Raw genomic sequence first — 55,661 nt, 5'->3', positions numbered from 1 at the left:
TGAACCCCTTCCTTCGACACGGCCTCGCTGCCGGCCTCGTCACCGGCCTCTTCGCGATCGTCGGCACAGGCGCCGCGCAGGCCCAGTCCGGGGCCTACGTGTTCCAGGGGCCGGACGGCCCGACGGTGTTGCAGGTCGACGTGGCCAACCGTCCGATCGTCCCGCCCCAGCGCCCGGACCTCGCGGTCCCGGCGATCGCCGTGCCGCAGGTGATGAACGGCGGCGGCTTCGGCATCACCGGCTTCAACTACTACGACAGCGGCCTGATGGAGGGCCGCGCCGACTCCCGCGCCAAGCGCCGCTACGTCCTGGCGCCGGCCTGGATCCCGGGCTACGGCGGACACTGACGGCGGGCGCCGGCGGCGCGTCGATCGCTTGCGCGCCGCAGGGCCGGATCAGTCCTTCGACGGGTCGTGGCCCCAGTTCATCAGCGACAGCGACCAGGCGGATTCGGGATCGTTGCGCGACTCGCCCCCTTGCGCGAGGTGGCGTCGGACGTAGCCCACGACCTTCTGCATGTGGGCGTAGTCGTCGTCGGTGAGCTCGGCCTTCTTCTTGGCCTTGATCTCGAGGATGCGGCGGCCCTCCTTGTGCCCGGTCGCCTCGCCGCCGCCGTCCTTCTGCCCGACCGATCGGCTCGCCTCGGAGTCGAGGTGCTTCTTCAGGGCGGCAGGCGTCATGTTCACCGCCGCGTCGAAATCCTTCCCCGTCTGCTCGTGGTCGTGCTTCGCCTCGTCCTTCTTCGTGTCGTGCTTGGTGTCATCCTTCTTCGCGTGATCTTGGGCCTTCGTCATCGTTCGGCGCTCCGGTCGGGCTGGAAAATCCCCGACCAACGCGCGAGCCGCCCGCGGTTTCACGCCCTCCGGCGCGCCCTGGCGTCGCAAGGCGGGGCGAGAGGCCGTTTACAGGGCCGGCCTGCCCCGGTATCACCCGGCACGACCCCTTCAGAGCCCACAACACAAGCGACACACCCTCGAAATGCGCGCCGAGATCGAGCAAGCCTCGGATGCCGCCAAGCAGTCGATCGGACTGCTGAGGAGGCATCTTTGACTGGGATACCGTCGATAAACGCCTCGCGGAGCTGAACGCTGCCTCCGAGAACCCGGAGCTGTGGAACGACGCCGACGCCGCCCAGAAGGTGATGCGCGAGCGCCAGCAGCTCGACGAAGCCGTGGCCGCGATCCGCAAGCTCGAGCAGGACCTCGACGACGGGGCGATGCTGATCGAGCTCGGCGAAGCCGAGGGCGACGACGCCTCCATCCGCGAGGGCGAGGCCACGATCCTCGGCGTCGAGAAGCAGGCGGCCGGCCGGCAGGTCGAGACGCTCCTGTCCGGCGAGGCCGACGGCTTCGACACCTATCTCGAGGTCCATGCCGGCGCCGGCGGCACCGAGAGCCAGGACTGGGCCAACATGCTCCAGCGCATGTACGGCCGCTGGGCCGAGCGCCGGAAGTACAAGGTCGACATCGTCGAGTGGTCGGACGGCGAAGAGGCCGGGATCAAGGGCGCCACGCTCCTGATCAAGGGCCACAACGCCTACGGCTGGCTCAAGACCGAATCCGGCGTACACCGCCTGGTGCGGATCTCACCCTACGATTCGAGCGCGCGGCGGCACACCAGCTTCGCCTCGGTCTGGGTCTATCCGGTGATCGACGACCGGATCGAGATCGAGATCAAGGAATCCGACTGCCGGATCGACACCTACCGTTCGTCGGGCGCGGGCGGCCAGCACGTCAACACCACCGATTCGGCGGTGCGCATCACCCACAACCCGACCGGGATCGTGGTGGCGTGCCAGCAGGAGCGGTCGCAGCACAAGAACCGGGCCACCGCCTGGAACATGCTGCGCGCCCGCATGTACGAGGCCGAGCTGAAGAAGCGCGAGGAGAAGGCCAACGCCGAGGCCGCCTCCAAGACCGACATCGGCTGGGGCCACCAGATCCGCTCCTACGTGCTGCAGCCCTACCAGCTCGTGAAGGACCTGCGCACCGGCACGCAGTCGACCGACCCGGACGAAGTGCTCGACGGCGACATCGACCCGTTCATCGAAGCCTCGCTGGCGCAGCGGCTGTACGGCGCGACCGAGAAGGTCGAGGACATCGACTGAGGCGTAGGCGCCTTCCCTCCTCCTCTCCGGGGAGGAGGCGTTCTACGGCTCGCCCTCCGCCAGTTCCCGCCCCGCTTCCAGGAACCCCTGCGGGTCCACCGGCTCGCCGTCGATCCGCGTCTCGTAATGCAGGTGCGCGCCGGTGGAGCGGCCGGTCGAGCCGACGCGGCCGACGAGGTCGCCGGCGCGGAGCCATTGCCCGGGGCGCACGTCGAAGCGCGCTAGGTGCGCGAAGCGCGTGACGACGCCGTGTCCGTGATCGATCTCCACCATGTTGCCGTAGCCGCCGGCCGGCTCCGCCGAGACGATGCGGCCTGGGGCGGTGGCGAAGGCCGGCTCGCCCATCTCGGCCTTGAGGTCGAGGCCGGTATGCAGCGCGAGACCGCGGGTGAACGGGTCGAGCCGCGGCCCGAAGCTGCTGGCGAGGCCGCGGTCGCGGCGGAGCGGGCGGTCGAGGGGCAGCCGGGCGGCGAGACGTCGCAGGGCCTGCGCATCACCGAGCGTGCGGACGGTGCCCGCGACGGCCGCGGCGAAGGGGCTCGGATCGATCGGAACCAGCGGTCCGCCGAGCCCGGACTCCAACGGACGCTGCAGGTCGAGCCCGGTCCGTCCGAGGACGCGGCGCAGGCGCCAGATCTCGCCCGCCGCCCGTTCGGTGATCCGATCGAGCCCGATCACTTGCGCCGCCGCGAGGCCGTCGAGCCGCCCGGCAAGCGCCGCCAGGCGCAAGTCCACGTCGCGCGCGCTGCGGCGTTCCGGCCGGGCCGTATCGATCCCGCGCAATCCCAGGTCTGGCTCGGGCGCCGGAGCTCGGCCGGGGAGGGCGCCGGTCGTCGTCGGATCGATCGCGCCAGGCGCGGTCGTCCGCACCAGACCGGTGAGCACGGCCTGGCGGCGCTCCAGGTCGGCCTGCCGCGCGGCGACTTCGTCGAGGCGCGCGGCGACGGCGTCTTGCGCCTCCGCGCGGGCCGAGCCGCCACGGTCGAGCTCGGCTTGGAGCGCGGCGAGGCGGGCCTCGTAGGCCACCTGCATCGCGCCCTGCCGGGCGACGAACCCGGCCAGCAGGTCGTCGTGGAACAACAGCAGCCCGCTCGCCGCCGCGGCCCAGAGGGTGGCGACGACGAGGGAGGCGACGACGAGGGAGGCGGCGAGAAGCCGGTTCCTGCGAGGGGGAACGATGGCGCGGAGCTTCATCGAGGGGGGCCGGGTTCCAAGACCGCCATCGAGCGCCGACAGGGTTAAGAAACCGGAAAATCCCTCATGACTTCCGCAAGATGCGGCCTCCCGGAGATGCGGTGCGCGATCAGCTCAGTGCGCGCGCGGCTTCCAGCACCTCCGCGGCATGGCCCGGCACCTTCACCTTGGGCCAGATCCGCGCGATGCGGCCCTCGCGGTCGAGCAGCATCGTCGTGCGCTCGACGCCCATGTACTTGCGGCCGTACATGCTCTTCTCGACCCACACGCCATAGGCCTCCAGCATCGCCTTGCTCTCGTCGGAGACGAGCGGGAAGGCGAGGTCGTACTTGGCCGCGAACTTGTCGTGGCTCTTCACCGGGTCGGGCGAGACGCCGATCACGACCGTGTCGGCGGCGGTGAAGTCGGCCAGCGATGCGTTGAACGCTTGCGCTTCCAAGGTGCAGCCGCTCGTGTCGTCCTTCGGATAGAAGTAGAGCACGATCTTGTGACCGGCCTGTTCGGCCAACGCGAGCGTCTTGCCGCCGGAGCCTGGAAGGGTGAAGTCGGGAGCGTACTCGCCTTGTGCGAGGGGCATCGTGCCATCCTTTCGGCCGATTGATGGTTGCTTGGTGCGGAGCCGGCAAGCCCGCCGCCTGCACTACGGGCGCGCTAGCCGGTCCCCTTTCGGAAACGCTTCGCTTAAGGGTCGCGTCCTAGAATGAGCGCATGGTCCGGCCCCGCGAACGCGCCGATGCAAGGTCTTCATGCCTGAGGAAGCGGCCCGGCTCGAGGATACGCCCGGCGCAGGGCGCCCGCGCAAGGCGGTTCGTCGCTGGACGCGGCGCTGCCTGTGGACGGCCGCCGCCCTGGTCGTCGTGCTCGGCCTCGGGCTCGGCGCCGGCGTCATGCGCCTCGCCTACGGACCGCTGCAGATCGACGGCCTGTCGGCGCGGGTCTCGGCTGCGCTGGCCGACCGGATCGGGCCGGGCTGGCGCATCGACCTGCGTGACAGCACCCTCGAGATCGATGCCGAGAACGCGCTGGCGTTGCGCGTCAGCGGGCTCGACATCCGCAACCCGCAAGGGGCGCTGGTCGTGCGCGCGCCGCTCGCCCTCGTCAGCATCGACCCCTGGAGCCTGCTGAGGCTCTCGCCGTCGCCGCGCTCGATCGAGTTCCGCGACGTGCAGATGACCGCGCTCGTCCACCGCGACGGCTCGATCGCGTTCGCGGCCTCCGAGCCGTCCTATCCCGGCGACGCCTCGCCGCACACGCCGCCGAGCGTGGACGCGGCCCGCGGCGTGGTCTCGCCGCTCTCGGCCGCCACCGCCTCGATCTTCGGCGTCGTGCTCGATTCCGCCGGCGTCGTCGGCGCGCTTGACCGCGCCCGCATCACCAACGCCCGCCTGACGCTGATCGACGACGACGCCCGCGAGCGCGCGGTGTTCGAGCACGTCAACGGCCTGTTCGGCCGCGACCCGAAGCAGGACGCGCGGCTGTTCGAGCTGCGCATCGACGGACCGCACGGGCAATGGCGCTTCGGCGGCACGCTGCGCGAGGCCGGCGGCACCCGGCGCACCGGCATCATCACCCTCGACGACCTGCCGGCCACCGACCTGCTGCTGCTGTCGGGCCAATCCAAGCTGCCCTTCACCACCGACCTGAAGCTCTCGGCGCGGGCCGACGTCGCCCTCGACGGCGGTCGCATCGAGGCGATGAAGGCGACGCTGCGCACCAGCGACGGGACCTTCCTCGTCGAGGAGAAGGACTTCAACCCGGTCACCGTCGAGAGCCTGAACGCCGCCTTCAGCTGGGACGAGGCCGCCCGGGTGATGACGCTCGACGGGCTCGACTACCTCGGCGCCGGCAACGCCGTGAACCTCACCGGCACCTGGGCCGAGGCCAAGGCCGGCGAGGACTTCGCCTGGACCGCCACCCTGTCGAGCCGGAACGCGACCCTGCGCGGCGCAGCGGCCAAGGACAAGCCGGTGACGATCTCGGCGATGGACGGGCATCTCACCGGCCGGGCCGGCGGCATCGCCATCGACAGCTTCGCCATGACCGGCGCCGGCATCCACGGCAACATGAGCGGCACGCTCGGCACCACCGCCGACGACGACGGCCTCACCCTCCACGTCACCGCCAGCGACAGCGAGGCCCGCACGGCGCTCCGGCTCTGGCCGGAGAACATCGCGCCGGGCGCGCGCAACTACCTCGTCGACGAGCTGCGCGCCGGCCGCATCGACGCGGTCGACATCACCGTCGACATGTCGGGCGCCGAGCTCGCCGCGGCGACGCGCGGCGACCCGATGCCGGACAACGCGGTGCACATCGACTTCCGCGTCTCGGACGCGACGCTCGAGGTCTCGGCCGACGCGCCGCCGCTGACCCGGGGCACCGTCGCCGGCACGATCACCGGGCGCACCACCCGGATCCGGAACGTCACCGCCGACATCCGCATGGCCGACGGGCGCGCCCTGAACATTTCCGAGGGCGCCTTCGTCATCCCGGAGATCGCGCCCGACAAGGTCGTGGCCGACATCGGCCTGCGCCTGTCGGGAGGCGCCGACGCGCTGGCCGCCCTGCTCCAGACCAAGATGTTCAAGGCGCTCTCGGGCGTCGAGCTCGACCCGGCGACGGTGAAGGGCCAAGCCGACCTGCGGATCGGCTTCCCGCTCGACCTCAAGCACATCCCCGACCTGCCGGACCTCCCGGTCGCCGTCACCGGCACGCTCAGCGACCTGACCGTCGACAAGGTCGTCGGCAAGGACAAGCTCGAATCCGGCCGCTTCGCCGTGAGCTACGATCCGCGCGGCTTCACCCTGAAGGGCGACGCGAAGCTGTCGGGGGCACCGGTCTCGATCGACATGCACCAGGCCAAGGCCGGCGGCGCCGGCGAGGTGCTGGTCAACCTCACCGCCGACGACGCCCTGCGGGCGCGCAAGGGCCTGCCGACGGCGCCGCAACTCTCCGGGCCGATCGCGGTCAAGGCCACGATCCCCCTGGTCAAGGCCGGGGCGACGAGGCCGCCGATCCGCGTCGAGGCGGATCTCGCCCGCGCCGGCATCGACGGGCTGGTGCCGGGCCTGACCAAGGCGGCGGGCAAGGCCGGGCGCCTGACCTTCGCGCTCGTCGACACCGGCCCCGGGATGGACCTGCGCGACATCGTGCTCGATGCCGGCGTGGCCTCGGCACGCGGCAACGCCTCGCTCGGCAGCGAGGGCGGCCTGGAGCGGGCGGACCTGACCAACCTGAAGCTCTCGCCCGGCGACGACATGCGGGTCTCGCTGGAGCGCAGCGGCAACGGCTACCGGGTCGCGGTGAAGGGCGCGGTGGCCGACGCGCGGCCGTTCCTGAAGATGATGACCGCGCCCGAGGGCAAGGGCCAGCGCGACGCCAGCCCGAAGGACATCGAGGCGGAGATCCAGCTCGGCATCCTCACCGGCTTCAACGACGAGGCGCTGACCAACGCCAACGTCAGGCTGACCCTGCGCGGCAAGGACGTACGCTCGGCCGCGATGAGCGGCAAGTTCCGCTCGGCCCCGTTCGTGGCCAGCGTGACCAAGGGCGAACGCGGCGCGCCGACGCTGGCGATCGAATCCGGCGACGCCGGCGCGACGCTGCGCTTCGTCGACGTCTACCGGCGGATGTACGGCGGCCGGCTCAACCTCGGCATCGTGCTCAGCGACGGCCCGCAGGCCGGCGTCGTGCAGATCCGCGAGTTCTCCCTGCGCAACGAGCCGGCCCTGTCGAGCATCATGGCCCAGGGGCCGGAGACGGTGGAGACCGTGGACGCCCGCGGGCGCAAGCGCACGGTGGCGGGGCAGGGCAGCGCGGTGGCCTTCGACCGGATGCGGGCGAACTTCGTCCGCACCGGCTCGCGCGTCGACTTCTCCGACGCGGCGATCTCGAACGCAGCGATGGGCTTCACCCTGTCGGGCTTCCTCGACACCGCCCGCGAACGCACCGACATCAACGGCACCTTCGTGCCGCTCTACGGCCTGAACAACATCGTCTCGCAGGTTCCGGTGATCGGCCCATTGCTCGGCGGTGGCCACAACGAGGGCCTGTTCGCGGTCAACTTCCGGGTCTCGGGCAAGCTCAACGCGCCGGACGTGAGCGTGAACCCGCTCTCGGCCGTGGCACCGGGCTTCTTGCGAAAGCTGTTCAGCGCGGGCGGCGGCTCGAACTTCGCCGACGGCGTGCCCCCGGCGGTGCAGGGCGGCGACCGCTGAGGGGCCGGATCGCGCGCGGCGAATCGCCGGTAGGTCGATCGGCCGGGCGGACTACTCCGCGGCCGGCACCCGCATCGCGTCGCAGCCGGCATCCGACGCGTAGGCGTTGACGATCGCGCCGAGGAGGCCCGGAAAGCGCGCCTCGACCTCGGCGAACCGGGCTTCGTTCCGCATCTCCACGCCATGCCGCGCGCTGCGGATCAGGCCGGCCTCGCGCAGCACCTTGAAGTGGGTCGAGAGCGACGACTTCGGGATCACCCGGTCGCCGAGGGTGGCCAAAGCCGAGCAGGCGTCGACGCAGCCCGCCCGCATGATCTGCGCGAAGATCGCCGCGCGGTTCGGATCGGACAACGCGTGGAGGATCGCGTCCGGGCGAACGTCCTCGATCGCGGGGTGGAACAGAGATCTCATCTTTTCGGCATGTGGGGGCTTGAACCGAACTCAGTTAGTTCTGAATTACCGAACTATGGGACAAAGGCGGCCATCCCGGAGCCGGCCCATGCCAAGGGGTTAGCATACATGTCCAAGCTCGCGGGCAAAGTCGCCGTCGTCACCGGCGCATCGAAGGGCATCGGCGCCGCCATCGCCAAGGGGCTGGCGAAGGAGGGCGCGGCGGTGGTGGTCAACTACGCGTCGAGCAAGGCCGGCGCGGACGCGGTGGTCGCGGCGATCACCGCGTCGGGCGGCAAGGCGGTCGCGGTCCAGGGCGACGTCTCGCAGGCGGCGCAGGCGCAGGCCCTCGTCGAGGCGGCGGTGACGCAGTTCGGCCGGCTCGACGTGCTGGTCAACAATTCCGGCCTGTACGAGTTCGCGGCGATCGAGGCGATCACCGAGGCGCATTACCACAAGCTGTTCGACGTCAACGTGCTCGGCGTGCTGCTGGCGAGCCAGGCGGCCGCCAAGCACCTCGGCGAGGGCGGCAGCATCGTCAACATCTCGTCGGCGATCACGGACGTCAACACGCCGACCGCTTCGGTCTACGCCGGCACAAAAGGCGCGGTGAACGCGATCTCCGGCGTTCTCGCCAACGAGCTCGCGCCGCGCAAGATCCGGGTCAACGTCGTCAGCCCGGGCTACGTGGTGACCGAAGGCACGCACGCGGCCGGCATCGCCGGCTCGGAGATGGAGGCCGGCTTCGTGGCGCAGACGCCGCTCGGCCGCGCCGGCCGGCCGGACGACATCGCCGACGTCGTCGCGTTCCTGGCCTCCGACGAGGCCCGCTGGCTCACCGGCGAGGTCATCACCGCCAGCGGCGGCATCCACTGACGCACGGTCGCCGCGAATCGACCAGGCCGAGACCCGTTCCGGGCCTCGCTCGGTCGAGCGCGCTCACGCCACGCGCAGCAGCACGTGGCGCTTCTTGCCGAAGGAGAGCTTGAGCACGCCGTTCTTGGCGAAGTCGGCGGTGCGCAGCACGGCGCGCTCGTCGGTGAGCACCACGTCGTCGATGCGCAGGCCGCCGCTCTTGATCTGGCGGCGGGCCTCGCTCGTGGACGGCACCAGCTTGGCGTATTCCGGGCCGAAGGCCGAGAGCACGCCCAGACCCGCGTCAACGAGGTCGCGCGAGACGGTGACGCTCGGCAGGTCCTCGGCCAGCGTCCCCTCGACGAAGGTCTTCCGCGCGGTCTCGGCGGCGGCGTCCGCCGCCTCGCGGCCGTGCATCAGCGCCGTCGCCTCGGTGGCGAGCCGCACCTTGGCCTCGTTGATCCCGGCCCCCCCCTTCGCGGCGAGCTCGGCGATCTCGGGCAGCGGCAGGAAGGTGAACAGCTTGAGGAAGCGCTCGACGTCGGCGTCCTCGGTGTTCCGCCAGAACTGCCAGTAATCGTAAGGCTTCAGCATCTCCGCATCGAGCCAGACCGCGCCGGCGGCGGTCTTGCCCATCTTGGCGCCGGACGCGGTGGTGAGCAGCGGGCAGGTCAGTCCGGTGAGGCCGGGCACGCCCATGCGGCGGCCGAGGTCGATCCCGTTGACGATGTTGCCCCACTGGTCGGACCCGCCCATCTGCATCGTGCAGCCGTGGCGGCGGTTCAGCTCGACGAAGTCGTAGGACTGGAGGATCATGTAGTTGAACTCCAGGAACGAGAGTTCCTGGTCGCGCTCCAGGCGCATCCGCACGCTGTCCATCGACATCATGCGGTTGACCGAGAAGTGACGCCCGACGTCGCGCAGCATCTCGATGTAGTTCAGCTTGGTCAGCCAATCGGCGTTGTCGACCATGATCGCGCCGGTGGGCGAGCCGTCGAACGCGAGGAAGCGGGCGAAGGTCTTCTGGATGCCGGCCTTGTTCGCCTCGATCTGCTCCAGGCTCAATATCTTTCGCGATTCGTCGCGCCCCGAGGGATCGCCGACGCGGGTGGTGCCGCCGCCCATCAGCGCGATCGGCCGGCCGCCGGTCTTCTGCAGCCAGTGCAGCATCATGATCGACAGCAGGTGGCCGATATGGAGCGAAGCCGCTGTGCAATCGTAGCCGACGTAGCAGGTCAGGCGCCCCTCGGCCGCCGCCGCGTCGACGCCGGCGAAGTCCGAGCATTGGTGCACGTAGCCGCGCTCGGCGAGCACCTTGAGGAACTCGGACTTGGGCGCGAAGGGCTTGGGCGCGAGGGGCTCGGCGGCGGTCATGGGAATGCAGGCTTCTCGGTTCGAGGCGGGACGCCGGGCGGCGGCACGGGATGCGATCCCGCTCGGCTGGCGCGTCCGCTCGCAAAAGGGCATGAGGCGGCTTGGGTGTCACTCGCACAACCCCCGTCGCGTCGGCGGCGCCACCGGAGGCGCCCACGGGGATCGGGGGTTTTGCGAGCCGCACTCATAGCAGGGCGACCGGCGAAAGGCACGGGGGCAGGTCATGACCATGATGCGCGCGATCGGCCTGATGAGCGGGACCTCCCTCGACGGCGTGGACGTCGCCCTGATCGAGACCGACGGCGAGGCCGTTCACGTGGTGCGGGGCCACAACAACTACCTCGAGCCCCTCGGCCCCACCGGATACCGCGGCTATTCCGAGGAGGAGAAGGGGCTGCTGCGCGCCGCCACCAAGGATGCCGAGGGCGTGGTCGCGCCGGGCGACCGGCCCGGCCGCCTGCCCGAAGCGGAGGCCTTCGTCACCGAGGCGCATGCGCAGGCGGTGGAGCAGTTCCTCGCCGAGAACGGGCTCGCGGCCGGCGAGATCGACGTGATCGGCTTCCACGGCCAGACGGTGATCCATCGGCCCGACCAGCGCATCACGATCCAGATCGGCGACGGCCAGGCGCTGGCCGACCGGCTGCGCATCCCCGTGGTCTCGGACATGCGCCGCGCCGACATCGAGGCGGGCGGGCAGGGAGCGCCGCTCGTGCCGGTGTTCCACCAGGCGCTCGCCGCCGCCTCCGGCTTCGAGGGGGCGTTCGGCATCCTCAACATCGGCGGCGTCGCCAACGCGACGCTGATCGATTCGAAGGGCGGCGTGATCGCCTTCGACACCGGACCGGGCAACTCGCTGATCGACGAGTGGATGCAGGAGCGCGAGGGCAAGAACCTCGACGACGGCGGCCGGACCGCCGCGCGCGGCCGCGCCGACGAGCCGCTGCTGGCCTGGCTGCTGACGCACCCGTTCTTCTTCCGGCGGCCGCCGAAGTCGCTCGACCGCAACTGGTTCTCGCACAAGCTCGCAGGCCAGCTCTCGACCGAGGACGGCGCGGCGACGCTCACCGCCTTCACCGCCCGCGCGGTCGCCCGGGCGCTGGACCACGCACCGGAGATCCCGGCCCGCTGGATCGTCGCCGGCGGCGGGGCCCGAAACGGCGAGTTGGTGCGGCTGCTGAACTATCACCTGCGCGCCGAGATCACGATGGCGGACGCGATCGGCTGGTCCTCGGCCTTCCTCGAGGCCCAGGCCTTCGCGCACCTGGCCGTGCGCTCGCTCAAGGGCCTGCCGATCACGTTCCCCTCGACCACCGGCGTGCGCGAACCGATGACCGGCGGCGTGCTGGCCCGTCCGCGGGATTCGTCCGGGTCTTGAGCCTCGGCCATGCCCTTCGACGGATCGTCGAGGAATACCCCGAGGCCCACCTCGACCCGCCGGCCGGGCACCCGCTCGCAGCTGTGATCCGGAGAAGCGCGCCCGACGAGATGCGGCGCGCGCTCGAACCGATCGGCGGCGGCTATTGCGTGAAGGGCAGCCCCGGCCGCGGCACGCATTGGGCGGCGGTGCCCTGGCTCGCGGTGTTCGATCCCGCGATCACCACCAGCGCGACGCGGGGCTACTACCGCGTCTACCTGTTCCCGGCGCATCGGCAGCAGGTCTATTTCTGCCTCGTGCAGGGCACCGTCGCGGCGATCCGTGAGCATGGGCCGGATGCGGAAGGATTCCTGCGCCGGAGCGGCGACGCGCTGCGGGCGCGGATGTCGGATTTTGCCGACCGGCTGCCGCTGTCCGCGATCGATCTCGGCAGGGAAGGCCCGCTGCCCGAGGGCTACGCGGCGGCCCACATCCTCGGCCTCGCCTACGATCTCGATGCGCTGGGCGACGAGCGTCGGCTGAGGCGCGACCTTGCGGTCGGGATCGAGGCTTATCGGGCGTTGAAGGCGCGGGGCGGGCTCGTGTTCGACTGACCGTGCAGCGCACTTCTCCCGCCCCAGCAAAGGGGGAGGGAAGCGCGCCCGATTTGTGCCCCCGGCGCCCGCGCGCTAGAGCACGCGCACGATGTCCCACAACACGTTCGGCCACCTGTTCCGCGTCACCACCTTCGGCGAGAGCCACGGGGTCGCCCTCGGCTGCGTCGTCGACGGGTGTCCGCCCGGGCTCGCGCTCGAGGCCGAGGAGATCCAGGCCGAGCTCGACCGGCGCAAGCCCGGCCAGTCGCGCTTCACCACCCAGCGCCGCGAGCCGGACCAAGTGCGGATCCTGTCCGGCGTCTTCGCCGACGACCGCACGGGCGGGCGCCAGCTCACCACCGGCACGCCGATCGCGCTGACGATCGAGAACACCGACCAGCGCTCGAAGGACTATTCCGAAATCCGCGACAGCTACCGCCCGGGTCACGCCGACTACGCCTACGACGCCAAGTACGGGTTTCGCGACTATCGCGGCGGTGGGCGCTCGTCGGCGCGGGAGACCGCGGCGCGGGTGGCGGCCGGCGCCATCGCCCGCAAGGTGATTCCCGGAGTGACGATCCGCGCGGCGTTGGTGCAGATGGGCCCGCACGCGATCGACCGGTCGCGCTGGGACTGGGACGAGGTCGGCAACAACCCGTTCTTCTGCCCAGACGCCGAGACCGCCAAATTTTACGAAACCTACCTCGACGCGATCCGAAAGGACGGCTCGTCGATCGGCGCCGTGATCGAGGTGGTGGCCGAGGGCGTCGCGCCGGGCCTCGGCGCGCCGATCTACGGCAAGCTCGATGCGGATCTCGCCGCCGCGATGATGTCGATCAACGCGGTCAAGGGCGTCGAGATCGGCGACGGCTTCGCCTCGGCGGCGCTTCGCGGCGAGGACAACGCCGACGAGATGCGCGCCAGCAACGACGGGCGCCCGGCCTTCCTGGCCAACCATGCCGGCGGCGTGCTCGGCGGCATCTCGACCGGCCAGCCGATCGTGGTGCGGTTCGCGGTGAAGCCGACCTCGTCGATCCTCACGCCCCGGCGCACCGTCACGAGCGACAACCGCGACGTCGACCTGATCACGAAGGGCCGCCACGACCCCTGCGTCGGCATCCGTGCCGTGCCCGTCGCCGAGGCGATGATGGCGTGCGTGCTCGCCGATCACCATCTCCGCCATCGGGGGCAAGTCGGCTCCTGACCGCGGCGCCCGACGCCTGACCGTCCCCGGACGCAAAGCTCATTCGAGTACCGAACCGTGCCTCACAGCTCCGTCACCTCCGCCATCGAAGCCTTCGCCCGCGGCGAGATCGTCGTCGTCACCGACGACGACGACCGCGAGAACGAGGGCGACCTCGTCGTCGCCGCGATCCATTGCACGCCGGAAAAGATGGCGTTCATCGTCCGCAACACCTGCGGCATCGTCTGCGCGCCGGTGACGACCTCGGAGGCGCGACGCCTCAACCTCGCGCCGATGGTCGCCTCGAACGACGCGCCGCTCGGCACCGCCTTCACCGTCACGGTGGACGTGAAGCACGGGCTCACCACCGGCATCTCGGCCGAGCAGCGCTGCAACACCGTCCGGGCGCTCGCCAACGGCAACATGGGCGCCGACGACTTCGTCCGCCCCGGCCACGTCTTCCCGCTGATCGCACGGGACGGCGGCGTGCTGATGCGCTCAGGGCATACGGAGGCCGCGGTCGACCTGTGCAAGCTCGCCGACCTGCCCCCCGTCGGCGTCATCTGCGAACTCGCCAACGACGACGGCACGGTAATGAAGGGGCCGCAGATCACGGCCTTCGCCGAGGCGCACCATCTCGCCCGGGTGTCGGTGGCCGACCTGATCGCCTACCGCCAGGCGCGCGACCGGCTGGTCGAGCGGGTCGGGCACTTCCCGGTCCAGACCGAATTTGGGCCGATGACCGGCTACGCCTACACGACGCCGTTCGAGGCGATCCAGCAATTCGCCTTCGTCCACGGCGAGATCGGCGACGGCCGTGACGTGCTGGTCCGGCTGCACCGCTCGGACGTCGTCGCCGACGTTATCGAGGGCGGCCGCCAGATCGAGACGGTGATGCGCCGCTTCGCGAAGGAAGGACGCGGCATCCTCGTCTACCTGCGCGACGGCACCGCCGGCGTGCCGCTCAACCGCGTCGCCGACGAGGGCACCGAGGCGCAGCGCGTGCGCCAGTGGCGCGAGGTGGGCCTGGGCGCCCAGATCCTGCGCGACCTCGGCGTAGTCTCGTTCCGCAACCTCTCGACCTCGTCGCGGGCCTATGTCGGCCTGTCCGGCTTCGGCATCGAGATGCTCGGCGACGAGCCGCTGGAGGGGTAGCACAAGGTGGAGCCGCTTCGCGGCCCGTCGCACGCTGGGTCCCGGATCGCCTTCCGCTGACGCTCCAGGCGTCCGGGAATGCGGGCGCGGCCCATCCGTGAGCGCAGCCGCCGTTTCCCGGACGACCGGAGCGGAAGCGGAGGGAAGATCCGGGATCCAGCCAAGCGGGATGCGCGAAGCTCCGCTTCTAGGTCGCCCGCACGAACCGGCCGTAGCGCAAGGCCAGCGCCGGCAGGATCGCGAGGTTCAGCACCGTCGAGGTGACGAGCCCGCCCAGGATGACGATCGCCATCGGTCCCTCGATCTCGCGCCCCGGCTCGCCGGCGCCGAGCGCCAGGGGCAGCAGGCCGAGGCCGGTGACCAGCGATGTCATCAGGATCGGCACCAGCCGGTCCCCCGCCCCCTCCGAGGCGGTCGCGGCGTCCCAGCTGCGGCCCTCGCGGGCGACCATATGCTCGTAATGGGCGATCAGCATGATCGCGTTGCGCAGCGAGATCCCGAACAGCGTCACGAAGCCGACGATCGAGCCGAGCGAGATCACCGCCCCGGTCGCCGCAACCGCGAGCACGCCGCCGACGAAGGCGAAGGGCAGGTTGACCAGCACCAGGAGGAGGTTACGCACCGAGCCGGTGACCACCGCGAGCAGCAGCACGATGCCGAGGCCGGCCAGCGCCGAATAGGTCAGCAGGTCGGCGCGCGCCCGCGCCTGCGTCTCGGCGGCGCCCTCGAACGCAACGTAGACGCCCGGCGGCAGGGCGACCTCCTTGGCGACCTTGCGCTTGGCCGCCTCGACGAAGGAGGCCACGTCGCGCCCCGTCACGTTGGCGGTCACCGCCTGCACCCGCTGCGCGCCCGCGTGCTGGACCTGGTAGCGTCCCGCGGTCTCGTACACGTCGGCGACCTGGGCCAGTCGGATGTAGCTGCCGCTCGGGGTCCGCAGCGGCAGGTCGCCGAGGCGGGTGAGGTGCGCCCGCGTCGCAGGATCGAGGATGACGATGACGTTGAAGACGGCGTTGCCCTCGTAGGCTTGGCCGACCACGTCGCCCTGGTAGGCGGTGCGGACGATCTCCAACACCTCGATCGCGTCGAGGCCCCAGTGGCGCAGGTCGTTCCGGCGTAGGGACACGGTGATCTGCGGCAGGCCGGCGGGCGATTGCTGCTGCACGTCGGCCGCGCCCCGCACCTCGGCGAGCTCGCGGGCGACGTCGCGGGCCGCCGCCTCGATCCGGTCGAGGTCGGCGCCGAACACGTTGATCACCACCGGCGCGGTGTAGCCCGAGACCGTCTCCTCGATGCGTTCGGTCAGGAAGGTCTTGAGCGAGAACGCGGCGCCGGGCGTGCCCGCCATCAGCGCGCGGATGCCGGCCTCGCTCCGCCCCTGCGCCGCGCCGTCGAGGCCGGGCTCGAGGTCGATGTGGATCTCGCTGTAATGTGTGCCGGCCGTGTCCTGCCCGGCCTCGGCCCGGCCGACCTGCTGCGCCACGGCCCGCACCCCCGGCACCGCCTTGAGGCCGGCGGTAATGCGGGTGCCGAGCCGCAGCGATTCCTGCAGCGAGGTGCCAGGGGCGGCCGCCATGTGCAGGATCAGGTGGCCCTCCTTGAGGTCGGGCAGGAAGGTGCCGCCGAAATAGGGCAGGGCGGCAGCCCCCCCGAGAGTCAGCAGCAGGGCGGCCGTCGCAGCCCAGCCGAAGCGCCGCTCGACGCCGCCGAGCACCCGGACGTAGGCGGCGCGCGAGGCCCGCATCACCGGCGGGTCGCGCGCCGGCAGATCCCTGCGGGCGACGAGCGCCATGGCGAGCGCCGGCGTGACGGTGAGCGCCACCGCGAGCGAGGCCACCACGGCCAGGATGTAGGCGAGCGCCAGCGGGCCGAACAGGCGCCCGGCGACGCCGGTGAGCGCCAGCACCGGCAAAAACACCAGAAGCACCGCGAAGGTGGCGTAGGCCACCGCGCTTCGCACCTCCAGGATCGCGTCGCGCACCACCCGCGCGACCGGCAGCGGCGCGAGCAGACGCCGGTTCTCGCGCAGGCGCCGCACGGCGTTCTCGATGCCGATCACCGCGTCGTCCACCACCTCGCCGATGGCGATGGCGAGCCCCCCCAGCGTCATCGTGTTGAGGCTCTCGCCCATCGCCCCGAGCACCAGCACGGCGGCGAGCAGCGAGAGCGGGATCGCGCCCGCGCTGATCACCGCGGTGCGCCAGTCGAACAGGAACACGAACAGCACCACGACGACCAGGATGCCGCCGAGCGCCAGCGCCTGCAGCACGTTGCCGTTGGCCTGGGCGATGAAGTTCGCCGGGCGGAACAGGTCGCCGCGCAGCACGATGCCGTCGCGCTCCAGCCCCGGGCGAAGCTCGTCGAGCGCCGCGTCGACGCGGCGCGTCGCCTCCAGGGTGTTGGCGCCGATCTGCGCGCCGACCATCAGGAGGATGCCGGGGCGGCCGTCGACCAGGGCCGCGCTGATCGGCGGCTCGGGGGCGGCGACCACGGTGGCGACGTCGCCGAGCACCACGCTGGCGCCGCCCTCGTTGACGAGCACCGTGCGGGCGATCTCGTCCGGCGTCAGCGACTGGCCTTCCGTCTGCAGGGCGATGCGCTGGTTGGCCGTGTCGACGAAGCCGGCGCCGCGCACACCCGTCGCCTTGCGCGCGGCGACCAGCACGTCGTTCAGGCCGAGGCGGAAGCGGATCAGGTCGTGCGGCCGCACCTCGACCTGGAACGCGCGCACCGCGCCGCCGTAGACCGAGACCTGGGCGATGCCGGGCACCGCGAGCAGCCGCAGGCGCACCCGCCAGTCGGCGATGGTGCGCAGGTCGAGGGCGGACCGCTTCTCCGAGGTCAGCCCGACGAGGACGACGGTGCTGGTCGAGGAGGTGAGCGCGGTCATCGCCGGCGGCAGCACGCCCTGCGGCAGGCGCCCGGCAAGGCTCGCCAACCGCTCGGTGACGAGCTGGCGCACCCGGTAGATGCTGCTGCCCGCCGTGAAGGTGGCGGTGATGACCGACAGGCCCTGGATCGAGCTCGACCGCAAAGTGGCGAGGCCGGGAAGCCCGTTGACCGCGACCTCGACGGTCTGCGTCACCAAGACCTCGACCTGTTCCGGGTTGAGCCCCGGCGCCTCGGTCTGGATCACCACCGAGGGCGGCGCGAATTCGGGGAAGACGTCGTACTTGGCCTGGCCGAGGCTGGCGGTGCCGTAGACCAGGAGCGCCAGGGCCAACGCCACGACGATTCCGGGGAAGCGGATCGCGAAAGCGACCAGGGCGGCCTGCGGACCGACGGGATCGGAGGCGGGGGCGTCGGTGTCGGGCGGCATCGGCTCAGTCGTCGTCCGCGCCGCCGGAGGCCTGCGCCTGGGCCTTCATCTCCTCCGAGAGAAGGGCCTGCGCCCCGCGCAGCACGATCTCGGTCTCGTTCGTGAGGTCGGCGACGACGAAGCCGTCGCCGGAGAGCGCCGGGTCGGCGCCGAGCGCGTGGCGGGCGAACCCGGCCTCGCCGACCGCGCGGTAGAACCAAGCCCCACCCTGCCAGTGCACCACCGCCTCCTCCGGCACCAGCACGCCGACGGCAGCCCGCGACGCGGTGATGAAGGCCAGCGTGCTCATGCCTGGCAGGAGCCCGCTGTCGCCGGACACGGTGTAGAACGCGCTCAAGCCCTGGATGCGCTGGTCGGTGCGGGTTGCGGCCGAGACGAAACGCAGGGGCACGCGCTCGCTCTGCGGGGGCACCTCGGCGAAGGCCGCGCCGGGCGGGCCCTTCAGTGCCTCCCCCGGCGGCAACGTCACCTGAACCAGGAAGTCGGCGCGCTCGATCAGTCGGGTCACGAGGCCGGAGCGCTCGACGATGCCGCGGCCGATCACCGGGCCCCATTCCTGCTGCGCGGTGGCACTCAGCGTCCGCACCTGCGACTGCGCGGCGGCGAGCGCCGCCTGGTCGGTCTGGAACGTGCCCTCGCTGGTCTCGATCTGCACCTGCGTGGCGTAGGCCCCGAGCGACTTGGCGCGCTGGAACGCGGCGCGCGAGACCTCGACCCGCGCCTGCGCCGTCTGCAGCTGCGCCGTCGCGGTGGCATAAGAGTTCGTCAGCTCGGTCACCCGCGCGAGGTCGAGGACGCTGCCGTAGGCCTGGATCTCGATCGGATGCGATTCGGATGGGCGCCGGGCGGTCTCGAGCCCGATGCGGGCGCGCTCCTCCGGCGTCAGCACCACGACGACGCGCCCGCCCTCGATCGCGGTGCGCTGGGCCGCCGGAAGGTGCGGCGGCCGCGGCGCGACGGGCGCGCGCTGCGCCTCGACGCCGACGATCCGCGAGGCCGCCCGCCGGATCTCGTCGCCGGCCAGGAGGGCCGCGACGCCCAAGGCCGCCAGCCCGATCGCCCCACCCCAGATCCAACCGGAGGTCCGCCGCTGCCGCACCCGATCCATCCCCCCGAACACGCGGCTATCCTGCCGCCTCACCTTGAGGATGGCATTACCACACGATCCCGGTTTCGATTGCCGAATTGTCCCGAATTTCGCGCGATGTTTCTGCCGCTCTCCCTCAACGCCCCATCAGGGCGTCGACATGCGCGGAGACCGAGCGGCCGAGGCCGTCGAGGCTGTAGCCGCCCTCCAGCATCGAGACGAGGCGGCCGCCGGCATGGCGGTCGGCGACCTCCATCAGCTTGCGCGTGGCCCAGCCGAAGTCGGCTTCGGTCAGGCGGAGGTTGGCCAGCGGGTCGAGGTGGTGGGCGTCGAAGCCCGCCGACAGGATGATCACGTCGGGGGCGAAAGCCTCGACGCGTGCGAGGATGCCGGCCTCGAAAGCCTCGCGGAAGATCGCCCCGTCGTCGCCCGGGCGCAGGGGCACGTTGACGATGGTATCCTTCGCGCCGCGCTCGGAGGCGGCGCCGGTGCCGGGAAACAGCGGCATCTGGTGGGTCGAGGCGTACATCACGTCGGCGTCGTCCCAGAAGATGTCCTGCGAGCCGTTGCCGTGGTGCACGTCCCAGTCGACCAGCGCGACGCGGCTCGCACCCTTGGCGCGCGCATGGCGCGCGGCGATGGCGGCGTGGTTGAACAGGCAGAAGCCCATCGCGCGGGTGCGCTCGGCGTGGTGGCCGGGCGGGCGCATGGCGACGAAGGCGTTGCTGCACTCGCGCCCCATCACCGCGTCGACCGCGAGGATGCCGCCGCCGACGGCGCGCAGCGTCGCCTCCAGGCTGCCCGGCGACATCAGCGTATCCGAATCGATCGCGACCATCCCCTCCTTCGGGGCGGCGGCGACGATGGCCTCGACGTACTCGGCCGGGTGGGCGAGCGTTGCGACCGAGGCCTCGGCCTGGGGCGCCATGGTGCGCACGAGGCCGGCGAACCGCTCGTTCTCCAGCACGCGCTCGATCGCGCGGATGCGGTCGGGCCGCTCGGGATGTCCCTCGGGCACGGCGTGGTCGAGGGCCGCCGGGTGGCTCACGTACAGGGTCGTCACGATCATCCCTCCGGCTCGCGCACGCCGTCGCGCCGCGGACGCAGCTGTCGCAACCGGGCAACAGCCTTTGGCATTGTGCCCGCGGGCAACGCAGGAGGCTACGCCGAAGTGCCACCTGCGCCTATGCTCCGATCAGTTTCCGTCAACTCTGGTTCGAACGGCGGAGACGTGCTCGAGAGACGTCCGACATGCGCTTCGCCCCGATCATCGCGTGTGCCGTGCTGCTTTCGGGTTGCAACTTCAAGGCGGTGCCCGATCCGACCCTGTCGGCGCGGGACACCGCCTTCATGGCTTTGGTGCCGGACGCCGAGTTCGATCCGCACTTCGCCCGCTACCAAGTGACCGATCCGACGAAGGAGCGGCCCGGCACCATCGTGATCGAGACGATGGAGCGGCAGCTCTACCTCGTGCTGCCCGACGGCAAGGCGATGCGCTACGGCGTCACCGTGGGCGACGAAGCCTACGGCTGGAAGGGCACCGCCACGGTCGACCGCAAGGCGGAGTGGCCGGCCTGGAACCCGCCGGCCGAGATGGTCAAGCGCTGGCCGCACGTGCACCCGATGCAGGGCGGCCCCGGCAACCCCCTCGGCGCCCGCGCCCTCTACCTCTCCGACAAGGGGCGCGACACGCTCTACCGCATTCACGGCACCAACGAGCCGGAGAAGATCGGCCAGGCCGCCTCGTCCGGCTGCATCCGCATGCGCAACATCGACGTGGTCGACCTGTTCAACCGCGTACCGGTGGGTGCGACGGTGATCGTGCGCTGACGCGTGACCCTCGAGCAGTCTCCTCGCATCATTCCCGGGCTGCGAAGCTGCGAGCGGAATTCAGAACCGCTGACGCCAGCCAGATCCGACGCCGTCGGCGGTTCTGGATTCCGGGCTCGCCTGCGGCGCCCCGGAATGACGGAGCGAGCGGTCAGCGAATGGCGCTCCATCCACGCTCATAGAGAGCGGGCAGCCGTCGTCCGGTCTCGGTCGAAGCCGACATTCCGCCCGAAAAAAGCAAGATTCCCGAAACGCTCATTCGTGAGCACGCTTTAACCTGAACGCCGGTTCAGATTTGGCCGTTAACTTCTCAAGACGATCTGCCTCGTACAGTCCAATACATACGAGGACAGGCGGCGACCGAACAAAGGTCGCAGGAGAATTCGGTCATGATCAACGTTTCTCTTCAAGACTTCTGCAACCATGCCGTCGCCGAGGGCCGCATCACACCGGCCGACGTGAAGGCCCTGCTGCGCGACGTGCTGCCGGACGGGATCGCCCATCGCGACGAGGCCGACATGCTGATCGCCCTGGAGCGGGCGGTGCCCGACGCGGACACGGCCTTCGCCGACGCGCTGGTCGCCCTGGTCGTCGATTTCGCGGTCTGGGGCGAGCGTCCCTCGGGCTACGTAGACCGCGCCGTCGCCGCCTGGCTCTCCGCGTCGCTCGCCGGCCATACCGGCCCGACGCCGGCCGGCGCGCGCATCGCCGTCGAGATCGTCCGCGAGGCGGAGGGCAGCGCCGAGGCGCTGATGGCGTTCGCGCTGGACGCCAACCGCTGGACCCGCGAGCCGGCCAAGGCCGACCGGCCGCGCTTCGCCCGCGCGGCGTGAACTTGCTGCGGGCGCTTACAGCCTGACCTTGCAGCTTGAACCGGAGCCAAAAACTTTTCACCGCCGGGGCCGCGCCCTCGGCCTCCGGCACAGCTTCCGTCGCCTCGTGATCTGCTTTAACGGGAACGTTCTGTCCGGCTCACGCCAAGCCGGTTCCTGAAGACGACCTGATTCGAGCGCGCCAAAAGATGTTCGACAAGATCCTGATCGCAAACCGGGGCGAGATCGCCTGCCGCGTCATCAAGACGGCGCGACGCATGGGCATCAAGACCGTGGCGGTCTACTCGGACGCCGACCGTGACGCGGTGCACGTTGCGATGGCCGACGAGGCCGTCCACATCGGCCCGGCGGCGGCGTCGCAGTCGTACCTCGTCATCGAGAAGATCATCGACGCCTGCAAGCGGACGGGCGCGCAGGCGGTGCATCCGGGCTACGGCTTCCTGTCTGAGCGCGAGGCCTTCGCCAACGCGCTCGCCGAAGCCAACATCGTCTTCATCGGGCCGAACCCCGGCGCCATCGCTGCGATGGGCGACAAGATCGAATCGAAGAAGGCGGCGGCGGCCGCCGACGTCTCGACGGTGCCGGGCTTCCTCGGCGTGATCGAGAGCCCCGAGCACGCGGTCGAGATCGCCGACGGCATCGGCTACCCGGTGATGATCAAGGCGTCGGCCGGCGGCGGCGGCAAGGGCATGCGCATCGCCTACGCCTCGGGCGAAGTCGCGGAGGGCTTCGCCCGCGCCAAGTCCGAGGCCGCGTCGTCCTTCGGCGACGACCGCGTGTTCATCGAGAAGTTCATCACCGACCCGCGCCACATCGAGATCCAGGTGATCGGCGACAAGCACGGCAACGTGGTCTACCTCGGCGAGCGCGAATGCTCGATCCAGCGCCGCAACCAGAAGGTCATCGAGGAGGCGCCGTCGCCGCTCCTCGACGAGGCCACCCGCCGGAAGATGGGCGAGCAGGCCGTCGCCCTGGCGAAGGCCGTAGACTACGATTCCGCCGGCACCGTCGAGTTCGTCGCCGGCCAGGACAAGTCGTTCTACTTCCTCGAAATGAACACCCGCCTCCAGGTGGAGCATCCGGTCACCGAGATGATCACCGGCGTCGACCTCGTCGAGCTGATGATCCGGGTCGCCTACGGCGAGACGCTGCCGCTCACGCAGGACCAGGTGAAGCTCGACGGCTGGGCGGTGGAGAGCCGCGTCTACGCCGAGGACCCGACCCGCAACTTCCTGCCCTCGATCGGCCGGCTCACCACCTACCGGCCGCCGGAGGAAGGCGAGTTCGGCAACGGCAAGGTCCGCAACGACACCGGCGTGGAGGAGGGCGGCGAGATCGCGATCCACTACGATCCGATGATCGCCAAACTCGTGACCTGGGCGCCGACCCGTGCGGAAGCGATCGAGCTGCAGGCCGAGGCGCTCGACGCCTTCGCCATCGACGGCATCCGCCACAACATCCCGTTCCTCGCCGCCCTGATGGCGCATCCGCGCTGGCGCGAGGGCGCGCTGTCGACCGGCTTCATCGCCGAGGAGTTCCCGGAAGGGTTCTCCGCGCCCGAGCCGAAGGGCGCGGTGGCCCAGCGGATGATGGCGGCGGCGGCCGCGATCGACCACAAGCTCAATGCGCGCAAGCGCGGCATCTCCGGCCAGATGCGCGACCCGGGCCTGCTGCATTTCGAGCGCGACCGCGTTGTGATGCTGGCGGGCGAAGCCTTCCCCGTCACCGTCGATCCGCACGAGGACGCGCTGGCGCAGAACTGCCTCGTCGTCACCGAGGCCGACGGCACCGCCCACGTGGTCGAGAGCGAGTGGCGCCCCGGCGAGCCGGTCTGGACCGGCACGATCGGCGCGCAGCGCGTCGCGATCCAGGTGCGCGGGCTGCTCAACGGCGTCGCGCTCCAGCACGCGGGCGCCGCGGCCGACGCCCGCGTCTACACCCGCCGCGAGGCGGAGCTCGCCGCGCTGATGCCGGTCAAGGAGGATGCCGGCTCGGGCAAGCAGGTGCTCTGCCCGATGCCCGGCCTCGTGAAGCAGATCCTGGTGAAGGAAGGCCAGGAAGTGAAGAACGGCGAGGCCATCGCCATCGTCGAGGCGATGAAGATGGAGAACGTGCTCCGCGCCGAGCGCGACGCCACCGTGGAGAAGATTCACGCCAAGGAGGGCGAGAGCCTCGCGGTCGACGCGGTGATCCTGGAATTCGCCTGATCGCCCCAGCATCCTGAGGCCGGCGCGGAATGAGCCTGATCCACAACGAGCAGACCAAACTGCTCGCCACCGGGCTCAACACCATCGCCGCGGCGTTCATCATCATCGACGTCGTCACGCCGGTGACGGCTGTCAGCTTCGGTATCGCGAATGCTCCGAAACCGACCAGCGTCACCGTATTCTTCGCGGCCGTCTGGCTTTGGGCATACATTGGATCGCAAGGCGCGTTCTACGGAGCCTCAAATCATGAACTCCGGCGAGATTTTCGTGATTTTCGGGATTCCGGCCACCATGCTGACGGTGGCCTACCTCGCGATGCGTGCCAACGAATGGGCTATCCGCCGCGACGACCAGAAATCCGGCAAATAGCCAGTCGACCATTTTCCGGTCGGGGGCCGGAATAGGAATGCCCCTCTACTTTGCCTACGGCGCGAACATGGACGCCGCCGCCATGGTCGCCCGCTGTCCGGCCTCGCGGCTGATCGGGCAGGGCCGGCTGCACCGCCACCGCTTCATCGTCATGCGCGAGGGCTACGCCTCGGTGGTGCGCGACGGGCGCCACACGGTCTGGGGCGTGCTGTGGGAGCTGGCGCTCGCCGACGTGCCGGCGCTCGACCGCTACGAGGGCGTCGCCGGCGGCCTCTACGTCAAGGCGACGCAGCCTGTCGCGACCCCGGGCGGGGTCAAGCGCGCCTTGATCTATCTCGGCCGTTCCACCGCCTACGGCGTGCCGAAGCCGGGCTACCTCGAAGCGGTGCTTGCGGCAGGCGAGGCGGCGCAGCTGCCGCCAGCCTACCTGCGCGAGCTGCGCGGCTGGCGCCGCGGGCGTCCGACCGGGTTGTCCGGCCATGGATGAGAGCAGAAGCGCCGCCGTCGTGATCGTCGGCCGGGTGCAAGGCGTCGGCTATCGTGCCTGGACCCAGCGCGAGGCCGAGGCGCGCGGCCTGTCGGGGCACGTGCGCAACCGCGCGGACGGCGCGGTCGAGGCCACCTTCACCGGGGCGGCGGCCGCGGTCGACGTGATGGTGCAGGCCTGCCGGGCCGGGCCGCCGGGTGCGCATGTCGAGCGGGTCGAAATGCAGGCGGCGGAGCCGGAGCCCGATGTCGCCGGGTTCGCCATCCGACGCTGAGACGTCCGCGGATGGACCGAGCGCGCATGGACGGCCCGCTCTCGCGCGCCTCGACAGCGCGGGGCGGTCCAGGGTAGCCATCGCTTGGCCCTGCGGCAGGCGCGCCTGCCCGGCCGCCGGCGAAGCTCGAGCCGACGCTCCCCGGGACGATGACCGACCTGCCTTCCGCCTCGCTGCTCTCGGCCTACCTGCCTGCCGCCTTCTCGCCGATTGACCTCGGCGCGCTGATCTACTTCGTGCTGGCCTGGGTCGGGTACGGCCTCTCCGTCGGGCGCCTGCGCGGCCGGATGGTGTCGCTGAGCCAGATCATGAACGCGCAGCGCGAGGAGTGGGCGCGCCAGCTCATCGTCCGGGACAACCGCGTGGTCGACACCACGATCAACGCCTCGCTGCAGAACGGCACCGCCTTCTTCGCCTCCACTTCGCTGATCGCCCTCGGCGGCGTCCTGACCCTGTCGCGCTCCGGCGACGACGTGCTCAACCTGTTCGGCACGCTGCCCTTCGGCACGATCGCCACGCGCACGACCTGGGAGATCAAGGTCGCGGGCCTCGCCGTCGTGTTCGTGTATGCTTTCTTCAAGTTCGCCTGGGCCTACCGGCTGTTCAACTACAGCGCGATCTTGCTCGGCACGGTGCCGCCCAAGGGCTCGGGCGCGGGCGAGGCGGAGATGCTGCGCGCCGCGCGCCGGGTGGCGGCGATGAACACCGCGGCCGGCAGCCACTTCGCCCGTGGGCAGCGAGCGTTCTTCTTCGCGCTGGCCTATCTCGGCTGGTTCGTCAGCCCCTACTTCCTCGTCGCCTCGACGACGGGGGTCGTGCTCGTGATGTGGCGGCGCCAGTTCGTCTCCGAGATCCGCACGATCCTGCTCGCCGACGACGACCCGAAACGCCGAGGATCCACGCCGTGAGCGACGACCGCACCGGAACCCGCAGCGAAGCCGCGATCGAGGAGACGATGCTGCGCCTCGTCGCCGAGCGCGGTCCCGGCAAGACGATCTGCCCGTCCGAGGTCGCCCGCGCGCTGGCCGGCCCGAACCCGGACCAGTGGAGCCCGCTGATGCAGCCGGTGCGGCGCATCGCCGTGCGCCTGACCAAGGCCGGCCGCCTCGCGATCCTGCGCAAGGGCAAGCTTGCCGACCCGGACGACTTCCGCGGCATCTACCGGCTGTCGCTGCCCGAAGCCTGATCCGGCCCAGGCAGCAGCGCGTCGGTGTAGCCGGCCAGCCGGTAGACCGCGAGGCCGATCCATTCCTTCACCGCGAAGTCGAGCACCAGCAGCCCCTCCGAGGCGAAGCTGCCGAAGCGCAGCGCGTCGCGCGGGCCGCGGGTGCGGTAGTCCACGGGGAAGGCGACGACGTCGAAGCCCGCCGCGCGGAAGCACCCGATCGCCCGCGGCATGTGGAAGGCGGAGGTGACCAGCAGCCAGCGCTCGCCCGGCTTCGGCTGGGCCATGGCGGCGGAGAACAGCGCGTTCTCGCGGGTGTTGCGCGACCGGTTCTCCAGGATCAGCCGGGTGCGCGGCAGGCCGAGGGTGTCGGCGTCTCGGCTGACGATGTCGGCCTCGGCGATCGCCCCGTCGACGAGGCTGCCGCTGCCGCCGGAGAACATCAGCCGCGCCAGCGGATAGCGCCGCGCGAGGTCGGCCATGTAGATCGGCCGCTCGCCGGCATCGTTGACGACGACCTGGTTGCGCCCCGAAGACAGGCCGGCCTCGATCCCGCCGCCGAGCACGATGATCCCATCGGGCGGCCGGTCGTCGGCGAAGGCCGGGAAGCGCTGTTCCAGCGGCAGCACCGCCCAGGCCGAGAGCGGCGAGAGTCCGCCCGCGAGCAGGCCGAAGAGGCCGAACGCGCTCAGGGTGCCGCCGAGTCGCCGCCGCGCGGTCGCAAGCGTCAGCGCGACGCCGGCGAGCCCGACGAGGCAAAACAGGTTCGAGGGTGTGATCAGGAAGAAGATCACCTTCGAGAGCGGAAAGAACATCGGCGCGGGTCCGGCGGGCGTCGGCCCTCAGGCCTTCGTCTCGGCCTCGTAGCGGGCCAGGGTCGCGGCGTCCGGCGGCAGCAGGGTGGCGAGGCTCGCGCCCTTCTCCGCCTCGCGGGTGAGCCAGAGGTCGAGGCGCTGCTGCTCGACGGCCTCCAGGGCCACCGCCTCGGCGATGTCGGCCGGGATCACCACCACGCCGTCCGGCCCGCCGACGACGACGTCGCCGGGATGCACCGCGGCGCCGGCGCAGGAGACCGGCTCGCCCGAGCCCGCGAGCTGCAGCGCGCCCTCGGCCGGCGCCGTCGCCACGTCCCAGACTGCAAGCCCGCTCTCGGCCGCAAGCGCGCCGTCGGTGACGAGGCCGGCGGCGCCGCGGGCGGCGAGCCGCGCGGCCAGGATCGCGCCGAAGGGGAGGGCGAGCCCGGAACGGCCGGTGTCGACCACCACGACGGCGCCCTCCGGCACCGCTTCGACGGCTTGCGCGAGCGAGTGCGAGACCGCGCCCCGCGACGGGATCATCCGCAGCGTCACGGCCGGCCCGACGGCGCGGCCGGAGCCGGCGAGGCCGGAGAGCGAGCAGGCCGGCACGCCGCGGCGCGCCAGGGCGCGGGCGAGGCTCGCCACGGTGACCGCGGAGAGGGCGTCGCGCAGGGTCGGATCGAGGGCCATCGAGGTGCAATCTCCGGGCGGGCCGCATGGCGCCCGCGTGGCTCAAACTGGGTCGCGCGGGTGCGCGGGCAAGGCGCCCTCACCCTGATGACGTCTCGGCGACACCCATCACGCGCGAAGCCGCCGAATCGAATCCGGGGGCGCCGTCATAATCGAGTGGTCGCCACCATCTCGATCTCGACGCGCGCGCCCAACGGGAGGGCCGCGACTCCGATGGTGGTGCGCGCCGGGTAGGGCTCGGCGAAGTGCTCGGCGTAGACCCGGTTCATGGCGGTGAAATCGCCCATGTCGGTCAGGAACACGTTGCACTTCACCACGTCGCCGAAATCGAGGCCGGCCGCCGTCAGCACGGCGCCGAGGTTGTGGAAGCATTGGCGCACCTGCGCCTCGATCCCGCCTTCAACCAGGCGTCCGGTCGCGCCGTCGAGCGGCGTCTGGCCCGAGAGGTAGACCGTCCCGTCCACCACGACACCGTGCGAATAGGGGCCGACGGCTGCGGCACCCGGTGCCGTCACGGCTGTTCGACTCACCGTCGTCTCCCCCCTCGATGCGATCGCGCGTCGACACCTCATCGCCCGTCCAAGCCGCCCCAACAATGCCTTTGGCGCGGACAGCCCGCCTCGGCGGTCGGGTACGCTGGTCAGCTGATCGGCGCAGCGAAGATCCGGGCGGCGGCGGGGCGCTGCGCGAGCGCATCGTACCAGCGCCGGATCTCCGGCCGCTCGACGCGCTCGGCCGGCAGGGCGAGCCAGCGGTGGGCGGCGCAGCCCAGCGCGATGTCGGCGATCGAGAAGCGCGCGCCGACGACGAAGGCGCGGCCGGCCAGATGCCGGTCGAGGATCGCGGCGAGCGCCTCCGACCGTTCTAGCGAATCGGCGATCAGCGCGTGGTCGCGGGTCTCCGGCGTCGCACGGTAGAGCTGCCAGAAGGCGTCGCGCATCGCCGGGGTGAAGCTCGTCGCCTGCCAGTCGAGCCATTGCTGGACCTGCGCCCGCTCGCGCCGGTCGTCGGGCAGGCGCAACGCGCCCTCCGCCCCGTCGGCGAGGTAGCGCAGGATCGCGTTCGACTCCCAGAGCGCGAAACCGTCCTCCTGCAGCACCGGCACCAGGCCGTTCGGGTTCATCGCCCGGTAGGCGGGGTCCGCGACCACGCCGTGCGCACCGCCGGCCTCGACCCGCTCGTAAGCCAGGCCGGATTCGTCGAGGCCCCACAGGGCCTTCTGCACGTTGACGGAGTTCGCCCGCCCCCAGAGCCTGCGCATCGGCTTAGTCCCGCTCGCTCATCTTCGGGGGGTAGGCGTGCACGCCGCCGTTCGGATCGGTGACCCGGGTGCCGCCGCGATCCGCCGCGACGTAGCCCGGGCCGACCGGCACCTTGCCGTGGCCTCCGGGGATGTCGAGGACGTAGGTCGGCTGGGCCAGCCCCGAGAGCCGGCCGCGGAGCGTGCGCATCAGAGCCTGCCCGGCGTCGAGGCCGGTGCGCAGGTGGGCGGTGCCGGGCGCGAGGTCGCCATGGTGCAGGTAGTACGGCTTGATCCGGTTCTCGACGAAGGCCCGCATCAGCGCCTCCAGCACCGTGGCGTCGTCGTTGATGCCGGCCAGCAGCACCGTCTGGCTCACCATCGGGATGCCGGCGTCGACCAGCCGCGCGCAGGCGGCCTGCGCCTCGGCGCCGAACTCGCGGGCGTGGTTGGCGTGCAGGGCCACGAACACCGCCCGGCCGAATCCTTTCAGCGCCGCGACGAGGGTGTCCGTCACCAGGGCGGGGCTCACCACCGGCACCCGCGTGTGAACGCGCAGGACCTTGACGTGCGGGATGGCGCCTAGGCGCCGCGCGATGTCGGCGAGGCGCCGCGGCGAGAGCGCGAACGGGTCTCCGCCGGTGAGCACGACCTCCCAGATCGCCGGGTCGGCTGCGATGTAGGCCAGCGCCGCGTCCAGCTCGGCCTCGCTCAGCGTGCCCGCGCCCTCCGGCCCGACCACCTCGCGGCGGAAGCAGAAGCGGCAATAGACTGGGCAGACGTGGAGCGGCTTCAGAAGCACCCGGTCCGGGTAGCGGTGGACGAGGCCGGGCAGCTTCTCGTGGACCGCGTCGCCGATCGGGTCGGCCCGCTCCTCGGGCGCCGTCACGACCTCTTCGGCGCGGGGCACGAACTGGCGGGCGATCGGGTCGTGCGGATCGGACGGGTCGATCAGCTCGGCCATGTCCGGCGTGATCGACACGGCGTAGCGCGCGGCCACCGCCCGCAGGGCCGGCAGCTCGGCCGGGGAGACCAGCCCCGCCGCGGCGAGGTCGTCCGGGCTACGAAGCGGGCGGTTCATCGCGTCCCGCCCGCCACGGGCGTCCAGATCACGTCCTCGATATGCGGCGCGCCGGCGGCCAGCATCACCAGGCGGTCGAAGCCGAGCGCGCAGCCGGACGCTTCCGGCATGACGGCCAGCGCCGCGAGGAAGTCGGCGTCGATCGGGTAGGTCTCGCCGTAGACGCGCTCTTTCTCCGCCATCTCGGCGGAAAAGCGCCGGCCCTGCTCGGCGGCGTCGGTCAGCTCGCCGAAGGCGTTGGCGAGCTCGACGCCGCAGGCATAGAGCTCGAAACGCTCCGACACCCGCGGGTCGTCGGCGCTCGGCCGCGCCAACGCCGCCTCGCTGACCGGGTACTCGCACAGGATGGTCGGGCGCCCTTGGCCGAGATGCGGCTCGATCCGCGCCACGAGCACGCGGCTGAACAGGTCGGCCCAGGTGTCGTCGTCCGCGACGCGAAGGCCCGTCCGCGCGACGGCCGCCGCGAGCCCGTCGCGATCGGTCGCGTCGTCAGGAGACACCGTCGCGAGAAGGTCGATCCCCGCATGCCGGTCGAAGGCCTCGGCCAGCTTCAGCCGCTCGGGCTCGGCGAAGGGATCGCAAATCCGGTCGCGATGGCGCAGCCGCGCCGTCCCGGCGGTCTCGGCCGCGAGCCGCAGGAGGTCGGCGCAGTCGGCCATCAGCACGGCGTAGGGCTCGGCCGCCCGATACCATTCGAGCATCGTGAACTCGGGATGGTGCAGCGGCCCGCGCTCGCGGTTGCGGAAGACGTGGCCGAGGCTGAACAGCCGCGATTCACCGGCCGCCAGCAGCTTCTTGCAGGCGAATTCCGGCGAGGTGTGGAGGTAGAGCGGCGCACGCAAGCCGTCGCCGCCGATCGCCTCGGTGGCGAAGGCGGAGAGGTGCGCCTCGTTGCCGGGCGAGACCTGGAGGCAGGCGGCTTCGACCTCGACGAAGTCGCGCGCCGCGAAGTGGCCGCGGAACGCATGGGCGATGCGGTTGCGCAGCAGCAGCAGCGGGCGCCGGTCGGCGTGCCGGTGCGGCGCCCACCAGGGGGAGGGGGCGTCCGTCACCGGGCAGCCCTGCACAGAGAGGCCTTGCACCGAGCGGACCTTGGATCGGCGGATCGGACGTTTCCGGCTTCGAACACGCGCGCTCCCGGCGGACCGATACTGGCGCGGCTGGCAACCGGGCCGCGGATAGGATAGTGCCGGAGCCCGATATCGCTCTCGAGGGATATGCCTCTCCCGCGGGGCACCGCGCTAGGCGCGCGAACCCCGCCTTGTCAACGCAGGACCTGACCCCGTGAAGGTGATCGCTTCTACCCTCCGCAAGGGCAACGTCGTCGAGAAGGACGGCAAGCTCTACGTGATCCTGTTCGCGGAGAACATCCATCCCGGCAAGGGCACCCCGGTGACGCAGCTCGACATGCGCCGCATCACCGACGGCGTGAAGGTGTCCGAGCGCTACCGCACCACCGAGCAGGTCGAGCGCGCCTTCGTCGAGGACAAGGAGCACACCTTCCTCTACAGCGACGGCGAAGGGTTCCACTTCATGAACCCCGAGAGCTACGAGCAGATCCAGGTTCCGCCCGACGTGGTCGGCGACGCCGCCCCCTACCTGCAGGAGGGTATGGCCGTGATGGTCTCGCAATACAACAACGTGGCGCTGACGATCGAGCTGCCGCAGCGCGTGGTCCTCGAAGTGGCCGAGACCGAGCCGGCGATGAAGGGGCAGACCGCCTCCTCATCCTACAAGCCGGCCACCCTCTCGAACGGCGTCCGCACCACCGTGCCGCCGCACATCGCCACCGGCACCCGCATCGTGGTGATGACCGCCGACGGCGCCTACGTCGAGCGCGCCAAGGACTGACAGACCTCGGCCTTCGAGCGATCTACGGCGCCGGCGCCGTGCCCTCGGAGGCCTCGTAGCAGCGCTGCGAGAGGCCCTGTGCCCGCACCCGCTCGGGCGCGGTGAAGCCGCGGCCCTCCACCGACCACAGGCCTTCCTTACGCAGGGCGTCGCCGCTGCAGCGGGCCGCGATCCGGCACAAAGCCGGCTCGCCGCCGGTGCGGGTGCAGGTCTCGACGTAGTCCGCCCGGAACTTCGCTAAACCGGCACGAGGATGCGGCCCGGTCACCGCGACGAGGCCGGTCAGCGCACCCAGAAGCAGCGGCTGGTGTAGGAGATAGATCGCCAGGCTGTGGCGCCCGGCGAAGGCCGCCGCCCGCGCGCCCCGGCTGCGCGGCCGCCAGAGCCCGGGCCGCGAGCGCGCGAACCGGGGCAGGGCGATCCGCCCGAGGGCCACGCCGAACAGCACGATCCCGAACCACGGGAACAGCGGCACGTAGTCGTTGGTCTGCGGCGTCAGCCGGCCGAGGCCGAGGAAGAACAGCGCGGGCGCGTCGAGGGCCGGGTGCGCCGCGAGGTGTGGCAGCGCCACGACCAGGGCGCCGGCCAGGGCCGTCACGATCGCCGGCACGAACAGGAACGGCAGCGCCAGCACGCTCGACGCCGCGATGCAGTGCAGGATGCCGAAGAAGATGAAGCTGTCGGGAAAGGCGACGTATGTCGCGAACGTGATCAGGATCGCGGCCCCGCCGACCCGCAGCAGCCGCAGCAGGGTCGGCCGCAACCGCACGCCGCGCCCGTTCATCAGCACGAGGCCGGCCCCGACCAGCACCAGGAACGAGCCGGCGATGACGTGCGCCGCGATCCGTCCGGCGGGCGACAGCGCTGCGTTCTCAGGCGTGAGGCGGAGGTAGCCGAGGTCCCAGGTCAGGTGGTAGGCGGCCATCGCTGCGAGCGCCGTGGCGCGCGCCGCGTCGATCGCGGGGATGCGGCCGGGCGCGGATGTCGGCGCTTCCGGTGACGCGGCGGAGGCGGAGGCGAGGGGAGGATCGGATCGCATGCCGGGCCTAAGCATCATTCGCCGGGCGCGGCCATGGCCGGCGTCGAAATTCCTACGCGGGACCAGGCCTCGGCCACTCATCCCAGCCCTGCCGCAACGCGGCAACAATCACGAGAATGTGACCGCGCTCGGTTGTCTTCACCGAGGGCCTTCGCCATCGGCACGCCGGCGCAAAAGCGTGAGTCCCGACACGGACTTGGGCCGAACGCCGACATGCCGGACAGCCGCAAAACCTTGGAAAATCGCGCCGATTCCCCAGCCGCTGCAACCGGACGCAGCAGGGCTGCCGGGCAAAGAGGCTTTCGCCGCCTCAAGACTTCGTTAATCCTGAGGCCGAAACGCACGTCGCGATTCGGTGTAGGTTGCTTATCGACATGTCTGACGGGTTCGGATCAGGGCCGGCGAGCGCACGGACGGACGGGGTGGGCATCGGCACCTCGCCGCAGGGCGAGGTCGACGAGCCGCTCGACCTCATCGAGGTCTCGGGCCGGATCAAGTGGTTCGACGTCGCCAAGGGGTTCGGCTTCATCGTCCCGGACGACGGCATGCCGGACGTGCTGCTCCATGTCACCTGCCTGCGCCGCGACGGGCACCAGAACGCGAGCGAGGGCGCCCGCATCGTGGTCGAGGCGACCGAGCGCGCCCGCGGCTGGCAGGCCTTCCGCGTGCTGTCGCTCGATCAATCCTCGGCGACCCACCCGTCAGAACTGCCGCTGCCCCGCACCCATGTCAGCGTGACGCCGACGAGCGGGCTCGAGACCGCCGTGGTGAAGTGGTTCAACCGCCTGCGCGGCTTCGGATTCCTGACGCGGGGCGACGGCACGCCGGACATCTTCGTCCACATGGAGACCCTGCGGCGCTACGGTATCGCCGAATTGAAGCCCGGCGAGACGGTGCTCGTGCGATACGGCGACGGCTCCAAGGGCGTGATGGCCGCCGAGGTCCGGCTGCCCGACGGGGCCGTCCCGTCCTCGCATTGATGGTGCTCCGCTTGTCTCGCGTTCGAAACCTCCTCGCCGGCGGCCTCGCCCTCGGGCTTCTCGGCATGCCCGCGCTCCTACCGGCCATGGCTCCGGCCTCCGCTCAAGGCGCACAGCAGGCCAAGGCTCAGACCGAGCCGCTCAGCATCCGTTCGAAGGACGGCACCCACCGCTTCGACGTCGAGGTGATGCGCGACGACGCCGGGCGCACCCGCGGCCTGATGTTCCGCCGCACCATGGCGCCGAACCACGGCATGCTGTTCGATTTCGAGCGGTCCGAGCCGGTCGCGATGTGGATGAAGAACACCTACCTGCCGCTCGACATGGTGTTCATCCGCGCCGACGGCACCATCGCCCGGGTCGCGGCCGACACCGAGCCGCTCTCCACCGCCATCGTCGCCTCGCCGGAGCCGGTGCTGTCGGTGCTGGAGCTCAACGCCGGCACCGCCGCCCGTCTCGGGATCAAGGCCGGCGACCGCGTCGAGCACCCTCTGTTCCAGCGCCGCTGAGGCAGAGCGCCGGCGCGCTCCGGAAATATGAACGCATCGAGAACATCGCGCTTGACGCCCGTTCCGTTGCGGATCAGTGTTCTTCGTATGTTCCACGCGGAACGGGCGCACGATCGTCGCGCCTCTCCCGCGAAGGTGGCGAGGATCCCGATGATCGACGCAGCTATCGCCCCGTGCGCCAAGGCCGTCCTGTTCCGTAACGCCGACTGGACGCTGTCGGGCGAAGGCCTCGAGCACCGCACGACCGGCTACTTCATCGGCCGCGACGTGCTCGGCGCCCGGCGCGCCGAGGGCCTTTGGGACTGGCCGCTGCAGATGGCCGAGAAGAGCTGGTGCCGGCCGAGCCTGTTCCGCGAGGCGTTCCTGACCGCGCTCGACCGGTTCGGCATCGCCCGCGACGCCGGCCTCGGCCAGGCCTTCGCCCTCGGCTTCGGCTTCCGCGCCGGGCAGGCTCAGGAGCCGGACGGGTTCGTCGCACTCGCCGACCTGCTGCGGCCGCAGCCCGCGCCGCGGCCGGTGCCGGTGCCGGCGCGGCGTTCGGCGCGGATGTCCGCCGGCGCCTGAGCGTCCCGTCCTGACGGCGCCCCATGGTTGACCCGAGGCCGGCGACATGATGCGCTCGTTTGAGGGTTCGAGGAGCACGGCATGACGGACGGCGACGTAGACGGCAACGCGGGTCTCGACGGGTTGATCGTCCCGCCCCTGTCGCGCCGGGGCTTCGTGATGACGAGCCTGATCAGCGGCTTCACGCTCGCGGTCACGCCGGTGGAGGCGCAGGTCGTCCACACCGACGCCGCCGGGATCGAGGCGGGCGAGGTGCAGATACCGGCGGCCGACGGGCCGATGCCGGGCTACCGCGCCGTGCCCGAGGGGCCGGGGCCGTTCCCCCTGGTGCTGGTGGTCGAGGAGATCTTCGGCGTCCACGAATACATCAAGGACATCTGCCGGCGCCTGGCCAAGGCCGGCTACTGCGCCGTGGCACCGGAACTCTATGCCCGCCAGGGCGACCTGTCGCAGATGACCGATCCCAAGCTCATCATCCGCGACGTGATCTCGAAGACTCCGGACGCGCAGTGGATCGGCGACCTCGACGCCACGGTCGCCTGGGCGACCTCCGCCGCCAAGGGCGACGGGGCCCGCCTCGGGGTGATGGGCTGGTGCCGCGGCGGCCGCGCCGCCTGGCTCTACGACGCCCACCGCCGCGACCTGAAGGCGGCCGTGGCCTGGTACGGCCCGCTCGGCGGCGACCCCACCGACATCCAGCCGCGCAGCGCCGGCTCGGCCGCCGCCACGCTGAACGCGCCGCTGCTTGGCCTCTACGGGGGCGGCGACACCGGCATCCCGGTCGCCTCGGCCGAAGCCGCGCGCGACGCAGCGAACGCCGCCGGCAAGCGCGTGGAACTCGTCGTCTACCCGGACGCCCCGCACGGCTTCCACGCCGACTACCGGCCGAGCTACCGCAAGGACGCCGCGGAGGACGGCTGGCGTCGCGCCCTCGCGTTCCTGAAGGCGAACGGCGTCGGCTGAAGCCGGCCGGGCCGGGGCGCCGCGACCAGCGGTCACGGAGGCCTCCGGCCCGTCCTTCACGGCTGTGTGCCCTATCCGACACGGTGGGCGGGGCCGGTTTATGCCAGGATGCGCCGTGGCGGCCCGTGCACGCACGGATCGGCCTGCCGTGCGCATCGACGATGGCGATGACCGACCGATCCGAGGGGCCGACCATCCGGCCCGCCTAGAGTGTCCGGCCATGACCGACGTGACTTCGCCTGGACGGAAGCCCGTGATCCTCGTCGTGGAGGATCAGCCGGACGAGCGCTTCCTCGCCGCCACCCTCCTGGAGGAGACCGGCTTCACCGTGATCGAGGCGGAGACCGCCGAGGGGGCGCTCGCCATCCTGAACGATCGCGGCGACGAGGTCAGCGTCGTGTTTTCGGACGTGCGCACGCCCGGGCCGATCGGCGGTTTCGAGTTGGCTCGGATCATCGGCGTCACTTGGCCGCGGGTGCGGGTGCTCCTCACTTCGGGCGACGCCGGCGACCAGCCGAGCGACCTGCGGGTCTCGGCGACCTTCATCCCGAAACCGTGGCGGGCCGAGGACATCCTGGCCTGGGTCGAGCAGGCGGCCGGGCGGCCCGCTGGGTCGGGCTCGGGCCCCTCGGTGATCGGCCCCGGCGGGACGCTGATTCCGCATTCGCCCGAACCCTGAACGCAGCAATGGGCAACCCCGCCCTGTGGACGGGCTGCGGTGTCACCGCCGGCGCCTCGTCGCCTGCGCCGAATCTGCTATGCAGTCCCGCGAGCGGACCGCCGCAATCCTCGAAGCGATCGAGCCGTCCATGTTCCTGAAAGCCCGTCGCGGTCCGTTGGCCGCGGGCCTGTTCGCCCTCCTCGTCGCGGCCTCGCCCGCCACCGCGGCCGCGCCGCCGGCGCAGCCGAACGACGGCCCGGGCGGCGTCGGCGACCGCAAGCTCACGATCGTCAAGCGCGCCGTCGGCCGGACCGGCGCCTCGACCTTCGTCTTCCATGCGGTGGGCGCTGCCCCAGCCGAGGGCCGGCCGGTCGTTGTGTTCCTACATGGCTGGGGCGCCACCAACCCGCAGAGCTACGGCGCCTGGATCGACCACCTCGCCCGTAACGGCTGGGTCGTCCTGTTCCCGCGCTTCCAGGAGGTGAACCGAACTCGCCCGGCCGACGCGGTCGCGAACGCCGAGGGCGCCCTCAAGGTCGCGCTCGACGCGCTCTCCGCGGACGCGGACGCCAAGCCCGACCTAACGAAGGTCGCGCTCATCGGCCATCTCGCCGGAGTCCCGCTCGCCATGGACATCGCGGCGGATGCGAAGGACCAGGGCCTGCCCGCGCCAAAGCTGGTGTTCGGCGTGATGCCTGGCGGCATCGCCAGCGGGCCGAAATCGCGCGGCGTCATACTCGGCGACCTCACCAGGATCGCGCCCCAGACGCTGCTTGTCACCATGATCGGCGACCGCGACGCCCGCGCGGCCGACCTCGCGGCCCGCCGGCTCCTGCGCGAGGCGAGCGCGGTGCCGATCGAGCGCAAGCTGTTCATGCGCGCGCTCTCCGACGACCACGGCTTCCCCGCGCTCACCGCGACGCTCGCGGCGCCCGCCGGGCTCGACGCCGCCTTCGACGGCACCGCGATCAAGCTGCCGGCCGACCCGAAGGACACCAAGCCGCCGCCGTTCAAGTGGTCGGCGGACATGTCGCTCTCGGGCGAGCAGCAGACGCTCGTGGCGCAGATCAACAACGCGCGGGCCGACACCCTCGACTACCTCGCGTTCTGGAAGACCTTCGACCTCGCCGCGACCGCCGCCTTCGCCGGCCAGGACTTCACCGGCCTGAAGACCAATCCGCGCTTCGGCGACATGGAGCGCTGGGCCGACGGATGGCCGGTGAAGCGCCTGTTCGTCGAGACCCCGCGCGTGAGCCCGCCCACCGCGGCGACGAACGCGAGCTCCGTGAAACCCGCCGCGGGGCGCTGATCGCGCCGCCTGCCTCCGCGAGACCTTCGATGAAGCTGTTCCACTCGCCGACCTCGCCCTTCGTCCGCAAGGTGATGGTAACGGCCCACGAGCTCGGATTGGCCGAGCGCATCGAGCGGCTTCCGAGCGCCGTCCACCCGGTGACGCGGGACGGGCAGGTGCTCGCCGCGCATCCGCTGGCGCAGGTCCCGACCCTGATCCTCGACGGCGGCGAAGCGATCGCCGACAGCCGGGTGATCTGCGAGTACCTCGACGCGCTGGCCGGCGGGCAGCTGTTTCCGGCACCGGGCGCGGCCCGCTGGGCGGCGCTGAACCTGCAATCGACCGCCGACGCGGTGCTCGATGCCGCCCTGCTGATCCGCTACGAGCTGACGACGCGCGCCGAGTCCGAGCGCTCGCAGGCCTGGATGGACGGGCAGGGCGCCAAGATCGCCAGCGCGCTCGACTGGTTCGAGACCCAGGTCGGCGCGCTCGGCGGCGTCGACGTCGGCACGATCGCGCTCGCCTGCGCCCTCGGCTACCTCGACCTCCGCTTCGCCGACCTCGGCTGGCGCGAGGGCCGGCCGAACCTCGCCGCCTGGCTCGCGGATTTCAGCGAGCGGGCCTCGATGCGCGCGACGGCCTGATCCGGCACGCGAGCGAAGGCCGGACCCGTCGCCGCGAAGGGATCACTCAGGTTCGGCAGTACACGCCCGCACGCCCCTCCGGCGCGGTTCTTGCGGCGTACGGCATCCTCCGAGAGTGGGATGCCGAGCCATGCCCGATTTCGTCGCCGCGCTGCTTGCCGCCGCCGCCTTCTGCCTCGCGCTTATGGCACTGAACGCGCTGACGCGTCTGGTGCTCCAGTGGCACATTGCGCCGTCGGAGCTTGCTGAGAACGGTCTCCTGCAGGTCGGCGGCGCCCTGGTGCTCGCCCGCGTCGCCTACCGGCGTGCGCCGACCCGCCGCCACCCGTAGGCCCTCAGGCGCCGCGGGCCGACAGGCTCAGGGCCTCGCGCAGGTCGCCGACATCCGTGAGGTAGCGCCGCTTGAGGCGCATCGCCTTGAGGAAGCCGGCATCGGGAAACGGGCAGTAGGGCAGGACGGGCACGGTGCGGCCCTCCGGCACCGCGCCGTCGCGAGCCACCACGTCCAGCACCCCGTCGAGCAGGAGCCGGCCGTGCTCGTGCAGGAGCACTGCGGCACGGGTCGCGGTCACGTCCGCAGGCAGCGCCACCTGCGCCTGTTCCAAGATCGCCCCGGCATCGATCGCCACGGCCAGCCGGTGGATCGACACGCCGAAGGCATCCGGCCCCTCGGCCAGCGCATGAATCGTCGGCACCGGCCCGCGATGGTGCGGCAGCAGGCCGGGATGGACGTTGAGGCCGCCGAGCCGCGCGGCCGCGATCGTCGCGCCCGAGAGGATCTGGTCGAAGTGGAAGGTGACGATCAGGTCCGGCGCGTGAAGCCACAACAGGTCGGCGACCTCGGGTCCGTTGACGTCGTCCACCGTCAGCGTCGGGACATCGCGCTGCCGGCACAGGGTCGCCAGCGGCGTCGCCTCGGGCGTGCCAGTGGTCCCGGCGATCCGCTGCGTCAGCGGGGCGACGAGCCGAAGCAGGTCCGGCAGGCCGAAGTTCACCGCCAGGTACGGCAGGAAGGCCGGCCCGGAGCGGGCGAGGTGGCGCCGGACCTGGCCGACGAGGCCTCCCGTCGAGGGCCGCTCGGCGTTCGACAGGCCGACGAAGGCGATCTCGCCGGCATGGTCGGCGACGAACCGGCGCACGGCGCGCGCGTTCGGCAGCGCTTCGAGGGCGAAGAGCGCGATCCTGGGCTTGCGCATCAGCGGCGCGGACGCAGCTGGAAGCGGAAGGCCCGCATGGCGGCGGTGCGCAGGAATTCCGGCGCGACGAGGCCGGCGCGGGCGAGGTGGAACAGCACGCTCGGGAAGGTGACGATCTCCTGGTTGCGCGCCAGCCCGCGGGCGATGCGCTCGGCGGCCTGGTCGGGGCTCATCTCCAGCGGACGCCAGCCCTTGAGCTGCCCGCCCATCGGCGTCTTCACGTAGCCCGGCATCACCACGTTCACCCGCACGCCCGTCGGTGCCAGCTTGGCGCGCAAGGCCTGGCCGTGCGCCACCAGCGCCGCCTTGGTGCCGCTGTAGGAGGGTGCGTCGGCGAGCGGCGCGTATGCGGCGAGCGAGGAGATCAGCCCGATCTGGCCCTGTCCCCGCGCCGCCATGGCGGTCACGCAGGGCAGGACGACGTTGAGGCAGCCGACGAGGTTGATGTCGAGGGTCTCGAAGGCGACGTCCTCGCTCTCGACCGCGCCGGTCGGGTGCCCGCCGTTGACGCCCGCGTTGGCGATCACGAGGTCGATCGGGCAGTCCGCGTCGAGCGCCCGGATCCAGGTGCGGACCGCCTCGCGGTCGCGCAGGTCCAGTGGCACGGTCGTCGCCTCCGCGCCGCGCGCGCGGCATTCGGCGGCCACCGCGGCGAGGCGGCCGGGATCGCGGGCGTTGAGGGTGAGGCGGTTTCCGGGCCGGGCGTAGCGACGGGCCAAAGCCGCGCCGATGCCGCTCGATGCGCCGGTGATCAGGATGTGGGGCATGGTCCGGGTGCTACCGCACGCCGGTCGGCCGGATCAATATACCTCGGCGAGGCGGCCGGTCCTGGCCTCGCCCTCGCGGATCGTTCGGGCGACGGCGACGAGGGCGTCGGGAAGCGCCGCCTCCATCCGCGGCACCGTGGCGGCGACGGCCCGCGCGATGGCGGATTTGGAGAAGTAGCCGCCGTTCACCTGCGTCCGGTGCAGCACGACGCGGCGGAAATCGGCCATCAGGCCGAGGTCCGGCGCGGTCGGCGCGGTCCAGAAGCCGTCGATGTCGCCCTGATGGGTGAGGCCGGGCATGTTGTAGATCGCGGTGCCGAGCGCCATGGTCGGCCGGCCCATCTCCAGCGAGAGCATCCCGACGGTGCTGTTGACGATCACCACGCCGCGGGCGCCGGCGATCAGGCTGGGCAGGTCGCCGCCGTCGATGAAGTCGAGGCGCTCGCTCACGCCGTGGCGGCGGGCCGAGGCGCGGGCGAACTTTCGCCAGTTGATCAGGCCGGCATCGAGGGGATGCAACTTCACCAGGAGGCGGCTCGGCGCCTCCGAGGCCTCGGCGAAGGACTTGATCACCCGGTCCATGAAGCCCTCGACCCCGAGGAAGGGGGAGTGCACGCGGATCTGGTAGTCGCTGTCGAGCTGGAGCGGCAGCAGGAAGTAGTCGCAGCCGACCGCGTTGTAGATCTCGTTGCAGCGCGCGGCCTCGCGCCGGGTGCGGCCGCGGCGGGAGAACTTCTTGATCCAGCCCGCATATTCCATCGCGATGTGCGTCGGGCGGTGGCTGCGGAAGCGCGGGTAGAGGTAGGGGAAGCAGACGTTGGCGACGTTGTAGCCGACGTCCCAGATGCTGCGGAGCGCCATGTCGCCGGTGGAGGGCATCGCGCGGCCGGGCTGCGGCAGGCGCCGCGCCACCGCCCGCACCGTCTCGGCGGTCTTCGGCAGGGTCGAGTATCCGTTCACGCCGCCGAGCTCGCAGGTGATCCAGTTCGGGCGGATGTAGCCCTCTTCGAACACGTGGACGCGCAGGCCCCGTGCGACCGCGACCGCGCGGGCGACGACGTGATAGGGGCGGCAATCGCCGAACAGGACGATGTCGGTGACGCCGTGGGTGGCGACGTAGGCGTCGAGCCAGGCTTCCCAGCCTGGGCGGGTGCCGCGGTAATGGTCGGCGTCGCCGCGCCAGAACAGCCAGTCGCCGGGGCAGAAGTTGATGCGGCGCACCCGATGCCCGCGGCCGGCGAGCGCCTTCCCGAGATCGGAGAAGAAGGTCGAGGCGAGCCCCTGGAGGAAGAGGAACGTCGCCGGGCTCGCATCGGTGGGATCTGGGCGAGGCTGAAGCATTCCGGAGCGCTCTGTACCTTCAGCAGACGGGACGGGGCCGCCATCACGGGTTGCACGGTCGAGACGGCCGGGCAATCCGAAGCCGCGCCGGCCCGCCGGATTCCGGCGGACCGTGGCCGTCCGGCCACGGCGTCGGGTCCGATCGCGAACCGCCTCCGAGCTAGGTGTCAATCGCGGCGGCGATATGTCCGGGCCGTGTCGCTCCCCAAGCGTATCGCGCACTCCCTTTGCGGAAGCATTCGCCTGCGGGGGCCGAAGTGGGATAAAGCCCGCGGAGCCTGGGCAGGGGCGCGTCGCGGCCGGCGCGATCCGATGCCCATCAGCCGGCCGGCCCGGAGCCCTCGACCGACGTGGTGATGCGCCCGACCCTTCCTGCCTCGCTCTTCGCCGTCGAACCCACGGTCCGGCTGTTGCGCGCCGAGATCGAGGCCGCCACCGGCAGCCGCTTCGGCGCGCCGGGCCTGGCAAGCGCCGCCGTCGTCTGGGGCGACGGCGCGGCCGCGAGGATGCTGCGGCTGGCCGGGCGTCCGGTGCTCGTGGTCGCCCCGGGGCCGCTGCTCAGCCCCTACGACCAGGCCGCGACCGGGTTTTCGAGCCTGACCCTGACTTTTGCCGGCGCGCCCGTCGGCGGGCGCGAGGCGCCGGGCGTCCACCATTTCGACCCCTGGACCCGCGCGCCCATCGATCGCGAGGACTGCGCCGAGCGCGTCGCCTGGCTCCGGGCGCGGTTTTCCGAGAACGCGCGGCGCGCCGTCTACGTCGGCATCTCGCGCTGGAAGCGGCCGGCGCTCGACGCCTTCGCCGTCGGCCCGGCGGGCGCGCCGATCCATACCATGACCACCGCCGACGCGGTGGCCGCCGCCAAGCGTCACGACGGGCAGGTGCTCGCCTGGGCGACCCGCGCTCCGGAGGCCCTGGAGAGCGCCTGCGCGGCGGCGGGCCTTCCGCTCGCGCGGGTCGAGGACGGCTTCCTGCGCTCGGTCGGCCTCGGCGCGAGCCTGCAGCCCGGCGCCTCGATCGTGGTGGACGATCGCGGCATCTACTACGATCCGCGGCGCGAGAGCCGGCTTTCGCGGATCCTGGCCGAGGCCGAATTCCCGGACGCCCTCGTCGCGCGGGCGAAGGCGTTGCGCGAGACGATCGTCGCGCGGCGGCTGAGCAAGTACAATGTCGGGCTGGCAGTGGCGGCGGGCGACTGGCCGGCGGGGCGGCGCATCGTGCTGGTGCCGGGGCAGGTCGAGGACGACGCCTCGGTCCGCTACGGCTCGCCCAACGTGCGCTCGAACCGCGCCCTGCTCCAGGCGGCGCGGGCGCGCAACCCGGATGCGTTCCTGCTCTACAAGCCGCACCCCGACGTCGAGGCCGGGTTCCGCCCCGGTGCGATCCCCGAGGCCGAGGCGATTGCGCTCGCCGACCGGATCGTCTCGGGCCTGAGCATCGTCGACCTGCTCGACCGGGTGCACCACGTCGAGACCATGACGTCGCTCGCAGGCTTCGAGGCGCTGATCCGGGGCCTGAGCGTCGCCACCCACGGGCGCCCGTTCTATGCCGGCTGGGGCCTGACCGAGGACCTCGCGCCGGGCACCGATCGCGGCCGCACGCTCGCCCTCGACGAGCTCGTCGCCGGCGCGCTGATCCTGTATCCGCGCTACCTCGACCCGGTGGCGATGAAGCCCTGCGGCCCCGAGCAGCTGCTCGACCGCCTCAGCGCCGCCCGCGCCGCCGCGCCCCCGAGCGCCCTGGCGCTCGGCCGGCTGGGCGGCGCCCTGATGCGGACCCGCTACCGCCTGCTGAACCCGATCGTGCGGGCGCTCCGCGCCCGGCGCGGCGTCGCATCGGGCGGTGCGTCGAATCCCGACAAGCCCGGCCACGGTTGACGCGTCCCCCATGTCCTTCCTCTTCGCGACGCTTGCCGCGTTCGCCCTCTGCCTGGCGATCGAGTTCGGCCTCGGCGACGTGCCGGGGCGCGCGAGCCGAAAAGCCGGCGACCTCGCGGTGCGGCTTTGCGCCTACGGGTTGATCCTGCTGTTCTGGTTCGTGTTCTCGTGGCGCCCGTGGCTGGCCGCGTCGAGCTGCGTGCTGACGGTGGCGATCCTCCACCTCGTCAGCCGCCTCAAGCGCGCGGTGATCGGCGAGCCGCTGGTGTTCTCCGATTTCGCGCTGCTGCCGCAGGTGCCGCGCCATCCGCAGCTCTACTACGTGCCGCCGCTCACCAGCCCGCGGATCGCTGGGCCGCTCCTGCTCGGGCTGGCCGGAATCGTGCTGTGGTACCGGATCGAGCCGAGCCTGCTGCCGGTGTCGCCCGCCGCCGCCGTGGCCGCCGTCGCCGCGCTTCCCCTCGGCCTCGCCGCGCTGATCGCCGCCGCCGGGCGCGGCCCCCTCGGCCGGTGGCTCGCCCGGTGCTTCCCGCGGCCGGACCTCGAGGGCGACCTCGCCCGCTTCGGCCTGCCCGCCTGCCTGATCGCCTACGCGCTGCGGTGGCGGGCCGAGCGCGCCCGCCCGGCCTCCGTCGCGGCGCCGGCGACCGTCCGGGCGCCGGGCGACGCCGTCGTGGTCGTGATCCAGCTCGAATCCTTCCTCGATCCCGAGCGGCTCGGCGGGCCGCACCTGCCGGCGATGGACCTGATCCGGGCGCGCGCGAGCGAGTACGGCCGCCTGCGGGTGCCCGCGCACGGCGCCTACACCATGCGGACCGAGCACGCGGTCCTCACCGGGCGGGCCGCGGGCGAGCTCGGCTTCGGCGTGTTCGATCCCTACCTCGCCTCGGGCGGGAACGAGCCGGACAGCCTCGCCCGCGCCGCCCGGCGAAACGGCTACGCCACCACCTTCGTCCACCCGTTCCACCGCGACTTCTTCCAGCGCGCCCGGGTGATGAAGGCGTTCGGCTTCGAGACCCTGGTGATGGAGGAGGCGTTCGCCGACGCGCCCCGGGTCGGCCCCTATGTCGGCGACGCCGCCTTCGGGGCGCGCGTGCGCGCCGAGGTCGCGGCACGGCGCGGGCCGCTGTTCCTGTTCGGCGTCACCATGGAGAACCACGGGCCCTGGAAGCCGGGCCGCCTTCCGGGCATCGACGACCCGCTGGCGCAGTACCTCCACCATGTCGCCGCCGCCGGGCGGATGGTCGAGGACCTCGTGGCGGCGCTGACGGGGCTCGATGCGATGCTCTGCGTCTACGGCGACCACGCGCCCGCGCTCCCGACCTGCCGGCCGGGCTTCGGCGACAGAGCGACGGACTACGCGCTGTTCCGGTTCGGCCCCGCCGCCGCGGGCGCCCCCCGGCGGGTCGATCGCACCGCGGACGACCTCGGTCGCCGCCTGCGGGCGGCAATCGGCCGGGACGCGCCATCACCGCACACCTGAGAACAAGCGTGGCCGTGCCACGGTGGTGACGCAATGCCGGGCGATGTCCGGGGCGCGCGCTTCCGGCGATCGTTAAAGCGATGGCAGGCTTTGGCGCGCAACGTCGAGCCACCAGGTCCGCGCTCCGTCCGCCCGCGCTCCGGCGAGGGCTCGGTTCGCACGGGCTCGCGACGCAGACGACAGGGTCATACGCGGGTTGTGTCCGGCCTCATCGGGGCGGGATCGGCCCCGGGAGTTCGAAGATGGTTCGTTTCACGGCGCTGTTCGCGCTGACCGCCTGCCTCGTCGGCGGCTGTTCGGTCCTTCCGGCTTCGGGTCCGACGGCGCGGGCCGTCGAGGCGGGGGCCGAGGTCTCGACGCCGGAGGGGCTGCTGGCGCGCTACGAGCTCGTCGACGTGACGCCGGCCGTGATCGAGGCCCTGCGCGGACGCCCGCTCGACAGCCTGCTCGCCTCCTTCGGCGACAAGCGCCCCTCGATCGAGCCGGTGATCGGGGTCGGCGACTACGTCGCCGTCTCGGTCTGGGAAGCCGGCTCCGGCGGCCTGTTCTCAGGACCCCTCGTCGCCGACCGCTTCTCCGCCGGCTCGAAGTCCGCCCTCATCCCCGAGCAGGCGGTCGGCCGCGACGGCGCGATCTCGGTGCCCTACGCCGGGCGCATCCACGTCGCCGGACGCCGCACCCAGGACGTCCAGACGCTGATCGAGAACGAGCTCGCCGGCAAGGCGATCCAGCCGCAGGTGCTGGTCTCGGTCACCAAGCCGATCTCGCAGGCCGTCACCGTCACCGGCGAGGCGGTCGCCGGCGCCCGCCTGCCGCTCTCCACCGGCGGCGACCGCCTCCTCGACGTCGTGGCCTCGGCCGGCGGCGTGCGCTCGCCCGTCTCCGAGACCTTCGTGCGCCTCTCGCGCGGGGACCGCACCACCACCGTGCCGATGACGACCCTGGTGGCCAACCCGCGCGAGAACATCTACCTGCGCCCCAACGACGTGCTGACCCTGGTGCGCGACCCCCAGACCTTCCTCGCGGTGGGCGCGCTCGGCAACGCCACCGAGCTGCCGTTCTCGGCCGAGGGCATCACGCTGGCCCAGGCGCTGGCCAAGGCGCGCGGCCTGTCCGACTTCCAGGCCGACCCCGCCGGAACCTTCGTGTTCCGCTTCGAGCCGGCCGCGGTGGTGCGCCGCCTCAACCCGGCCTCGCCGCTGCTGACCACCCCGGTGGTCCCGGTCGTCTACCGCATCGACATGCGCGACCCCAACAGCCTGTTCACCTCCCAGGCCTTCCGCATGCGCAACCGCGACCTCGTCTACGTCTCCAACGCCCCCTTCACCGAAGTCTCCAAGGTCGTCAGCGTCTTCTCCACCGTCGCAGGACCCGTCGCCTCCGCCGCATCCGTCTACGCCTACGCACGGTAGACGCCGACCGGACCCGCGCCGCCGCCGAACGCCGCCGCATAGCCCTCGCCGTCGTCCCCAGGCGCCGAGGGCGAGCCCGGCCGAGGCGGCACCGCGTCGGGGCGGCACTACCGGGTCGAATAGGATCGAGCTGCCGCTGCCGCGCGGACGCGCCGGCTTCGCCCCAGCAAGCCTTTTCCAGACTACCACGCTCCAATTTTAAGCCCGTCCGGTCGCTCCCCGGATGGCTTCGACGTGGATCCGAGCCCGATGCCGCTCCTGGGTCCGGGCCGTCCGTCGATTGGTCGGACTTAGACCGCGCAGCGCGCTCGCGAGATGTTCGGCGTGAAGATCGCGCCGTCTTTCGATCCGGACATCGTCGCACCGTGCAACTCCGCGTCGGGGGCGGACGCGGCAAAATGCATCCCAGGGCTACCTCATCGATACGGCGTTCGGCGTTCGGACACGCACAATCGATGCGCGCGCGACACCGGCAATTTATCCCAACAACGTTCGCTCAATAGGGCACAGACGGACAATTGCGCACAATTTAGTTCAATCGGGGCTACATTCCCGAACGTTTGTGCGCATCGCCGCGGCTCTTGATCAGAGGATAGCGCCGGAGTACCGCCGATCCCGGTGGATTTCCTCGGAAAACGGGCGAAAACCACGAAATAATCTTGCCCGCCACCAAAACTGAGCTTACGGTCGGTACTATCATTCGAACTCACGATGACGGACCGAACAACATGAGCGAACCAGACGTCGACAGGGCCCGTTTCATCACGTTGGCCGCGGATATCGTCTCCGCCTATGTCAGCAACAATCACGTCCAGAGCGTCGAACTGCCGAAGCTCCTGAGCGATGTGCACGAGGCGATCGTCGGCGTTTCGGGCGCCAACGGGCCGGTCGCCGAGGTCGGGCCACCCAAGGCGACCGCGCCGGAGATCCGCCGCTCGGTGACGCCGGATTACCTGATCAGCTTCGAGGACGGAAAGCAGTACAAGACCCTGCGCCGGCATCTCACCCTGCGCGGCCTATCGCCCGAGCAGTATCGCGCCAAGTGGGGCCTCGCGCCCGACTATCCGATGACCTCGCAAAGCTATTCGGAGCAGCGCTCCGAACTCGCCCGCGCCCTGGGCCTCGGCCAGCAGCGCCGCAAGAACGTGGCGAAGTCCGCCGCGCCCGAGCCGGTGGTCACCGAGGAGGCGGCAGCCGAAAGCGAGGCCGACGCCCCCGCCAAGAAGCCCCGCGCCGCCCGGAAGAAGAAGGACGCCTGAGGCTCACACCGCTTCGGCAGGACTCTCCCGGACTTCCACGGCATCGAATGGCCGGAGGCGCGAGCGCGCCTCCGGCCATTCGGCGTCATGGGGTCCGCTCCCTCGGAACGTTCGACGCGGCCGGTTGCTTCCCGTCCGCGACGGGCGTCCCGGCATCGTTCGGCAGCCGCCGACGGATATCCGAGCAGGAGCGAGACATGGCCATCCGCGACACGGCCTTCATCCGGACCGGGGACGGCACCCGGCTCTACGTCAAGGATTGGGGCACCGGCCGGCCGGTGGTGCTGATCCACGGTTGGCCCCTCGACGCCGACATGTGGGAGCACCAGATGCCGGCGCTGGCCGAGGTCGGCTACCGGGTCGTCGCCTACGACCGACGCGGCTTCGGCCGGTCCGACCAGCCCTGGACCGGCTACGACTACGACACCTTCGCCGACGACCTGAAGGCGGTGCTCGACGGCCTCGACCTCCAGGACGTCGCCCTCGTCGGCTTCTCGATGGGCGGCGGCGAGATCGCGCGCTACATGTCCCGCCACGCGGGCGCACGGGTCACGAAAGCCGTGCTGGTCTCGGCGGTGACGCCCTACATGCTCAAGTCCGGCGACAACCCGGACGGCGTCGACGGCGGCGTCTTCCAGGGCATGGTCGACGGACTCCGGAAGGACCGCCCGGCCTTCCTCGCGAACTTCGCCAAGACCTTCTTCGGCGCCGGCGTGTTCCATTCCCCGGTCTCGGCCGAGACGATGACCTGGGCCGGAAACCTGGCGATGCTGGCCTCGCCCAAGGCGACGACGGCCTGCGTGACCGCCTTCGGCACCACCGACTTCCGGGGTGACATGGCGCATTTCAGGGTGCCGACCCTGGTGATCCACGGCGACGACGACCAGACCGTGCCGATCGACGTGTCGGGCAAAGTAGCCGCCGCCGCGATCCCCGGCGCCACGCTCGTGGTCTACGAGGGCGCGCCGCACGCGGTGCCGTTCAGCCATGCCGAGCGGCTGAACGCCGACCTGCTGGCCTTTCTGAAGGGCTGAGCCGCGGTGCGCGGGCCGGCGGACCGGGCTCTCGCGCGCCGCATTCGACCGCGATAGACAGGCCGCGATCGCATGTCGGTCCGGGCCGTCCCACCGCGCGGACGGCCCGGCGCCCCGACGGCCTCGAGCGCCCGGAGTCCTGCATGCCCCATCCGTCTTCCCTCGCCGCCCTGGCCGTCGCGCTGATGCTGGCCGGCGGCCCCGCCGCCGCGCAGATGGCCAGGACGCCCGACAAGACGCCCGACAAGACCTCGGACGCGCCGCCGGCCCGGCTCGCGACGCCCGACAAGGCGGCGCCCGCAAGCAAGGGCGAGGTGCAGCTCTCCTTCGCCCCCGTCGTGAAGCGGGCGGCGCCCTCGGTGGTCAACGTCTACGCCTCGCACATCGACAAGCGGCCCAACGCCCGCACCAGCGCCATGGACGAGTTCATGCGCCGGTTCTTCGGCGCGGAAGGCGGGCGCGGGCAGGGCGGCTCCCCGGGCGAGCGGGCGCAGAAATCCCTCGGCTCGGGGGTGATCGTCGACGGGTCGGGCCTGATCATCACCAACAACCACGTCATCGACAACATGAACGAGGTCCGCGTCTCGCTGGCCGACCGGCGCGAGTTCGAGGCGACGATCGTGCTGCGCGATCCGCGCACCGACCTCGCGGTGATCCGCATCACCAACCCGGCCGGCGGCCTCGTCGCGATGCCGTTCGGTGATTCGGAAAGCCTCGAGGTCGGCGACTTCGTGATGGCGATCGGCAACCCGTTCGGCGTCGGCCAGACGGTGACGCAGGGCATCGTCTCCGCGCTGGCGCGCACCCAGGTCGGCTCGTCGGACTACCAGTTCTTCATCCAGACCGACGCCGCGATCAATCCGGGCAATTCCGGCGGCGCGCTCGTCGACCTGCGCGGGCACCTGGTCGGGATCAACACCGCGATCTACTCGCAGTCCGGCGGCAGCCACGGCATCGGCTTCGCGATCCCGGCGAGCATGGTGAAGGCCGTGGTCGAGACCGCCAAGAACGGCGCCACCACCGTGCGGCGGCCCTGGCTCGGGGCGCGCGTCCAGAGCGTGACGCCGGACATCGCCGAGAGCATGGGCCTCGACCACCCGACCGGCGTCCTCGTGGCGAGCCTGCAGGCCAAGAGCCCGGCCGACGAGGCCGGGCTGAAGCGCGGCGACCTGATCCTGACCGTCGACGGCCAAAACGTCGACGACCCGGAAGCCTTCGGCTACCGATTCGCGCTCAAGGGCATCACCGGCCAGACCAAGTTCGGCATCCTGCGCGGCACCAGCCGCAGCACCCTGCCGGTGAAGCTGGTGCCGGCGCCCGAGACGCGGCCGCGCGACGTGCTCAAGGTCCGCACCCGCTCGCCGTTCCTCGGCGCCACGCTGATCAACACCTCGCCCGCCGTGGCCGAGGAGATGCTGGTGGACTTCCCCGTCGATGGCGTCGCGGTGCAGGCCGTGGACGAGAACTCCATCGCGGCCCGTGCCGGCCTGCAGAAGGGCGACATGCTGGTCTCGATCAACGGCCAGCCGGTCTCCACGACGAAGGACGTCGAACGCGCCACCCGCACGGTCCAGAACGCCTGGGAGGTCGCGATCAACCGCAACGGCGAGGTGCTGACCTCGATGTTCGGCGGCTGAGAATCGGCAGGCCGGGCCGAAGCCCGGCCTTCATACCAAAATTCGGTCGATCCCTTCGGGATGGCGGATTTGGGCTTCGCTCAGGCGGCCTGGAGCGCGAGGGCCTTGGCCTGGATCTCCTCGACCGGCGCCCCGATCAGGGCGGTGATCGCCTCCTTCGGCATCGGCGCGCCGAACAGGTAGCCCTGGCCGTAGTCGCAGCCCTGGTCCGACAGCCAGTCGACGCTGGCGTCGGTCTCGATCCCTTCGGCGGTGGTGACGAGCCCGAGGCTGGCGCCGAGCTTGATGATCGCGTCGACGAGCTTGGCCCGTTCCGCGCTCATGGTGATCGTGTCGACGTAGGTGCGGTCGATCTTGAGCTTGTCGAACTTCAATTCGCGCAGGTGGTAGAGGCTGGAATAGCCCGTGCCGAAGTCGTCGAGGGCGATGCGCACGCCGAGGTTCTGCAGCGAGGTCAGGGTCGTGCGGGCCGCCTCCAGGTCCTGGACCAGGGCCGTCTCGGTGATCTCGACCTCCAGGCGGCTCGGGGAGAAGCCGGTCTCGGTGAGGATCGCGAGGATGCGCTCGCACAGCCACCGGTCCTGGAACTGCTGCGGCGCGATGTTCACCGCGAGCTGGAAGTGGGACGGCCAATCGCGGGCGTCGAGGCAGGCTTGGCGCAGGAGCTTCATGCTGAGCTCGGAGATCAGGCCGGTCTCCTCGGCGATCCCGATGAAGCTCGCCGGGGCGAGCAGGCCGCGGACCGGGTGACGCCAGCGCGCGAGCACCTCGACGCCGACCAGCGTCTTCTCCGGCAGCGTCACCACGGGCTGGTAGAACGGCTCGATCTCGCCGTTCGCGATCGCCTCGCGCAACTCGCTTTCGAGCTGCGCGCGGGCCTTGAGCTCGAGGTCCATCGCGCTCTTGAACACGCGGAACACGCCGCGGCCGTCCTTCTTGCCCTGGTACATGGCGAGGTCGGCGGCGTGCAGCACCACGTCGGCGTCGGCCTGGTCGGCCGAGATCAGGGCGATGCCGATGGTCGCGCCGACCTTCAGCTCGTTGCCCTGCCACTGGATCGGCGCGGCGATGGAGGCGATCACCGCCTGGGCGAGGCGGGACAGGCCGTCGCTGCCGCCGTCGAGCGGCACGAGCAGCGCGAACTCGTCGCCGCCGAGGCGGGCCGCGAGGCCGCCCTCGGGGGTCAGGGCGGACAGGCGCTCGGCCACCGCGCACAGCACGGCGTTGCCGGCCGCATGCCCGTAGATGTCGTTGACCGGCTTGAAGCGGTCGAGGTCGACCAGCAGCACGGCCTGCGTCGGGACCAGGCTCGCGGCCGCCCGGCGGCGCTCCAGCGTCTCCAGGAACAGGCGGCGGTTGGCGAGGCCGGTCAGCACGTCGTGGCGCGCCACCGCCTCGGCCTCGGCGGCAGTGATGTCGCGCTCGCGCATCGCCACCCGCAGGAGCAGGGATTTCCGCAGGCTCGCCGCGAACACGGCCAGGCCCATCAGGGCGACCAGCATGAACGCGTTCGAGAGGTCGTTGGCGTGGATGAAGGCGTTGAGGCTGGAGAAGACCTGGAACTGGATGCCGATGATCCACAGGCAGCCGCAGATCATCAGCAGGCACAGGGCCTCGTAGAGCTCTCCCTCTCCCCAGCTGCCGCGTTTCCGGATCATGCGTCGTCCCCCGTGAGCGGGCTCGACAGGACCACGGGTGGACTTAAGGGACTCTCACGCGGCACGGCCGCTCGCGGCGTCACCGTTGCTTTCGCTGCGTCCGGACGAACACTTCGTCCGCGTGAGTTAACAGGGTGTTTTCCGAAACGAAGACGGTTGCGGCGATGGTGTCGCACGGGCTCCGCCCGGACGGGTGGCCGGCGGCGCGCCTCCGTCGGCTTCTGCCGGGCGGCGCCTCTTGCCGAGCGTGGGCCGCAGGGTGTTGATGCGGGCATGCCCGACCTCTTCGCAACCGCCGGCCTCGACGCCTCGGCGCCCCGTCCGCTCGCCGACCGGCTCAGGCCGGGCACGCTCGCCGAGGTCGTCGGCCAGGACCACCTCACCGGCCCGGACGGGGCGCTGACGCGGCTGTTGCGCGGGAAAAGCTTCGGCTCGCTGGTGTTCTGGGGACCGCCGGGCACCGGCAAGACCACCGTGGCGCGCCTGCTCGCGCACGAGACCGACCTGCATTTCGAGCAGATCTCGGCGATCTTCTCCGGCGTGCCCGACCTGCGCAAGGTGTTCGAGGCCGCACGCAAGCGCCGGGCGACGGGGCAGGGGACGCTGCTCTTCGTCGACGAGATCCACCGCTTCAACCGGGCGCAGCTCGACGCCTTCCTCCCCGTGATGGAGGACGGGACGGTGACGCTGGTCGGCGCGACGACGGAGAACCCGTCCTTCGAGCTGAACGCGGCGTTGCTGTCGCGCGCCCGGGTCCTGCTGTTCCGGGCGCTGGACGACGCGGCGATCGCCAAGCTGATCGCCCGGGCCGAGGACCTGACCGGCCAGGCGCTGCCGCTCACCGAGGAGGCCCGGGGCGTCCTGATCCGCATGGCCGACGGCGACGGGCGCGCGGCATTGACTCTGTGCGAGGGGATCTGGCGCTCGGCCAAGCCCGACGAGATCCTCGACGCGGAGGTGCTGCAGACCCTCGTCCAGCGCCGCGCGCCGATCTACGACAAGGCGCAGGAGGGCCACTACAACCTGATCAGCGCGCTGCATAAGACGGTGCGCGGCTCGGACCCGGACGCGGCCCTGTACTACCTGTGCCGGATGCTCGACGGCGGCGAGGACCGCCTGTTCATCGCCCGGCGCCTGGTGCGGATGGCGGTGGAGGATATCGGGCTCGCCGACCCGCAGGCCCTGGTGATCACGACGGCCGCCAAGGACGCGTTCGACTTCCTCGGCAGCCCCGAGGGCGAACTCGCGCTGGCGCAGGCGGTGATCTACCTCGCCTGCGCCCCGAAATCGAACGCGGCCTACGAGGCCTACAAGGCGGCGACCCGCATCGCGAAGGAGCACGGCTCGCTGCCGCCGCCGCGCACCATCCTCAACGGCTCGACCAAGCTCATGAAGCGGCTCGGCTACGGCGAGGGCTACCGCTACGACCACGACGAGCCGGAGGCGTTCTCCGGCCAGGATTACTGGCCGGAACGGCTCGGCCGCCAGCACCTCTACGCGCCGACCGACCGCGGTATGGAAAGCCGCTACCGCGACCGGCTCGCGCATTGGGAAGAGCTGCGCCGGGAACGGCGCGGGGAGGGGTGAGCGGCGCCGTGGACGTCCTGCTCAAAGGCGTGGCCGGCGGCCTCGTGACGATGGCGATCGTGCTGGCGTCGCGTCGCGGCAACGTCCTGCCCGGCATCCTGCCGTTGGCGCCGACCTTCGCGATCATCGCCCTGCTGGCGGTCGGCGCGAAGGGCGAGGCCGGCGCCTTCCGCGAGACCTGCCTGGCGGGCTTTCGCACGATTCCTGCTTACCTGGTCTTCCTCGCGGTGGCGTGGTGGATCGGCGGATCCTTCGACTACCGCCTGGCGCTCCTCGGCGGGCTCTGCGCCTGGCTCGTGGTCGCGCTCGCGCTGTTCCTAGGGCCGCGCTGGCTCTGAAGCGCTGGACCCCGCGCCCGCCAGCCTGTAGGGCAGCCGCCCCCACGAACACCGGCGAAAGACGACACTTGATGGCGGCCTGCGGCCTCGATTTCGGCACGTCGAACACGACGCTCGGACACCGCGCCCCGGCGGGTCCGCGCCTCGTTCCCCTGGAGGGGCGCCACCTCACCATCCCGAGCGCGATCTTCTTCGAGCCGAACCGCGCCGCGGTGATCGGGCGGGCGGCGACGGAGGCCTACGTCGAGGGAACGCCGGGCCGGATGATGCGCAGCCTCAAGTCGGTGCTGGGCTCGGGGCTGATCGACGAGACGACGCCGGTGGGCCGCGAGCGCGTGCGCTTCCGCGACGTGATCGGGCGCTACCTCGGCGCGGTGAAGGCGCGGGCCGAGGCCGCCGCCGGCGAGACCTTCGACACCGTGGTGCACGGGCGTCCGGTGCACTTCGTCGACGGCGACGCGGCGGGCGACCGCCGGGCCGAGGACACCCTGCGCGAGATCGCGCAAAGCATCGGCTTCCGCCACGTCTCGTTCCAGTACGAGCCGATCGCGGCGGCGCTCGACCACGAGCAGAGCGTCCGGCGCGAGGAGATCGCGCTGATCGCCGACATCGGCGGCGGCACCTCCGACTTCTCGATCGTGCGCCTCTCGCCCGAGCGTCACGCCAAGGCGGAGCGAGCCGACGACATCCTCGCCAACGACGGCGTGCGCATCGGCGGCACCGACTTCGACCGCTTCCTCAGCCTCGGCACGGTGATGCCGCTGCTCGGCCTCGGCAGCCCGATGAAGCGGGCCGAGCTGCTGGTGCCGAACGCCTACTTCCACGACCTCGCCACCTGGTCGAGCATCAACCGGCTCTACAACCCCAAGACCCTGCGCGAGATCGCCGAGATCATCCGCGACGGCGCGCGGCCGGACCTCGTCGAGCGGCTGCGCACGGTGGTCGAGCTGGAGCGCGGGCATTCGCTGGCCATCGCCGTCGAGGGCGCCAAGATCGCCGCCTCGAACGACGGCGCCTCGGACGTCGACCTCGACTGGGTCGAGCCCGGGCTCGCCGCCCCCGTGGACCGGACCGCCCTCGTCGCCCACACCGACACCCTGGCGACGCGGATCTCCGAGCGGGTCGGGCGCTGCCTCGCCCAGGCGGGCCTCACCGCCGACCGGATCGATTCGCTGTTCCTCACCGGCGGCTCCACCGGCCTTCCGCATGTCCGCCAGGGACTCACCGCCTGCCTGCCGGGCGCCCGCGTGGTGGAAGGCGACACCTTCGGCTCGGTCGGCATCGGGCTTACCCTGGAGGCGATCCGCCGGGCGGCGTGAGGGCGAAGGCATCGGGCCCCGAGGGCTGCCGACCGACGGATCCCCGACGGTGCCGAACGGCAGGACGACCCGACGCCGGCCTGCCGTGCGGGCGGCGCGAATTGTCGCCGGTGCGGGCGGGTGTTAACGCGCTTGCATGACAGGCAATCCACCACGCGGCGGCAAGGGTTCGGGCAAGGGTCCGGGGACGGGCTTTGGCAAAGGCGCAGGCAAGAGCGTCGGCAAGGGCTCCGGCCGGCCGCCCTCGCCGAAATCCGCCGAGGGCAAGGCTGCGGCCAGCAAGGGCGCGAGCCGCGGCCCCCGCTCCGGCGCGCCCGGAAAAACCCGGTTCGGCCGTCCGGAGCGGGCCGGCACCGGCCCGCGCACCTCGGCCCTGGCGGCGGCCCAGCGCGCGGCCCAGCTGCGCGGCGACGACGCGACCGCGCGCTCGCCCTGGGGCGAGGTCGAGGG

Annotated in this window: 53 protein-coding genes and 1 pseudogene (1 of these 54 running past the window's edge); 35 read left to right on the top strand and 19 right to left on the bottom strand. The window is 71.5% G+C overall.

The genetic code is table 11. From position 1 onward, the window contains the following. Positions 1-347 carry the 3' portion of a hypothetical protein gene (locus FV226_RS06425; RefSeq protein WP_147751825.1) on the top strand. It extends 1 nt beyond the left edge of the window, so the window shows 347 of its 348 coding nt (coding positions 2-348); its start codon straddles the left edge of the window (only 2 of its three bases are visible, at positions 1-2); it ends in the stop codon at positions 345-347. Positions 348-395: 48 nt separating this feature from the next. Here FV226_RS06425 and FV226_RS06420 read toward each other — a convergent pair whose 3' ends face one another. Beyond that, positions 396-794, bottom strand: a complete 399-nt coding sequence (locus FV226_RS06420) for a DUF3140 domain-containing protein (protein WP_147751824.1) — start codon at positions 792-794, stop codon at positions 396-398. Between the two features lie 184 nt (positions 795-978). On the opposite strand from FV226_RS06420, the gene prfB reads away from it, so the two are divergent. Continuing rightward, positions 979-2,107, top strand: a protein-coding gene (gene prfB / locus FV226_RS06415) for a peptide chain release factor 2 (protein WP_147751823.1) whose coding sequence is annotated in 2 segments (ribosomal slippage) — positions 979-1,047 and positions 1,049-2,107 — 1,128 coding nt in all. Because the reading frame shifts where the segments join, the coding sequence is not laid out codon by codon here. 42 nt (positions 2,108-2,149) lie between these two features. Here prfB and FV226_RS06410 read toward each other — a convergent pair. Then, positions 2,150-3,301: a peptidoglycan DD-metalloendopeptidase family protein gene (locus FV226_RS06410; protein ID WP_147762243.1), complete on the bottom strand. Its 1,152-nt coding sequence runs from the start codon at positions 3,299-3,301 to the stop codon at positions 2,150-2,152. 109 nt (positions 3,302-3,410) lie between these two features. Then, positions 3,411-3,878, bottom strand: a complete 468-nt coding sequence (locus FV226_RS06405; RefSeq protein WP_147762242.1) for a peroxiredoxin — start codon at positions 3,876-3,878, stop codon at positions 3,411-3,413. A 169-nt stretch (positions 3,879-4,047) separates the two neighbouring features. Between FV226_RS06405 and FV226_RS06400 the strand changes: the two genes are divergently transcribed. Continuing rightward, the gene (locus FV226_RS06400; RefSeq protein WP_147762241.1) at positions 4,048-7,515 is read left to right on the top strand and encodes a DUF3971 domain-containing protein; all 3,468 of its coding nucleotides are present in this window, start codon (positions 4,048-4,050) and stop codon (positions 7,513-7,515) included. Between the two features lie 51 nt (positions 7,516-7,566). On the opposite strand, the gene FV226_RS06395 is transcribed toward FV226_RS06400, so the two are convergent. After that, positions 7,567-7,926 (bottom strand): helix-turn-helix domain-containing protein, encoded by a 360-nt coding sequence (locus FV226_RS06395; protein ID WP_147762240.1) that lies wholly within the window; start codon positions 7,924-7,926, stop codon positions 7,567-7,569. Between the two features lie 108 nt (positions 7,927-8,034). Here FV226_RS06395 and FV226_RS06390 point away from each other — a divergent pair, with 108 nt between their 5' ends. Continuing rightward, complete coding sequence (locus FV226_RS06390) at positions 8,035-8,781, top strand: glucose 1-dehydrogenase (RefSeq protein WP_147762239.1); 747 nt, start codon at positions 8,035-8,037, stop codon at positions 8,779-8,781. A 63-nt stretch (positions 8,782-8,844) separates the two neighbouring features. Here the strand turns inward: FV226_RS06390 and tyrS are convergent, their stop codons facing one another. After that, on the bottom strand, positions 8,845-10,134 hold the full coding sequence (gene tyrS / locus FV226_RS06385) for a tyrosine--tRNA ligase (protein WP_147762238.1): 1,290 nt from the start codon (positions 10,132-10,134) through the stop codon (positions 8,845-8,847). Between the two features lie 223 nt (positions 10,135-10,357). Between tyrS and FV226_RS06380 the strand changes: the two genes are divergently transcribed. The 4 genes from FV226_RS06380 (at position 10,358) to ribB (ending at position 14,422) form a co-directional block, all read left to right on the top strand. Further along, on the top strand, positions 10,358-11,509 hold the full coding sequence (locus FV226_RS06380) for an anhydro-N-acetylmuramic acid kinase (RefSeq protein WP_147762237.1): 1,152 nt from the start codon (positions 10,358-10,360) through the stop codon (positions 11,507-11,509). After that, the gene (locus tag FV226_RS06375; protein WP_147762236.1) at positions 11,506-12,102 is read left to right on the top strand and encodes a DUF3578 domain-containing protein; all 597 of its coding nucleotides are present in this window, start codon (positions 11,506-11,508) and stop codon (positions 12,100-12,102) included. The genes FV226_RS06380 and FV226_RS06375 overlap by 4 nt, the downstream gene beginning before the upstream one ends. A gap of 91 nt (positions 12,103-12,193) precedes the next feature. Then, entirely contained in the window at positions 12,194-13,288 is a 1,095-nt protein-coding gene (gene aroC, locus FV226_RS06370; RefSeq protein ID WP_147762235.1) for a chorismate synthase, read from the top strand. A gap of 57 nt (positions 13,289-13,345) precedes the next feature. Beyond that, on the top strand, positions 13,346-14,422 hold the full coding sequence (gene ribB / locus FV226_RS06365; protein WP_147762234.1) for a 3,4-dihydroxy-2-butanone-4-phosphate synthase: 1,077 nt from the start codon (positions 13,346-13,348) through the stop codon (positions 14,420-14,422). 187 nt (positions 14,423-14,609) lie between these two features. On the opposite strand, the gene FV226_RS06360 is transcribed toward ribB, so the two are convergent. The 3 genes from FV226_RS06360 to FV226_RS06350 form a co-directional block, all read right to left on the bottom strand. Beyond that, positions 14,610-17,741: an efflux RND transporter permease subunit gene (locus FV226_RS06360; RefSeq protein ID WP_147762233.1), complete on the bottom strand. Its 3,132-nt coding sequence runs from the start codon at positions 17,739-17,741 to the stop codon at positions 14,610-14,612. A gap of 4 nt (positions 17,742-17,745) precedes the next feature. After that, positions 17,746-18,861: an efflux RND transporter periplasmic adaptor subunit gene (locus tag FV226_RS06355; protein WP_246691514.1), complete on the bottom strand. Its 1,116-nt coding sequence runs from the start codon at positions 18,859-18,861 to the stop codon at positions 17,746-17,748. A 103-nt stretch (positions 18,862-18,964) separates the two neighbouring features. Further along, entirely contained in the window at positions 18,965-19,891 is a 927-nt protein-coding gene (locus tag FV226_RS06350; RefSeq protein WP_147753781.1) for a histone deacetylase family protein, read from the bottom strand. Between the two features lie 188 nt (positions 19,892-20,079). Here FV226_RS06350 and FV226_RS06345 point away from each other — a divergent pair, with 188 nt between their 5' ends. From FV226_RS06345 to FV226_RS06310, 8 genes are all read left to right on the top strand, one after another. Continuing rightward, on the top strand, positions 20,080-20,658 hold the full coding sequence (locus FV226_RS06345) for a L,D-transpeptidase (RefSeq protein WP_147753780.1): 579 nt from the start codon (positions 20,080-20,082) through the stop codon (positions 20,656-20,658). 389 nt (positions 20,659-21,047) lie between these two features. Continuing rightward, the gene (locus tag FV226_RS06340; protein WP_147753779.1) at positions 21,048-21,491 is read left to right on the top strand and encodes a hypothetical protein; all 444 of its coding nucleotides are present in this window, start codon (positions 21,048-21,050) and stop codon (positions 21,489-21,491) included. 188 nt (positions 21,492-21,679) lie between these two features. Beyond that, positions 21,680-23,698 (top strand): acetyl/propionyl/methylcrotonyl-CoA carboxylase subunit alpha, encoded by a 2,019-nt coding sequence (locus FV226_RS06335; protein WP_147762232.1) that lies wholly within the window; start codon positions 21,680-21,682, stop codon positions 23,696-23,698. 29 nt (positions 23,699-23,727) lie between these two features. After that, positions 23,728-24,102 (top strand): hypothetical protein, encoded by a 375-nt coding sequence (locus FV226_RS28515; protein WP_246685489.1) that lies wholly within the window; start codon positions 23,728-23,730, stop codon positions 24,100-24,102. A gap of 2 nt (positions 24,103-24,104) precedes the next feature. Further along, a complete protein-coding gene (locus FV226_RS06325; protein ID WP_147762231.1) occupies positions 24,105-24,554 on the top strand; it encodes a gamma-glutamylcyclotransferase family protein in 450 nt (149 codons plus the stop codon). Then, a complete protein-coding gene (locus FV226_RS06320) occupies positions 24,547-24,828 on the top strand; it encodes an acylphosphatase (RefSeq protein ID WP_147762230.1) in 282 nt (93 codons plus the stop codon). Before FV226_RS06325 ends, FV226_RS06320 begins: the two co-directional genes overlap by 8 nt. 149 nt (positions 24,829-24,977) lie before the next feature. Further along, positions 24,978-25,736: a DUF599 family protein gene (locus FV226_RS06315; protein ID WP_147762229.1), complete on the top strand. Its 759-nt coding sequence runs from the start codon at positions 24,978-24,980 to the stop codon at positions 25,734-25,736. Positions 25,737-25,783: 47 nt separating this feature from the next. Then, positions 25,784-26,014 (top strand): DUF3253 domain-containing protein, encoded by a 231-nt coding sequence (locus FV226_RS06310; protein ID WP_147762276.1) that lies wholly within the window; start codon positions 25,784-25,786, stop codon positions 26,012-26,014. Here the strand turns inward: FV226_RS06310 and FV226_RS06305 are convergent. The 6 genes from FV226_RS06305 to epmA form a co-directional block, all read right to left on the bottom strand. Beyond that, complete coding sequence (locus tag FV226_RS06305; protein ID WP_147762228.1) at positions 25,987-26,808, bottom strand: YdcF family protein; 822 nt, start codon at positions 26,806-26,808, stop codon at positions 25,987-25,989. The two genes, FV226_RS06310 and FV226_RS06305, sit on opposite strands and share 28 nt — an antisense overlap. A gap of 27 nt (positions 26,809-26,835) precedes the next feature. After that, a complete protein-coding gene (locus tag FV226_RS06300; RefSeq protein ID WP_147762227.1) occupies positions 26,836-27,480 on the bottom strand; it encodes a dimethylmenaquinone methyltransferase in 645 nt (214 codons plus the stop codon). A 146-nt stretch (positions 27,481-27,626) separates the two neighbouring features. Beyond that, positions 27,627-28,010: a RidA family protein gene (locus tag FV226_RS06295; RefSeq protein ID WP_210246503.1), complete on the bottom strand. Its 384-nt coding sequence runs from the start codon at positions 28,008-28,010 to the stop codon at positions 27,627-27,629. A gap of 110 nt (positions 28,011-28,120) precedes the next feature. Beyond that, positions 28,121-28,741, bottom strand: a complete 621-nt coding sequence (locus tag FV226_RS06290; protein ID WP_147762225.1) for a glutathione S-transferase — start codon at positions 28,739-28,741, stop codon at positions 28,121-28,123. A 4-nt stretch (positions 28,742-28,745) separates the two neighbouring features. Further along, positions 28,746-29,801, bottom strand: coding sequence for a lysine-2,3-aminomutase-like protein (locus FV226_RS06285; protein WP_147762224.1), 1,056 nt, complete (start codon positions 29,799-29,801; stop codon positions 28,746-28,748). Next, positions 29,798-30,853 carry an EF-P lysine aminoacylase EpmA gene (gene epmA / locus FV226_RS06280; protein WP_147762275.1) on the bottom strand — a complete coding sequence of 352 codons (1,056 nt, stop codon included), beginning with the start codon at positions 30,851-30,853 and terminating at the stop codon, positions 29,798-29,800. The genes FV226_RS06285 and epmA overlap by 4 nt, the downstream gene beginning before the upstream one ends. A 232-nt stretch (positions 30,854-31,085) precedes the next feature. On the opposite strand from epmA, the gene efp reads away from it, so the two are divergent. Beyond that, positions 31,086-31,652 (top strand): elongation factor P, encoded by a 567-nt coding sequence (gene efp, locus FV226_RS06275; protein WP_147753769.1) that lies wholly within the window; start codon positions 31,086-31,088, stop codon positions 31,650-31,652. 22 nt (positions 31,653-31,674) lie between these two features. Here efp and FV226_RS06270 read toward each other — a convergent pair whose 3' ends face one another. Next, positions 31,675-32,691 (bottom strand): heparan-alpha-glucosaminide N-acetyltransferase, encoded by a 1,017-nt coding sequence (locus tag FV226_RS06270; RefSeq protein ID WP_147762223.1) that lies wholly within the window; start codon positions 32,689-32,691, stop codon positions 31,675-31,677. Positions 32,692-33,065: 374 nt separating this feature from the next. Here FV226_RS06270 and FV226_RS06265 point away from each other — a divergent pair, with 374 nt between their 5' ends. From FV226_RS06265 to FV226_RS06230, 8 genes are all read left to right on the top strand, one after another. Next, positions 33,066-33,671 (top strand): cold-shock protein, encoded by a 606-nt coding sequence (locus FV226_RS06265; protein WP_147762222.1) that lies wholly within the window; start codon positions 33,066-33,068, stop codon positions 33,669-33,671. Between the two features lie 65 nt (positions 33,672-33,736). After that, positions 33,737-34,180, top strand: a complete 444-nt coding sequence (locus tag FV226_RS06260; RefSeq protein ID WP_246685528.1) for a DUF192 domain-containing protein — start codon at positions 33,737-33,739, stop codon at positions 34,178-34,180. Between the two features lie 150 nt (positions 34,181-34,330). After that, the gene (locus tag FV226_RS06255; protein ID WP_187278710.1) at positions 34,331-34,744 is read left to right on the top strand and encodes a hypothetical protein; all 414 of its coding nucleotides are present in this window, start codon (positions 34,331-34,333) and stop codon (positions 34,742-34,744) included. Positions 34,745-34,825: 81 nt separating this feature from the next. Beyond that, the gene (locus FV226_RS06250) at positions 34,826-35,707 is read left to right on the top strand and encodes a dienelactone hydrolase family protein (RefSeq protein ID WP_147762220.1); all 882 of its coding nucleotides are present in this window, start codon (positions 34,826-34,828) and stop codon (positions 35,705-35,707) included. 220 nt (positions 35,708-35,927) lie between these two features. Further along, positions 35,928-36,386 carry a response regulator gene (locus FV226_RS06245; RefSeq protein WP_147753734.1) on the top strand — a complete coding sequence of 153 codons (459 nt, stop codon included), beginning with the start codon at positions 35,928-35,930 and terminating at the stop codon, positions 36,384-36,386. A gap of 130 nt (positions 36,387-36,516) precedes the next feature. Then, positions 36,517-37,677: an alpha/beta hydrolase gene (locus FV226_RS06240; protein WP_147762219.1), complete on the top strand. Its 1,161-nt coding sequence runs from the start codon at positions 36,517-36,519 to the stop codon at positions 37,675-37,677. 29 nt (positions 37,678-37,706) lie between these two features. After that, entirely contained in the window at positions 37,707-38,303 is a 597-nt protein-coding gene (locus tag FV226_RS06235; RefSeq protein ID WP_147762218.1) for a glutathione S-transferase, read from the top strand. A gap of 130 nt (positions 38,304-38,433) precedes the next feature. Further along, on the top strand, positions 38,434-38,634 hold the full coding sequence (locus tag FV226_RS06230) for a hypothetical protein (protein ID WP_147753737.1): 201 nt from the start codon (positions 38,434-38,436) through the stop codon (positions 38,632-38,634). 4 nt (positions 38,635-38,638) lie between these two features. Here FV226_RS06230 and FV226_RS06225 read toward each other — a convergent pair whose 3' ends face one another. Genes FV226_RS06225 through FV226_RS06215 form a run of 3 tightly spaced genes read right to left on the bottom strand, consistent with a single transcriptional unit; the run spans position 38,639 to position 41,607 of the window. Then, complete coding sequence (locus FV226_RS06225) at positions 38,639-39,499, bottom strand: formyltransferase family protein (RefSeq protein WP_147762217.1); 861 nt, start codon at positions 39,497-39,499, stop codon at positions 38,639-38,641. Then, positions 39,499-40,266, bottom strand: coding sequence for an SDR family NAD(P)-dependent oxidoreductase (locus FV226_RS06220; protein ID WP_147762216.1), 768 nt, complete (start codon positions 40,264-40,266; stop codon positions 39,499-39,501). Before FV226_RS06220 ends, FV226_RS06225 begins: the two co-directional genes overlap by 1 nt. A gap of 33 nt (positions 40,267-40,299) precedes the next feature. After that, complete coding sequence (locus FV226_RS06215; RefSeq protein ID WP_147762215.1) at positions 40,300-41,607, bottom strand: capsular biosynthesis protein; 1,308 nt, start codon at positions 41,605-41,607, stop codon at positions 40,300-40,302. Between the two features lie 356 nt (positions 41,608-41,963). Here FV226_RS06215 and FV226_RS06210 point away from each other — a divergent pair, with 356 nt between their 5' ends. From FV226_RS06210 to FV226_RS06185, 6 genes are all read left to right on the top strand, one after another. Then, the gene (locus FV226_RS06210) at positions 41,964-43,484 is read left to right on the top strand and encodes a capsular biosynthesis protein (RefSeq protein ID WP_147762214.1); all 1,521 of its coding nucleotides are present in this window, start codon (positions 41,964-41,966) and stop codon (positions 43,482-43,484) included. Positions 43,485-43,494: 10 nt separating this feature from the next. Next, complete coding sequence (locus FV226_RS06205) at positions 43,495-44,967, top strand: LTA synthase family protein (RefSeq protein ID WP_147762213.1); 1,473 nt, start codon at positions 43,495-43,497, stop codon at positions 44,965-44,967. A gap of 242 nt (positions 44,968-45,209) precedes the next feature. Continuing rightward, a complete protein-coding gene (locus tag FV226_RS06200) occupies positions 45,210-46,379 on the top strand; it encodes a polysaccharide biosynthesis/export family protein (RefSeq protein WP_147762212.1) in 1,170 nt (389 codons plus the stop codon). Positions 46,380-47,107: 728 nt separating this feature from the next. Then, complete coding sequence (locus FV226_RS06195; protein WP_147754128.1) at positions 47,108-47,638, top strand: MucR family transcriptional regulator; 531 nt, start codon at positions 47,108-47,110, stop codon at positions 47,636-47,638. A 197-nt stretch (positions 47,639-47,835) separates the two neighbouring features. Beyond that, on the top strand, positions 47,836-48,672 hold the full coding sequence (locus tag FV226_RS06190; protein ID WP_147762211.1) for an alpha/beta hydrolase: 837 nt from the start codon (positions 47,836-47,838) through the stop codon (positions 48,670-48,672). Between the two features lie 143 nt (positions 48,673-48,815). Next, entirely contained in the window at positions 48,816-50,309 is a 1,494-nt protein-coding gene (locus FV226_RS06185; protein WP_147754123.1) for a Do family serine endopeptidase, read from the top strand. Between the two features lie 80 nt (positions 50,310-50,389). Here FV226_RS06185 and FV226_RS06180 read toward each other — a convergent pair whose 3' ends face one another. Further along, a complete protein-coding gene (locus FV226_RS06180) occupies positions 50,390-51,967 on the bottom strand; it encodes an EAL domain-containing protein (protein ID WP_147754124.1) in 1,578 nt (525 codons plus the stop codon). 273 nt (positions 51,968-52,240) lie between these two features. On the opposite strand from FV226_RS06180, the gene FV226_RS06175 reads away from it, so the two are divergent. The 4 genes and pseudogenes from FV226_RS06175 to FV226_RS06160 form a co-directional block, all read left to right on the top strand. Next, positions 52,241-53,554, top strand: coding sequence for a replication-associated recombination protein A (locus FV226_RS06175; protein WP_147762210.1), 1,314 nt, complete (start codon positions 52,241-52,243; stop codon positions 53,552-53,554). An 8-nt stretch (positions 53,555-53,562) separates the two neighbouring features. Then, positions 53,563-53,892, top strand: a complete 330-nt coding sequence (locus FV226_RS06170) for a GlpM family protein (protein ID WP_147762209.1) — start codon at positions 53,563-53,565, stop codon at positions 53,890-53,892. 71 nt (positions 53,893-53,963) lie between these two features. Beyond that, the gene (locus tag FV226_RS06165) at positions 53,964-55,211 is read left to right on the top strand and encodes an Hsp70 family protein (protein ID WP_147762208.1); all 1,248 of its coding nucleotides are present in this window, start codon (positions 53,964-53,966) and stop codon (positions 55,209-55,211) included. Between the two features lie 136 nt (positions 55,212-55,347). After that, positions 55,348-55,661, top strand: a pseudogene (locus FV226_RS06160) (hypothetical protein); the annotation flags it as partial.

The sequence above is a fragment of the Methylobacterium sp. WL12 genome (assembly GCF_008039475.1).
Taxonomy (GTDB): domain Bacteria; phylum Pseudomonadota; class Alphaproteobacteria; order Rhizobiales; family Beijerinckiaceae; genus Methylobacterium; species Methylobacterium cerastii.
This window is presented reverse-complemented; position numbering and strand designations above follow the sequence as displayed.

Excerpts from the sequence above, each read along its gene's own strand:
- FV226_RS06420 (WP_147751824.1), bottom strand. The coding sequence starts at position 794 with ATGACGAAGGCCCAAGATCACGCGAAGAAGGATGACACCAAGCACGAC.
- FV226_RS06410 (WP_147762243.1), bottom strand. The coding sequence starts at position 3,301 with ATGAAGCTCCGCGCCATCGTTCCCCCTCGCAGGAACCGGCTTCTCGCC.
- FV226_RS06405 (WP_147762242.1), bottom strand. The coding sequence starts at position 3,878 with ATGCCCCTCGCACAAGGCGAGTACGCTCCCGACTTCACCCTTCCAGGC.
- FV226_RS06400 (WP_147762241.1), top strand. The coding sequence starts at position 4,048 with ATGCCTGAGGAAGCGGCCCGGCTCGAGGATACGCCCGGCGCAGGGCGC.
- FV226_RS06395 (WP_147762240.1), bottom strand. The coding sequence starts at position 7,926 with ATGAGATCTCTGTTCCACCCCGCGATCGAGGACGTTCGCCCGGACGCG.
- FV226_RS06390 (WP_147762239.1), top strand. The coding sequence starts at position 8,035 with ATGTCCAAGCTCGCGGGCAAAGTCGCCGTCGTCACCGGCGCATCGAAG.
- tyrS (WP_147762238.1), bottom strand. The coding sequence starts at position 10,134 with ATGACCGCCGCCGAGCCCCTCGCGCCCAAGCCCTTCGCGCCCAAGTCC.
- FV226_RS06380 (WP_147762237.1), top strand. The coding sequence starts at position 10,358 with ATGACCATGATGCGCGCGATCGGCCTGATGAGCGGGACCTCCCTCGAC.
- aroC (WP_147762235.1), top strand. The coding sequence starts at position 12,194 with ATGTCCCACAACACGTTCGGCCACCTGTTCCGCGTCACCACCTTCGGC.
- FV226_RS06360 (WP_147762233.1), bottom strand. The coding sequence starts at position 17,741 with ATGCCGCCCGACACCGACGCCCCCGCCTCCGATCCCGTCGGTCCGCAG.
- FV226_RS06345 (WP_147753780.1), top strand. The coding sequence starts at position 20,080 with ATGCGCTTCGCCCCGATCATCGCGTGTGCCGTGCTGCTTTCGGGTTGC.
- FV226_RS06340 (WP_147753779.1), top strand. The coding sequence starts at position 21,048 with ATGATCAACGTTTCTCTTCAAGACTTCTGCAACCATGCCGTCGCCGAG.
- FV226_RS06335 (WP_147762232.1), top strand. The coding sequence starts at position 21,680 with ATGTTCGACAAGATCCTGATCGCAAACCGGGGCGAGATCGCCTGCCGC.
- FV226_RS28515 (WP_246685489.1), top strand. The coding sequence starts at position 23,728 with ATGAGCCTGATCCACAACGAGCAGACCAAACTGCTCGCCACCGGGCTC.
- FV226_RS06325 (WP_147762231.1), top strand. The coding sequence starts at position 24,105 with ATGCCCCTCTACTTTGCCTACGGCGCGAACATGGACGCCGCCGCCATG.
- FV226_RS06320 (WP_147762230.1), top strand. The coding sequence starts at position 24,547 with ATGGATGAGAGCAGAAGCGCCGCCGTCGTGATCGTCGGCCGGGTGCAA.
- FV226_RS06315 (WP_147762229.1), top strand. The coding sequence starts at position 24,978 with ATGACCGACCTGCCTTCCGCCTCGCTGCTCTCGGCCTACCTGCCTGCC.
- FV226_RS06310 (WP_147762276.1), top strand. The coding sequence starts at position 25,784 with ATGCTGCGCCTCGTCGCCGAGCGCGGTCCCGGCAAGACGATCTGCCCG.
- FV226_RS06305 (WP_147762228.1), bottom strand. The coding sequence starts at position 26,808 with ATGTTCTTTCCGCTCTCGAAGGTGATCTTCTTCCTGATCACACCCTCG.
- FV226_RS06300 (WP_147762227.1), bottom strand. The coding sequence starts at position 27,480 with ATGGCCCTCGATCCGACCCTGCGCGACGCCCTCTCCGCGGTCACCGTG.
- FV226_RS06290 (WP_147762225.1), bottom strand. The coding sequence starts at position 28,741 with ATGCGCAGGCTCTGGGGGCGGGCGAACTCCGTCAACGTGCAGAAGGCC.
- FV226_RS06285 (WP_147762224.1), bottom strand. The coding sequence starts at position 29,801 with ATGAACCGCCCGCTTCGTAGCCCGGACGACCTCGCCGCGGCGGGGCTG.
- FV226_RS06270 (WP_147762223.1), bottom strand. The coding sequence starts at position 32,691 with ATGCGATCCGATCCTCCCCTCGCCTCCGCCTCCGCCGCGTCACCGGAA.
- FV226_RS06265 (WP_147762222.1), top strand. The coding sequence starts at position 33,066 with ATGTCTGACGGGTTCGGATCAGGGCCGGCGAGCGCACGGACGGACGGG.
- FV226_RS06260 (WP_246685528.1), top strand. The coding sequence starts at position 33,737 with ATGCCCGCGCTCCTACCGGCCATGGCTCCGGCCTCCGCTCAAGGCGCA.
- FV226_RS06255 (WP_187278710.1), top strand. The coding sequence starts at position 34,331 with ATGATCGACGCAGCTATCGCCCCGTGCGCCAAGGCCGTCCTGTTCCGT.
- FV226_RS06250 (WP_147762220.1), top strand. The coding sequence starts at position 34,826 with ATGACGGACGGCGACGTAGACGGCAACGCGGGTCTCGACGGGTTGATC.
- FV226_RS06245 (WP_147753734.1), top strand. The coding sequence starts at position 35,928 with ATGACCGACGTGACTTCGCCTGGACGGAAGCCCGTGATCCTCGTCGTG.
- FV226_RS06240 (WP_147762219.1), top strand. The coding sequence starts at position 36,517 with ATGTTCCTGAAAGCCCGTCGCGGTCCGTTGGCCGCGGGCCTGTTCGCC.
- FV226_RS06235 (WP_147762218.1), top strand. The coding sequence starts at position 37,707 with ATGAAGCTGTTCCACTCGCCGACCTCGCCCTTCGTCCGCAAGGTGATG.
- FV226_RS06230 (WP_147753737.1), top strand. The coding sequence starts at position 38,434 with ATGCCCGATTTCGTCGCCGCGCTGCTTGCCGCCGCCGCCTTCTGCCTC.
- FV226_RS06225 (WP_147762217.1), bottom strand. The coding sequence starts at position 39,499 with ATGCGCAAGCCCAGGATCGCGCTCTTCGCCCTCGAAGCGCTGCCGAAC.
- FV226_RS06220 (WP_147762216.1), bottom strand. The coding sequence starts at position 40,266 with ATGCCCCACATCCTGATCACCGGCGCATCGAGCGGCATCGGCGCGGCT.
- FV226_RS06215 (WP_147762215.1), bottom strand. The coding sequence starts at position 41,607 with ATGCTTCAGCCTCGCCCAGATCCCACCGATGCGAGCCCGGCGACGTTC.
- FV226_RS06210 (WP_147762214.1), top strand. The coding sequence starts at position 41,964 with ATGCGCCCGACCCTTCCTGCCTCGCTCTTCGCCGTCGAACCCACGGTC.
- FV226_RS06205 (WP_147762213.1), top strand. The coding sequence starts at position 43,495 with ATGTCCTTCCTCTTCGCGACGCTTGCCGCGTTCGCCCTCTGCCTGGCG.
- FV226_RS06200 (WP_147762212.1), top strand. The coding sequence starts at position 45,210 with ATGGTTCGTTTCACGGCGCTGTTCGCGCTGACCGCCTGCCTCGTCGGC.
- FV226_RS06195 (WP_147754128.1), top strand. The coding sequence starts at position 47,108 with ATGAGCGAACCAGACGTCGACAGGGCCCGTTTCATCACGTTGGCCGCG.
- FV226_RS06190 (WP_147762211.1), top strand. The coding sequence starts at position 47,836 with ATGGCCATCCGCGACACGGCCTTCATCCGGACCGGGGACGGCACCCGG.
- FV226_RS06185 (WP_147754123.1), top strand. The coding sequence starts at position 48,816 with ATGCCCCATCCGTCTTCCCTCGCCGCCCTGGCCGTCGCGCTGATGCTG.
- FV226_RS06180 (WP_147754124.1), bottom strand. The coding sequence starts at position 51,967 with ATGATCCGGAAACGCGGCAGCTGGGGAGAGGGAGAGCTCTACGAGGCC.
- FV226_RS06175 (WP_147762210.1), top strand. The coding sequence starts at position 52,241 with ATGCCCGACCTCTTCGCAACCGCCGGCCTCGACGCCTCGGCGCCCCGT.
- FV226_RS06165 (WP_147762208.1), top strand. The coding sequence starts at position 53,964 with ATGGCGGCCTGCGGCCTCGATTTCGGCACGTCGAACACGACGCTCGGA.